Below are 45,393 nucleotides of genomic sequence, written 5' to 3'. Positions count from 1 at the left end.
TCCTCCACACCTACAACCACCACCGCTGCCACACCGCACTCAACGGCCAACCACCCATCACCCGCGTGAACAACCCTCCGGGTCAATACACCTAGAAGCTGAAGCTCATGAACGCCCCGTATCCGCCCGCGGCTGCCTCGACGAAGAATGCGACAAGTTCCTCGTAGTGACCCTCGAGCCAATCCAACTTGCCGGGTGGGTGTCCCCGTTCCTTCGCCATCCGCTCCGGAGCGTAGTGGACCGCCAACCGCTCCCACGGGGTCGCCCGCAACTGCCGTGCCACATTCACGATCTGCTCCGGAGACCACCCGAACAGGGTGCCGTCCTCCAGGATCTGGGACCCGTCCATCAGGAACTCGAGCTCCATGTCCGCCGCGTCGAGCAGGAACTGGAGGTCGGCCCACGCCTTGTCCGGGCCACCATAGGGACGATCCGACCTCGGGAAGTCAACGCCGGCGTACAGCTCGTAGATGTAGTCACCGGCCCAACTCGGATCCCTCTCCGCCCTGTGCAGCTCCTCCGTCGTCGCACCGATGAAGCCAATGCTCACGCCCATGAACAGCAATTCCCCCGGTTCACTGCTTGATCGGCCCTTTGCTCCCACAGCGACAGCGAGTGTTCCACACGGCTCTGACACACGACTGCGCCCCGCGGCGAACGGCGATGGCGATGGCGATGAGGGCCGTCCCCCGAGGAGTTGGGTGACGCGCTGTGCGGGACAGCGCGGCATCCGGGGGGCGAAGGCCCTGGGGTTCGGAGTCCGGACTCCGGAGTCCCGTGGAATGTCCTCACTGGGCGCGTAGATGGTCGTGCAGTCTCCGCGCGACCTGGGCCATGAGTGCTTCGGCGGCCGGTTGGCTTGCCGCCGGGACCTTGGATTCGGTCAGCGCGGCGATGGCGAAGGTACCGCCGTCATCGTGCTCGACCACGCCTGCTTCGTGCCGGAGGTTCAGCAGGGTGCCGGTCTTCGATGACCACTTCGAGGCGTCCGAGCTGAAGTCGGGCGCCAGACGGTGCCGGATCACGTTGTGGCCCATGAACGAGCGCACCTGTGCGGCAACGCCGGGCGGAAGGCGTTCCGGAATCCACAGGGCTTCCAGGAGGTCGACGAAAGCTCGCGCGGAGCCCGAGTTCGCCCTGCTCACATCGAGCTGTGGGATGGGGTGACCCCGTCCCGCCGTACGTGAACCGATCGCGAGTGAGTGCACGAGGTACACGTCGCCCGGGTCGAACTGCTCGGCCGGGGTCTCGACGAGGTCACGCATGCGGTGTCGAACTGCGATGCCGCTGATTCCGGCATCGCGCAGGGTCTGGTTGACCTCGGTGGGCGGGACGAGGTCGAACAGTGCGTCCGCGGCGGCGTTGTCACTGAGCGCCGTACTGAGGTAGAGCAGGTCCTCGATCGCGATGCGCGCGGGGTGACGGAATCTGCTGAGCCCCACTGGCCCCGGGGACGCGATGCGCCCCGGCTCGACGTCGATCATCGCGGACCCGTCGAGGCGCCCGTCGTGGATGCGGTTCAGCACGGCGACGGCGAGCGGCACCTTCACCAGCGACGCGACCGGGAACTCGATATCGGGGTCGATGCCGATCTCCTCGCCGGTTGACAGGTCGCGAACCAGGAAGGAACCCGACAGGCCCGCTCCGGCGAGAACGCCGCGGAGTTCCTGTGTCACTCGCTCGGCGTTCATGCAGGCTCCTCGGCATCCACGGGCGCTCCCAAAGCGCGGGCCACCTGCTTCCCGAGGCCGACCTGTACCCGCTCCGCGTCGTCCCCGGTCACCGCTGACACGCTGTAGCCGCGAGCAACGGGGGTGCCCGCCAGCCGACGCCACCACAGCCCCAGATCGTCCGCCTGCGCCGCCGAACACAGGAGCAGGTCCTCTGCGCGCAAGGTCGCGGCCACGGCGGCGGTCAGCGAGGTGGCGACCGCGATCTGTGCCGGCACCAGCGCGACACGATGACCGGTCTGCTCCAAGCGGTCCCGGATGTGCGGAACATCGTCTTCCGGCTGGATCCAGATGCGCCGGAACGATCGTTGCGCCCTGCCGGGCCGCAGGACTTCGAGGTGGAGCGGCCCCGTGCCGCTGTCCGTCGGGGAGGCGACGCCGAGCGGTACCGTCCAGTCGGCGCCTGCCGGTGGCACCGCCAGGAGGGCGGCCCGCACTTCGCGGGACCGGAGGAGTTCCGCACGTTCCGCCGGGCCGGCGGAACGGAAGTCCAGGACGGTGTCCTCGTCGCGGGCGGCCGCGTCGAGCATCGCCAAGCGCCGGACCGAGCATGTCTCGGGCACCGCGAGGCCGAGCGGCCGAAGCTTCGCCTGCTCGGCGTGGTACTCCAACGCCTCCGCCAACTGCACGAGCCGCTTCGCAGACGGCAGCATGTCCCGTCCGAACGCGGTGAGCGCCGCCCGCCGCGCCGAGCGGTCGAACAGCCGCTCCCCGAAGTGCTCCTCAAGCGCGGCAACCCGTCGACTCGCCACGGACTGCGGCACTCGGACAGCCTCGGCGCCGAGCGTGAAGCTGCCCCGCTCGCCCACTTGCACGAACACTCGACACGCCGCCACCAGGTCCACGACCAGCACCGTATGCCAAAACAGCATGTGAAGCCACGTTTGCGTCTTTGACCGCATGAACCGCTGCCGGAAAGCTGTCGGACATGATCTCTTCCAAGTGCAGGGCGGCCATACCCGCAGCCACTCTCGTGCTCGCGTCGGGGCTGCTGAGCGGATGCGCCGGGAGCGGCGACACCGGTCCGACCCGGACGGCATCGTCGACCGCCTCGACACCGACCGACTCGGCCACGGCGCGGGACCGTGCCACCAAGGCCCTCGCTCAGATCGAGCGCCGATTCCACTCCCGACTCGGCATGTACATGCTTGACACCGGAACGGGCCGCACGGTGACGTACCGAGCGGGCGAGCGGTTCGCGCACGCCTCGACGTTCAAGGCCCTCGCTGCCGGGATCCTGCTCCAGCGCAGCACGGACGCCGAGCTCAACCGTGTGATCAGCTACCGCGCATCGGACCTCGAAGACTATGCACCGATCACCAAGCGGCACGTGGGCAGGGGAATGACACTGCGCGATCTCATCAAGGCCGCGCTCCAGTACAGCGACAACACGGCCGCCAACCTGCTCCTGGACCGGCTCGGCGGGCCCGCCGGGCTGCAAGAGGCGCTCCGTGGCATGGGCGACAAGACGACTCAGGTCGACCGGACCGAACCGACGCTGAACGAAGCGAAGCCCGGAGACACCCGGGACACCAGCACTCCGCGCGCGCTCGGCACCGATCTGCGCCGGTTCGTCCTCGGAGACGTGCTGCCCGAAGGCCGACGGCGACTGCTCACGAGCTGGCTGCGGGGGAACACGACCGGGGCCCCGTACATCAGGGCAGGAGTCCCCTCCGGATGGAAGGTCGGCGACAAGACGGGCAACGGTGGATACGGCACGCGCAACGACATCGCGATCGTCTGGCCGACCAGCGGTTCGCCGATCGTCGTCGCCGTCCTTTCCGATCGCGGCTCCAAGGACGCGGCCTCCGACGATGCTCTGATCAAGGACGCCACGAAGACGGGCCTCGCCACCCTCCGCTGAGCGCCCGCCACGGTCGAACCCCCTGCCCTGCCTTCTCCCAGGGCGGAGAGTGCGCTGCCCGGGCTCGTACGGCGGAGGCAGACGCCTGTCGTAGACCTTCGGTTTCGGCCGGGTACCCCTGCTCCCCCGCACCCGCGGGGAGGGTTGGACGATCGGCTCCCCGAAGTCGAGGGGTGAGGCCCACCGGGTTGGGGTTGTTGGCGGTGCGTCTGAGAAGTTGAGAGCCATCGGTGCGCCGGTATGCCCGATGAGCGAAGAGAAGGGGTGACAACCGTGAGAGTGCGGGGTCAGGATCGTTGGACGCGCTCGGGGGTCAGGTTGCGTCAGATCTCGGCGGGCGCCGGGCGCTGGAACTGGCTGTTCTTGCCGGGAGGCCCGGGCCTGGGGTCCGAGTCCGTTCTCGAACTGGCCCGGACGGCCGGGGTCCCGGGCACGGTGTGGCTGGTCGACCTGCCGGGAGACGGCTCCAATCGTGCCGTGCCCTTGGTTCCCGACGCACCCTACGACCTGTGGCCGGACGTTCTTGCCGAGGCCGTGGAGGGCTTGGACGACGTGGTCATGGTCGGCCACTCCACCGGCGGCATGTTCCTCCTTTCCGTCCCCGAACTCGAGCAGCACCTTGCCGGCCTGGTTCTGGTCAGCAGTGCCCCGCATGCGGGCTGGCGGCCCACCTTCGCCCGGTGGGCCCAGGAGAACCCGCTTCCAGAAGCCGACGGAGCCTTCGAGGACTACGCCGAGCACCCGGACGACGCGACCCTGCGCGCCCTGACACTCGCTGCCGCGCCATGGAACTTCACCCCGGAGGGTCTGGCCGAGGGGCGCGTCCTGCTGGCGGGACTCCCCTACTGTCACGACGCGGTGGCCTGGGCGGACGCCCACTTCGACGATGTCTACCGGGCCCGGTGGAAGCCACAGGCACTTCCGACTCTGATCATCAGCGGTGCCCGGGACCAGGTGGTCGACCAGGGGCTGTGGCAGGAGGACGCCGCCTTCGGTCGGCCCGACGTTCTGCGTCGCACGATCGACGACGCCGGCCACTTCCCCTGGATCGAGAACCCCCGAGCGGTCCGCACGGCCTTCGCCGATCTGACTGAGGTGCTGAAGCGGGAGGCGCGATAGCGCCCGAGGTCGCCTGGCCCGGACACGGGGTGGGTGCGGCTCCGGCCGCACCCACCCCGTAATGCGTCAGATCACCCAGACACACGCCAGCCCGACGACCGGACCAGAAGGCAGTCCCAAGTTCCGCCGGACGGAGCTCAGTTCAGCGTCTTCAGCGCCGCCGCGTCGTACGGCTTCAGCTCCTCGAACCGGTCGCCCAGGACCTTCGCCGCCCACTCCGGGTCCTGGAGCAGGGCGCGGCCGACGGCGACCATGTCGAACTCGTCGCGCTCCAGGCGGTCGAGGAGGTTGTCGATGCCCTGGACCGGGGCGCCCTCGCCCATGAAGCCGCGGATGAAGTCGCCGTCGAGGCCGACCGAGCCGACGGTGATGGTGGGCCTGCCGGTGAGCTTCTTGGTCCAGCCCGCCAGGTTCAGGTCCGAGCCCTCGAACTCCGGGAGCCAGTAGCGGCGGGTGGAGGCGTGGAAGGCGTCGACACCGGCCGCGGCGAGCGGGGTCAGTATCGCGTCCAGCTCCTCCGGGGTCTCGGCGAGCCTCGCGTCGTACGCCTCCTGCTTCCACTGCGAATAGCGGAAGATCACCGGGAAGCCGGGCGAGACGGCCGCGCGGACCGCGGCCACGATCTCGGCCGCGAACGTCGTACGGGCCACGGGGTCGCCGCCGTAGGCATCGGTGCGGCGGTTCGTCCCCGCCCACAGGAACTGGTCGACGAGGTAGCCGTGGGCGCCGTGCAGTTCGACGCCGTCGAAGCCGATGCGCTCGGCGGCCGCGGCGGCCTCGGCGAAGGCGCCGATGACGTCGTCCAGGTCGCGCTGGGTCATCGCCTTGCCGGCGTTCTCGGTGCCGTCGACGCGGATGCCGGAGGGGCCGACGGCAGGAGCGTCGGCAAAGGGCGGCTCACCCTGCTTGCGCACCATGCCGATGTGCCACAGCTGCGGCACGATCGTGCCGCCCGCCGCGTGCACGGCGTCGGCGACCTTCGCCCAGCCAGCCAGCTGCTCCGCACCGTGGAACCGCGGCACCCGGTCGCTCTGCCCGGCCGAGTCGTGGCCCACGTAGGTCCCCTCGGTGACGATCAGGCCCACCCCCGCGGCGGCACGGCGCGCGTAGTACGACCGCACGTCCTCACCGGGGACGCCCCCCGGGGAGAACATGCGCGTCATCGGCGCCATAGCGATGCGGTTCGGGACGGTCAGGCCGTTCAGCGCGACGGGCCGGGAAAGGATCTCGGCCGCGCGGGACGCGGCGGACGTAGTGACGGTCACGGGGTGCTCCTCGGAGGTACCAGGCGGTATGTGCACACGCATTGAATGCGTGTGGGCGTCAACCGTCCCCGCCGGTTGCGGCATTCCGCCCGTCCGGCCGGACGCCCTGTGATCCCGGACACGCACGCAGAGCCGGGAGCGGTCGAACCCCCGCAGCTTGCGCAGGTGCTCGCGTACGCGCGCACTCGGGCGCGCGGTAGGCGTACGCGTCCTCGGCCATGCCGCGCATCCGCCCAGGCAGCCTGGCGAACAACGGCCCCCGAACAGTCCCTGGCCCAGCCCTCCGCCTATGGGCCGACCGTCGACATCAGGAGGACTGCGGTCGCTGTAGTCCTTGGAGGAGCAGCTCGACCAGTCGGCGGGGGTCGTAGCGGGGGTCGCCGTCACGTCCGATGCAGAGGTTGCCGATGCCCCGCATCAGTTCGTAGGCGTGCATACCGGGCCTGATGTCACCGGCGTCGACTGCGGCGTCGAGCAACTGCGCGCAGACGGGCACCAAGCGGTCGAGGAAGTAGGCATGCAGAGCGTCGAAGCCGCTGCTGTCCGATTGCAGCGCGTTGGCGAGTCCGTGCTTCGTGACCAGGAAGTCGACGAAGAGGTCGACCCACTGACGGAGCGCTGCGAGCGGGGAGTCGGCGCTGACCAGCAGGGTCGGACCGGCCTCCGCGCAGGCCTCGACCTGGTGGCGGTAGACAGCCACGACGAGATCCGCCCGATTCGGGAAGTGGCGGTAGATCGTCCCCATCCCGACCCCGGCTCTGGCCGCGATCTCACGGATCGGCGCATCGACACCGGAGGTGACGAACACCGAAGCGGCGGCGGCGAGCAGCGTCTGCTGGTTGCGCAGCGCGTCGGCCCGCTTGCTTCGGGCCGGCACCTCCCCGGACTGGCCTGCAGTGGGCACCACGCTCTCCTTCCGACGGCCGTTGACTAAACGGAACACTGCTCCGTATATTAAACGGAACAACGTTCCACTTTCAGCGTAGCCGAAGCCGGACGCTCCTGACCGCCTCACCCGCCGCCGGCCGAACGAGACCGGCGGCAGAGGCCACGGAAGGTGAATACGCATCATGAGTGAATCGACCTGCACAGCCGACACCGTCAGCCCGCCCACTCCCGTCCTCTCGGTCGGTCCGGTAGCGCTGTCGGCTCCCGGCCGCGCCGTCGACCTGGAGGTGCGCGTCTCCGCACCTGTCACCGGGGGCGACCTGCCGGTCATCCTCCTCTCGCACGGCCAGGGCTACTCGAACAACCTCTCCTCGCTGAACGGCTACGCGCCTCTCGCCAACTTCTGGGCGGCGCACGGCTTCGTCGTGATCCAGCCCACCCATCTGAGCTCCAGGACACTGAGCCTGGATCCCGATACCCCCGGAGCACCTCTGTACTGGCGATCACGGGCCGAGGACATGAAGCGCATCCTCGACCAACTCGACGTGATCGAGGCCGCCGTCCCGCAACTCCTCGGGCGCCTGGACCCAAGCAAGGTCGCCGTAGCCGGGCACTCGATGGGCGGGCACACCGCGAGCCTGCTGCTGGGCGCCCGGCTCACCGATCCGCACGACGGAACGGAAGTGCACCTGACCGAGCCCCGAATCAAGGCGGGTGTCCTGCTTGCCGCACCCGGCAGGGGCGGCGACGCCCTCAGCGAGTCCGCGACCGAGAATCTCCCATTCTTGCTGACCACGGACTTCTCCGAGATGACGACGCCCGCGCTCGTGGTCGCCGGCGACAAGGACGCCTCTGCCCACCTGACGGTTCGGGGCCCGGACTGGCACACCGATCCGTACTTCCTCTCCCCGGGCCCCAAGTCCCTGCTCACCCTGTTTGACGCAGAGCACGGGCTCGGCGGGATCTCCGGATATGACGTCGCCGAGACCACGGACGAGAACCCCGAACGAGTGTCTGCGGTCCAGCGGCTCACCTGGGCCTACCTCCGCACCGAGTTCCACCCCGGGGATCCCGCTTGGCAGGCGGCGCGTGAGGCGCTGGCGGCCGCCCCCGATCCGCTCGGACGAGTCGAATCCAAGCAATAGGGAATTCCCCACGATCCCGTTGAGCACGGTGCGGTCGTCCGACCACCTCCGGCCCCACAAGGACTCGGGCAGCGGCGGCCGGACGAACTCCCGCTCGTCATCGCACAGTTGATGGCGACGTATCACCCCACCGCGACCCACCACTCAAGATCGCCCGACGGCACAACCCAGTGCCGCATCAGAACGTTCGCCCTGTCATCCGCCATGGATCAACGGGTTGGTCGCCTTCGACGGTATGTGGATACTGTCGCGGTGTTCTCAGATGCCGATGTCGCCGCGCTGTACGACCTGCTGAATCCGTGGGATCCCGAGATCTGGCTCGGCGATCGCTTCTACGACGAACTGGTCATGAGCGCGGGCTCGGTCCTGGACGTCGGCTGTGGCACCGGCGCCATGCTGCACCGAGCCCGCGAACAGGGCCACTCCGGCCGTCTCGTCGGCCTCGACCCGGACCGTGCCGCGCTTGCCCGTGCCCGGCGCCGCACCGATGTCGAGTGGGTCGAGGGAACCGCGGCGGAGGCCGGGTGGGACGCCGAGTTCGCCCTTGCGACGATGGCAAGCCACGCGTTCCAATGCCTCGTCACCGACGACGACCTGCGTGCCTCGCTCGCAGCGATCCGTGCGACGCTGCACGAAGGCGGTCGCTTCGCGTTCGAGACGCGCCACCCGAAGGCGCGTGCCTGGGAGGACTGGAACCCGTCGAACGCCTGCGACATCGTCGATGCGACGGGCCGTGCCCTGCGCGTCTGGCACGAGACCGAGTCCGTCGTCGGCGACGTGGTCACCTTCACCGGAACGACGGCGGAGCCCAACGGCACGGTGCTTCGCGTCGACCGCACGAGCCTGCGCTTTCCAGACGTGGCGACGCTGGACGCGTTCCTCACCGACGCGGGCTTCGCGATCGAGGCCCAGTACGGTGACTGGCACCGCGGACCCCTCACCGCCACGAGTCGGGAGGTCGTCACGATCGCCCGCCGCCGATAGCCCCCGAGGATGATGCGCTTGCGTCCCATGCGGGTACTGGCGAGACCTCGTAGGACCTACGGGTCGAGGTCGCACCGGCGGGCCGGCGTGGTTCGCAGCCGGCGGCGTCCACGTCGCTGTAGCGGGTGCGGAGGCGACGGGCCGGATCGCGGCCCGCCGATCCGGCCGGATCCCGACACCGGGGCACTGCCGGGACTTGCCCAGACGAGTGCGGACTACCCGAACCCCACTTCGTAAGTTAGGTTAGGCATACCTAAGTAACCCTGCTTCATGCCTCCCTACCGTGCCTGGAGAACCCGGATGCGCCCTTTCAGCAACCGCGCCACCCCACCGACTGCCGCCGAGCGCGTCCGCTCGATCCTGGCCGCCGCCCATTCGATGACCGTGGTGAGCGACGGGCTGCACACCGAAGTACGCCGTCTCGACGGCGCGGGGGCGATGGGCCACTTCCACCTGCACGCGCCGTTCGAGGGCACCGGTGCCCAAACGGAGACGCGCGTGCCGGTCCGGTTGGAGCTCACCGACATCGCCCCCACACCCGTACGCGATCGGGTGCGTGCCCGCGTCATGGTGACCGGACTGCTGGCCGCCCCGTACGACACGGAGTCCGCGAAGAGCACCTGCATGGAGTTCGGCCAGGCGGTCCTCGAAGACGCCCAGGGACGCGCCTACGTCACCCTCCAGGCCCTGGAGGCAACCGAACTCGACCCGATCGCGACCAGCGAAGCGGGCATGCTGACCCACCTCGTCGACGACCACAGCGACATCGTTCCCCTGCTGCTGCGCCTCGTCCGGCCCCACCCGGACAACGGCATACTGCGCGCCCTCCCGGTGGCGATGGACCGCTACGGCGTGACCCTGCGCCTCGAATACCCCCGCACCCACCGCGATGTCCGGCTGCCGTTCAAGACACCCGTGACCGACATCGACCAGGCCGGCCCGCAGATCCACGCCCTCCTGGCCACGGCACGCCGCCTCGCCCGCACGGGTCACCTGCCGACCTGATCGCCCCCACGCTCCCCTCCTGGAAGAACCACGCGACGACCTTGCCGAAGGATCGTGGTGGGCCGCGTCGACCCACTCGACCTTGACGGGCAGGGCGTCTGCGCGCTCCGGCCCACCGAAGGCGGCGCAGCCCAGCAGGCAGCGGCCCAGCCCTCGCGGTGCGACGGTCGGGTATGTGCGAGAGCCTGGGAGGGGGGAACGTGTGCCCGGCAGTGGCGACGGGGGCGCGGGGGGAGTGTGTCCCCGGCAGTGGCGACGCACCTCCAGGTGACACCCGCACCCAGCGAGGAAGGCGGGCTGTGATGAGCGATTCGGATGCGGGTGCCGCGGGGCGGAGCCAGGGCGAGCGGGGCCCCCTCTCGGCGATCACGCTGAGCGTCAACGATCAGGTCCGGCAGCTCGAGGTGGATCCCCGGACCTCGCTGCTCGACGCGCTGCGCGAGCATCTGCGCCTGAGCGGGACCAAGAAGGGGTGCGACCACGGGCAGTGCGGCGCCTGCACGGTGCTGGTCAACGGCCGGCGCATCAACTCCTGTCTGACGCTCGCCGTGATGCATGAGGACGACGAGATCGTGACGATCGAGGGCCTGGGCGATCCGGAGGGACTGCACCCCATGCAACTCGCCTTCGTCGAGCGTGACGGCTTCCAATGTGGCTACTGCACTCCCGGCCAGATCTGTTCGGCCGTCGGCATGCTGGCCGAGGTGGAGGCGGGTTGGCCCAGCCACGCCACCGCCGACGTGGCCTCGCCGCAGGTCGCCCTGACCGATGAGGAGATCCGCGAGCGGATGAGCGGCAACATCTGTCGGTGCGCCGCCTATCCGAACATCGTCGCGGCCATCCGCGGCACCGCGGACGGAGGCCCGCGATGAGGTCCTTCACCTACGAGCGAGCGACGGACGCACCGGACGCCGTCGCCGCGGTGTCCAGAACCGGCGCGAAGTTCATCAGCGGTGGCACCAATCTGCTCGACCTGATGAAGCTCGGCATCGAGAAGCCCAGCCATCTGGTCGACATCAGTCGGCTGCCGTTGCGGGACATCGAGGAGCTGCCGGACGGCGGTCTGCGCATCGGCGCCCAGGCGGCGAACTCCGACGTGGCCGCCGACGCCCGAGTGCGCACCCGCTATCCGGTGCTGTCGCAGGCGCTGGTGTCCGGCGCCTCGGGTCAGTTGCGCAACAAGGCGTCCACCGGGGGAAATCTGCTGCAGCGCACGCGCTGCCCCTACTTCTACGACACGGCCGCGGACTGCAACAAGCGGAATCCGGGATCCGGTTGTTCGGCGATCGGCGGGTTCAACCGCATCCACGCGATCCTCGGTGCCAGCGGCTCCTGCATCGCCACCCACCCCTCGGACATGGCCGTCGCGATGACCGCGCTGGAGGCGGAGATCGAGCTGCTCGACGCGGACGCGTCGGTGCGCCGCGTCGCCCTCACGGACTTCTACCGGCTGCCGGGCGATACGCCGCACATCGAGACCGTCCTGCGCCCCGGCGAGATGATCACCGGCGTGGTCCTGCCCCCTCCCCCGCCGGGCGGGCAGATCTACCGCAAGGTGCGCGACCGGGCGTCGTACGAGTTCGCGCTGGTCGCGGTGGCGGCCGTCGTCTCGGTCGATCAGGGAACGGTCAGTGAGGCGCGGGTGGCGTTCGGCGGTGTGGCGCACAAGCCGTGGCGGTCCATCGAGGCGGAGGCAGCGCTGACCGGCCGTCCCGCCACGATGGCTACCTACCGCGCCGCCGCCGAGGCCGCGCTGCGCGACGCCGTGGGGCAGGGCGACAACGACTTCAAGATCGAGCTGGCCCGGCGCACGCTGTGCCGCACGCTGGCACAAGCGGCCCGGTCGAGCTGAGGAGGCGACATGATCGGGCAACCTCTGAGCCGCGTCGACGGCCCGTTGAAGGTCGCCGGCCGGGCCACCTATGCCTATGAGTATTGGGAGGCCGGCCAACCGCTCTACGGTTTCATCGTCGGCGCGACGATCGGCAAAGGCCGCATCACCCGGATCGACACCGAGGTCGCCGAACGCGCATGGGGCGTGCGCATGGTGATGACCCACCGCAATTCCCCGACCCAGGGCCCGCGTGATGAGTCCGTTGCGATGGAGTACTGGCGCGCCCAGCCGGTGCTGGTCGGCCCGGACGTTCATCACTACGGCGAGCCGGTGGCGCTCGTCGTCGCCGAAACCTTCGAGCAGGCCCGAGCGGCGGCCGATCTCGTCGACGTGGAATACGCCGACGGGCGGGGACGATTCGACTTCGCTGCGCACGAAGACGAGGCGTACATCCCGAAAGTGGTCAATGCCGGAATCACCACCGACACCGCGGTGGGCGATTTCGACGCCGGATTCGGTACCGCTGCCGTGCGAGTCGACCAGCAGTACACGACACCGTACGAGCTCTCGATGCCGATGGAACCGCACGCGTGTCTGGTGGAACCGCGTGGCGAGGACCTGTTCGTCCACGTCAGCTGCCAGATCGTCGACGCGGCGCGGGCCTCGATCGCCCGCACGCTTCGGACCGACCCTGCGCGGATTCACATCGTCGCCCCCTACGTCGGCGGGGGATTCGGCTCCAAGCTGGGCATCCATGCCGAGACGATCCTGGCAGCGCTCGCCGCCCGCGCGTTGCGGCAGCCGGTCAAGGTCGCGCTGACCCGGCAGCAGATCTTCCAACTCGTCGGTGTGCGCCCCACATCGAGCCAGCGGGTACGGCTGGGCGCGGGGCACGACGGACGGCTGACCGCGATCGCCCATGACGTCACCATGCACACCAACCCCGACAGGGAGTTCGCCGAGCAGACCGCCGCCACGACCCGCAGCCTCTACGCCGCGCCCCACCGGTTGACCAGCCACCGGCTCACGCCGCTCGACCTACCGCCCGGGGCGGACGTTCGCGCGCCGGGCGAGGCGCCGGGCATGCTGGCGGTCGAGTCGGCCATGGACGAACTGGCCGACGCGCTCGGGATGGACCCGGTCGAGCTGCGGCTCCGCAACGAGCCCACCGTCGATCCCGAGCGAGACGTGCCGTACAGCGGCCGGCACCTGGTCGACTGCCTGCGCGAAGGCACACGCCGGTTCGGCTGGGAGCACCGCCCCGCAACCCCGGCGAGTGTGCGCGAGGGACGGTGGTGGGTCGGCTACGGCATGGCCGCCGCCATCCGCGGGCATTTCCAGGGGCCGACAGCGGTGCGGGTGCGCTTGGAGGCGGACGGAACCGCCGTCGTCCAGACGGACATGACCGACATCGGCACGGGCACCTACACGATCCTGACCCAGGTCACGGCCGACGGACTCGGGCTGCCGCCGGATCGGGTGCGGATCGAGCTCGGGCGTTCCGGGCTTCCCTCCAGCTGGGGGTCCGGTGGCTCGTGGGGCGCCGCCAACTCGAGCACCGCGGCACATCAGGCGTGCACGGCCCTGCGCGAGAGGCTGCTGGTCGCGGCGCGCGGCGACGCGCGCTCCCCGCTGCACGGCCTGGACCCGGCGGACGCGGTGTTCCGCGGGGGCGACGTGCGCATAGGTGGCGCGTCCGAGGCGCTGAGCGAGATCGTCGCACGCAACCATCCCGACGGTGTGGAGGCCGAGGGCGAGACCCGCTTCATGGGCGACGATCCGAACTACACGTCCTACTCGATTCACACCTACGGGGCTCATTTCGCCGAAGTGGGGGTCGACGCGGACACCGCCGAGATCCGTCTGCGGAGGATGCTGGGCGTGTTCTCGGTGGGTCGTGTGCTCAACCCCAAGACGGCACGGTCGCAGCTGATCGGCGGCATGATCTGGGGAGCCGGCGCGGCCCTCGAGGAGGAGGCCGTGGTCGACCCGCGATCCGGCGCCTTCGTCAACCGGGATCTCGCGCAATACCTGGTGCCGGTCCACGCCGACATCCCCGACGTCGACATCGTCGTACTCGACGGGTACGACGACAAGGCGAACGCCCTCGGCGCGAAGGGCGTCGGTGAGCTGGGGATCTGCGGATCCGGTGCGGCGGTGGCGAACGCGGTGTTCAACGCCACCGGGATCCGTGTGCGCGACTTCCCCATCACGCTCGAAAAGGTGCTGCCCGGTCTGCCGGAGGTGGCTGCGTGAAGCGTCGGGCATGAGTCGGGTCCACTCCCCCCGAAGCCCGGATCGTCACCACACGCAGCGCACAAGGTCGGGTCCGGAGCGCGGTGCCGCGCCCACCCTGTGAGACCGTCAGGGTGGGTGCGGGCCGGTCCCGGAGAGCCATCGGCGTGGGGAAGAAGACCGTCGCGCGGGACACCGACCGCGGCCCGCAGCCGCTCCGGCCCGTCGCCGACCCCGCGCCGGCCGAGTACTGCACCTTCCTGCGGTGGCACCCCAACCCACCCCGAGCAACAGAACAGGACACCGGATGAGCGCACGTTTCGAGGAGATCGACTGGCGGCAGACGCCCATGGGCGAGATCAGCCTGCGGCGTCGCCGGGACCCCGTGTCGCAGGAGGACGTGTACGAGGTGAAGCTCGGCGACGAATACCTGATGTCGAGCCTCTTCACCGCGGGGGAGGTCGAGTTGACCCGGCTCGGCCTGGCGGAGCTGCCCGACGGCCCGCTCGATGTCGCCGTCGGTGGACTCGGCCTCGGGTACACGGCCCGGACGGCGCTGGACGATCCGCGGGTGCGCTCGCTGATCGTCGTCGACGCCCTGGCAGAGGTGATCGACTGGCACCGGCGCGGGCTCGTACCGCTGGGCGCGGGACTGTCCTCGGATCCTCGGTGCCGGCTGGTGCGCGGGGACTTCTTCGCCATGGTTGCGGGGAGCGCGGCGGCGGGCGGGCCGGTGCCTGCGGACGGTGTGGACGGTGTGGAGAGGGACGCTCCGGTGTCTGCGGGGAGCACGGTCGGCGGCACCGGTGCGGTCCCGCGCGGCCTGGACCCGGAGACTCCCGACCGCCGTTTCCACGCGATCCTGCTGGACGTCGACCATTCACCGCGCCATGTGCTCCACCCCGGCCACGCCTCGCTCTACCGCCCGGCCGGCCTGACCGCGCTGGCCGAACTGCTCCACCCCGGGGGCGTGTTCGCGCTGTGGTCGAACGACCCGCCGGACGAGGAGTTCGGCTCGGTGCTCGCGGGGGTTTTCGCGGAAACGGCTGCGCACGTGGTCGATTTCGACAATCCGCTACAGGGCGGGACCGCGGCCAACACCGTCTATGTCGCCCGCAGGCACAACGGCTGACGAGATCCGGGCCCGGATCGTCTCGGGATCGCCGACCACCTGGTGGTGGTCCCGGCGTTCGACGTGCTCACCGCCCACCGGCGATGGCTGTGATCGCGACGCCGGCGCCCGTCGGTGCAGGGCCCAGGGCGCACGGGCCGCAGGGGACGACGCGCAGGTCGGGACATCAGCCGGCCCATCGCCCCGACAGGAACGCCAGAGCGTAGACGGCCGTCAGCGGGCCGACGAGGCTCAGGTAGACCGTCGTGAACCGTGGATGTCGCATGCTCCAGGCCGCCAGGCTGATCCACAGGGGCCACCACAGGAGGGTGGCGCGCGGGATGGAGGTGTACCAGTAGGAGGTTCCCAGCGCCCAGAGGCTGAGGCCGAGGTAGAGGGCTTCGGGCCAGCGGCGTTGCCGGATCAGCAGGCCGAGCAGGAGGAGTCCGACGAGCATGGCCACGAGCTCGGCCTGGAACATGAAGGCGTACCCGGTGGTCTGGGTGTGGGCGAAGGCCGCGTGCCAGGTGTTCTGCCATGCCTCCCAGGGGGCGTGGAAGGTGCGGTACCAACCGCGTTCCTCCGCGTGCTTCCAGGCCATCCAGTCGCCGGTGTACGCGTACAGGTAGCAGGTGTAGAGGGCCACGGGGACGGCCGGCAGCGCCAGCCAGGGCAGCGAACGCCATTCGCTGCGGTTGCGGGCGGCAAGCACGAAGTGCAGGGCGATGGCCGCGGCGAGGAACAGGCCGCTGACGCGGACCGTGATGGCCAAGGCGGTCAGGGCGGCTGCGAGCGGCCAGTTGCGGCGCCGGGCCGCAAGCCAGGCGGGCAGCGCGAGAGCGAGGAAGAGGGCTTCGGTGTAGCCGGCCGCCAGGAAGATCGCGCAAGGGGAGAGCAGGAAGAAGAGGACGGTGCGGCGGCCCGCGTGGGCGTCGGGCAGGTGCCGCCGGGTGATCCGGGCCAGTGCCAGGACGGCGATGGCCCCTGAGACGAAGGAGATCAGCAGGCCGGCCGTGACCCAGTGCGGGACGACGACGTGGACGGCGCGGAGCAGGAGCGGGAATCCGGGGAAGAACGCCTCCCTGTTGTCCCAGCCGGCCTGCCAGGGACCGGCCTGCCCGGGGAAATAGCCGTCCCGCGCTATGTGCACGTAGTGGCCCCAGTCCCACTGTTCAAAGGGTGCCAGGACGGAGGCGGCGGTGCGGGTGTTCCGATCGGCGGGGAAGAGCCACCTGGTGCAGTAGGCGGTGACCCAGACAGCTGTTCGGCTGAGCAGATAGAGCCACAGCACCTCACGGTCGGCAGGGCCGAGGCGAAAGGCACGAAGCCCGAGAAGCGCGGTCCGCGCTCGCGGTGGGTCGGCGGGCGAACGCGGCGGACGGACAACTCCCCCTGTCCGGGGCGGCGGTGAGGGGCGCGCCGGCGCGGCGGAGGATTGTGCGGGCCGGGCCGAGCACTCGCTCTGCCGAGGCGATAGTGGCGATAGAGGCGATATGGCGGGCATACGGGGCTCTCCTGGGCGTGCGGAATCACCCGGCGGCGGCCGCCGGGACACGAGCTGGCTGCTGTCAGGACGGTGGTGCGGTGCTTCGCGGCGGTGTGGCGGGTTGCGTGGCCGTGGCCGACGCACCGCCGGCGGTGCCCTGGGTCGAGTGCAGGGTGGTGGGCGTCGATGACGCTCCCGCGGTGCTCGTACCGGGGAACGAATGGCCGGTCGAGCGTGAACTGCCGGTCGACGAGGGTGAGGGCGAGGGCTTCGAGGGAGAAGGCGTGTTCGCGGGGACGGCCGGCCGCGGGCTGTCGGGCAGGAGCGTGGCCGCGGCCGCCGCGCCACCGGAGAGCACCAGGCAGGCGCCGGCCGCGAGCGCGGCCATCCGATACCGGCGCACCCGCTCACCGCGCTCGGTGATGTCCGAGACCGGTACGGAACGTGTGCGGGACTGCCCGGTGGCGGCCGCCTCCTGAAACAGGGACCTCAGCGGGTCATGGGACTCAGGCACCGGGGGCCTCCTCAATGCGCGGATCCTGCAGGCGGTGGGAGAGCGCGGCCCGACCTCGGACCAGATGTGTCTTGACGCTGCTGGCGGACAGACCGGTCTCCCCGGCGATCTGCTCGACGGTGAGATCGCAGACGTAGTGCAGCGTCAGCGTGCGGCGCTGCCTGGCCGGCAGCTCACGCAGCGCCTCCACCAGCGCCACCTGTTCCGGCCCCGGTCCCTCGACGTGCGGCGGAGCACCACTGCGCTGCCAGGCATCAGCCGTACGCCGCCGGAAACGCCAGCGGCTCACGGCCAGACGCCAGGCGACCGTGCGGACCCACGCTTCGGGCTGACCGTCACGGTCCAGCTGCCCCCGCCGGCTCCAGCCCTTCACGAACGCCTCCTGCACGACGTCCTGCGCCTCGTGCAGGTCTCCGAGCATCACGTACAACTGCCCCGTGAGCCGTGCCACCGCCTGGGCGTAGAACTCTTCGAACTCCTCGACGGTCAACAGCCACTCCCTGTCGGCGTCGGGTGAATCGTGACCCACTTTGGGCGGTTGGAAATTGACCCAGTTGTGTCGGTCAGTCGGTGTCGTTGTCGGTGGGGACGCGTCCGAGTTCGCGTCCGCGCATGCGGTAGGAGTCGCCTTTGAGGGAGTGGACCTCTGCGTGGTGCACGAGGCGGTCGATCATGGCGGCGGCCACGGTCTCGTCGCCGAAGACTTCTCCCCAGCGCCCGAAGGGTTTGTTGCTGGTGACGATCACGGATGCGCGTTCGTAGCGGTTCGAGATCAGTTGGAAGAACAGGTTGGCGGCCTCCGATTCGAAGGGGATGTAGCCGACCTCGTCCACGATGATCAGCGGGTAGCGGCCGAGGCGGGTGAGCTCGGTGGCGAGGTTTCCGGCCTGGTGGGCGGCGGCGAGCCGGTCGACCCACTCGGCGGCGGTGGCGAAGGCGACGCGGTGTCCGGCTTGGCAGGCCCTGACCCCCAGGCCGATGGCCAGGTGTGTTTTGCCCGTGCCGGGCGGGCCGAGGAAGACGACGTTCTCTTTGCCGGCGATGAAGTCCAAGGTGCCCAGGTGGGACAGATGCTGGCGCGTCAGGCCGCGCAGATGGGTGACGTCGAGTTCCTCGAGCGTCTTGATCGCGGGAAAGCGGGCGGCGCGTACTCGAGCTTCACCGCCGTGGGATTCGCGAGCGGAGACCTCCCGCTGGAGGCAGGCGACGAGGTATTCGGCGTGGGTCCAGGACTCCTTGCGGGCCCGTTCGGCGAGCCGGTCGGCGGCGTCCAGCAGGGCCGGGGCCTTCAGGGCCCGGGCCAGGAAGGCCAACTCAGAGGTGGTTTGCTGGCTGGTGCGGCGGCCTGCCGGGGCGGTGGTCTTGTCGACGGGCTCGGCGAGGGTGACGTCGCCGTCGGCGGCGGCGGTGCGGGTGGGCATTTAGATGGCCTCCTTGTCGGCGCCGCCGTCGATGACGGTGAACAGGCGGTCATAGGTGCCCAGCTCGCGTTGTTCGACCTCGACCATCGGGCCGCCGCCGCAGCCGACGGCCTGGATCTGACCCGTCGGTCGGCGGCGGGCCTGGTGGCGCATCATCGCTCCTGCCTCGGCGTGTTCGGGATCGGTGATGGTCTGGTGGCGAGCCCAGCAGCGGACGTGCTGAGCGACGATCTCGCCGCCGGTGGACAGGACGATGACCTGGTCGTTGTCGGTCAGCACGGTGACGTGGTGGCCGATGGCGGCGGGGTCGACGGAGTAGTCGCAGGTGTCGACGCGGACGTAGTGGTCCCGGCCCAGCCGGGTGGAAAACCGCCACCAGGTCGGCGGGTCGACCGCCGGGAGAGTGAGCATGCCGGCCTGGTCGGCTTCCCACCGGTCGGCCGGACGGGCGCCCAGGGTGCGGTGAACGCGGCGGTTGGCGACCTTCAGCCAGGCCCCGAGCTGGGTGTTGAAATCGTCCGGACCGCTGAAGTGCCGACCCGGCAGGAACGACGTCTCCAGATAGCCGTTTGCCCGCTCCACCAGCCCTTTCGCCTCCGGATCCCGGGGCCGGCACAAGTAGATCTTGGTGGCGAGCAGGCCCGCGAACGCGGCGAACTCGCTGGTGGGACGGCCGCGGCCGACGCCGGCCTCGTTGTCCCAGACCAGCGTCTTGGGGACGGCACCCCACTGCGACAGGAGCCGCCAGTGCCCGTCGATCAGGTCACCGGTCCTCCTCGAGGGCAGCATCCGCGCGGCGATCATCCGCGAATAGCCCGAGACCATCACCAACACCGGCGGCCGTCCGGTCTGTCCATAGCCCAGCGGGATCTGAGCGTCGGGGAACCACAGGTCGCACTGGGCCAGCTCGCCGGGCCGGTAGTTCGTGCGGGAGACCGGATCGACCGGCAGATAGGCGGGGCGAAGCTCACGGATCCGGTCCTTCAGGACCGTCATCCCGCGTTCCCAGCCGATCCGCTCAGCGATCACTGTCGCGGGCATCGTTGGCGTCTCCCGCAGCAGTTCACGGATCTGCACCTCCACCGCGTCCACCGCCGAGCCCTTCGCCGGCCGCTCGTACTTCGGCGGCCGGCCGCTGGCCAGGGCCCGCTTCACGGTGTTCTTCGAGATACCCAGATGCCGTGCGATCGCACGGATCGGCATCTGCTCCGCCCGGTGCAGGCGACGGATCTCTGCCCAGTCTTCCACGAGGATCACCCTTCCCTCCTGACCTTGATCAGCAAGGTCAGAATGAGATGAAAATCCACAAGTGGGTCAGTATTGACACGCCGTCAAAGGGTCAGAGTTCGACCGTCGCCGAGACTCCCGGATCTCTCGTTTCACCTGACATACGCCCGGCACGTCGAATCCGGTCGACACCAAAGGCGAGAAACCAGCGTGATGGTCCTCACGGAACCAAGGGCGGTCGACACGCGTCACGGCCGTCGCTCACGCCTCAGCCTGCCTCGGCCCGTCTCGGCCCGAGACTTGATGCCGGCATCGTCGAGCAGGACACCGTCGTGCGGGCGGACGGGAGAGGACAGCCGATGCAGTCCCGATTCCCGAAGCAGTGAGGGGGAGGAGTGAGTCGCGGGTGTTCGTCGTCAGCGAAGACGGTCGTAGGTCATGGCCGTTTCCATCAGGGTGCGGTCACGACGACAACACCGGATGGACATCCGGTCCCACCCCCGCATGCCGATGAGCGCCCCATGCTGGAGGCAGGGCTCGACCTTCACCGCGCGACTCTCGCCCTCAGAGGACTCGACGAGGCGACGACCGTATGGCGATCGGAAGTCGCTCGAGGCCGTGAGCTCATCGCGGCCGCGTCACTGGACGACACCGGTCAGCTGTCTGACCAGGAAGCCGGCCATGTGGGCGCTCATGGGGTGTCCCTGCGCTGGGTCATGGTGCACATGATCGAGGAATACGCACGTCACAATGGCCATGCCGATCTGATCCGAGAGCGCATCGACGGAGTCACCGGGACGTGAGAGGTGGCTGCGCGGTGGGCGCGACCGCACGAGCGGCCGCCGCGCCGGCTCCGGCGGCCCTTCGGGTGCGCCGGGGCCCTCCGTTCGCCGGTGCGCCCTCACCTCAAGTACTGCACCCCGACAGCGCGTTGGGCCGTGACGGGCGTCACATCCCAGTTGGGATCGTTTCGAAGCAGACTGGCCGCATGTGGACGCAGACAGCCGTGGCGGCCGGAGTGCTCGCCCTGTTGACCGTGGTACCAGGGCCGGACATGGCCGTGGTCACCAAGCGCGCGATCGCCTCCGGCAGGGCGGAGGCCCTGCGCACCGCTGCCGGGATCACGACCGGGCTCCTGGTGTGGGGCGTGTTCACCGTCGTCGGGCTCGCCGCGATCCTCGCGGCGTCGGCGGAGGCGTACTTCACCGTCAAGATCCTGGGCGCCACATACCTGGTCTTCCTCGGGCTGCAGTCCCTCTGGCAGAGCCGCCGCGCCGCCCCGCGGACGACCGAGTCGACGGCCACCGGCTCGGGGCGCGCGTACCTGACGGGCCTGACCACCAACGTCCTCAATCCAAAGATCGCGGTCTTTTACACCGGTCTGCTGCCGACCCTGGCCCCGCACGGACTGCCCACGCCGGTCGGCATGGGCCTGTTGGTCCTGCTGCACGCGGCGCTGACTCTGACCTGGCTCGGGGCTTACGCCTACCTCGTCTCCAGGGCGCGCTCGGTCTTCGAACGGCCGCGTGTCCGGCGCCTGCTGGACCGCGTGACGGGTGTGGTCCTCATCGGCTTCGGGGTGCGGGTCGCCGCGGACGCCGGCTGACAGGCAACTCGCGGGAGGAAGGGGAGGGAGATGGGCACGGTGCTCGGCACGATCGAGCGGATCTGGCGGTACCCCATCAAGTCCACCGGCGGTGAGCCGTTGGCCGAGGCCGCCGTGGACGACCGGGGACTCGTCGGCGACCGGCTCTACGCGGTGCGGGACGCGGAGGGCAAGTTCGGCTCGGGCAAGAACACGCGCCGGTTCCGGCGCATGCCGGGGCTGTTGCAGCTGCAGTCCCGATACCCCGGGGGAGCAACCACGGAGGTGCCCGAACTGCTGGACCCGGACGGCGAGCCGGTACCGGACCCGACGTCCTATGTGCGGCGCTACCTGGACCGGAGCGACGTCGAAGTGGCCCGCGAGGGCGGGATCTCGCACTTCGACCAGCTGCCCCTCAGCGTCCTGACCACGGCCACCCTCGACTGGGTCCGCGCGGCCGTTCCCGGCGTGCCCGTCGACGAGCGCCGGTTTCGGCCGAACCTGCTGGTGCGGACGCCGCCGGGCACGCCTCCCTTCGTGGAGGACGAGTGGTTCGGCAGCACCGCGCGAATCGGCGACGCCCTGTGCATTCGGTTCGAGCGCTCCAGCGAGCGATGCGTGATGACCAACGAGGCCCAGCAGGACCTGCCGCACTCCCCCTTGATCCTGCGAGCCATCGCGCAGGCACACGACATGCGACTGGACGCCCTGGCCACGGTCGCGCAACCGGGACGGGTTCGCCTCGGGGACACCGTCGAACCGACCTGAAACACCCTCCGAAACCACACTTCGGCGCGCAGCCGGGCCACGGCGGCGCCCAGGTGGCGGGTGTTTCGCAGGGCGGTGGCGTTGGCGGCGGGGCCGGGACTGCGGACCAGACTGCCGAACACTCGCGGCGAGGGTGCGGTGCGGGCCCGTGAAGTATTGAACCGATCCATCCAATACGTGTTAGCCTCGGCACCATGGCCCGACCCCGGAAGTTCGACGAGGAGCGGGCGGTCGACGCCGCGATGGTGGCGTTCTGGGCCGCCGGCTATGAGGCGACGTCCACCCAGGATCTGTGCAACGCCACGGGCCTGGGTCGGAGCAGTATCTACAACACGTTCAAGAGCAAGCACGACCTCTTCGAGCGGGCCCTGACGCGCTATATGCACGCCAAGAACGACGAGCTGTTCACGCTCATGGAGAGTGAGCTGCCGGCCCGGCAGAAGCTCCGGGCGCTTCTGCAGCGGGTGATCGCCGAGGAGTTCGCACCCGGTGCCGACGGCCGGGGCTGCATGGTCGTGAACACCTGCGTCGAGGTGTCGGCCCATGACACTTCGGTCGCGGCGTCGCTGGAGCGCGACTACAACCTGCGGATGGAGGCGATCCGCGCCGTCATCGAGTCCGGGCGCCGCGACGGCGACATCGCCGCCGACAAGGACGCCCGCGCCCTCGCCCATCTCCTCATCGCGACAATCGGGGGCCTACGCGTTTCCGCGCGGTCCGGCGTCGACCGCGCCACCCTGGAAGATGTCGCGGATGCCGCACTGACCGCCTTCTGAACCACACCGACTGAGCCCACGCGCCTTCACCCCGCCGCACACCCTGCCCTGGATCTCTCATGCCCCGGTTTTGAACCAATCAATCCAAAACCAGCCCGATCCCAACCCTTCCGCCCCTTCTCCGGCCCCTTCCGCCCCTTTCCCTGCCCCTGCGCCTGCCCCTCGCCAGAACTCAGATCCTCCCCTCACCCAACGGAGCGTTCTCCCGTGCCACTCGTCATCCCTCTTCTCGGCCTGGGCATATTCGCCCAAGGGACCTCGGAGTTCATGCTGTCCGGGCTCATCCCGGGCATCGCCCGCGATCTCGGTGTCTCCATCCCCGACGCCGGCCTGCTGATCTCCGCGTTCGCCATCGGCATGGTCATCGGCGCGCCGGTGCTGGCCGTCGCCACGCTGCGGGTCCCTCGCCGTACCGCGCTGGTCGCCTTCCAGCTCGTCTTCGTCGCCGCACATGTGGTCGGCGCCCTTGCACCGGCGTACGGGATGCTGTTCGCGACCCGCGTCGTGAGCGCGCTCGCCTACGCGGGGTTCTGGGCGGTTGCCGCGGCGACGGCAGTAAGCCTGGTGCCGCCGGACGCCAAAGCGAAAGCACTGTCGGTGGTCACCATGGGGCTCACCGTCGCCACCATCGTGGGCGTGCCCGCCGGAACGGTGCTGAGCCAGTACGTGGGCTGGCGCGCGGCCTTCTGGGGCGTGGCCGCGCTCACCGTACTCAGCGCTCTCTCCCTGCTCGCCGCGCTGCCGGCGGGCCGAGCCGACGGAGACGAAGTGCCTTCCCTGCGAAGGGAACTGAGCGGCCTGGCCCGGCCGGCCCTCTGGGTGTCCTACCTGGTGACCGCACTCACCTTCGGGGCGGCGGTCGTCACCTTCAGCTATCTCTCACCGCTGCTGACCGAGGTCAGCGGGCTGCCGGCCCGATGGGTGCCAGTGGTTCTCGCGCTCTACGGCGTCGGCGGACTGCTCGGGGTGACGCTCGGCGGACGCGTCGCCGACGCGGCGCCCCTGCGCACCCTGGCCATCGGCACCGGTTCCCTCACCGTCGCCTCCGCCGTGTTCGCACTGACGGCGGGGAGCCCCGGCGTCGCCGTCGCGCTGGTCCTCGTCCTCGGGCTCACCGGATACGTCGTCAACCCGGTGGTGCAGTCAAGGGTGTTCCGGCTCGCACCCGACGCGCCGACGCTGACGGGTGCCGTGAACACCTCGGCCTTCAACGTCGGCATCACCCTCACCCCGATGCTGGGTGGCCTCACGATCGACGCGGGCCTCGGCTTCACCTCGGTGGCCTGGGTCGGTGCCGGTGCCGGAGTGCTCGCGCTCGCGGCGACCGGATGGGCGGCAGCACTACAGCGGCGGACGGCCCGCCGCGGCGGACCCGCCGCCGACCGGCCCGCTCCCGGCACCGCGAAGGTGCTCGTCGCCGACGGACGGCGCTGAGCCCCGGAAGTGCGCAGCCGGCGGCCCCCGGAGACCGTCGGCACAGCCGGCCGGCCCCACGCTCGCGCCGGCGGCGGCAGCTCTGTCAGCTGCAGATCCGTCTGCCCGCATGAGACCGGCTCTCAGCCCTGTGTCCTAGTTCCGCTGACGGATGTGGTGTGGCGCCTCAAGCCATAGCCTCGCTCCATGACGTCAGTTGATTCTCGTTCCAGCGGACCCCGCAGCCCGGAGCAGCGCAAGCGCGAGGCGCTGGAACGGCTCACGCGGGACAACGATGTATGGGTCGCTACGGCCGACGCCACCGGCGAACCCTGTCTCGTTCCGCTTGCCTTCTGGTGGGACGGCGAGGCTGTGTGGCTGTCCACCCGCGTCACCAACCCGACTGGGCGCAACCTGTCCCCCACGGGCCAGGCGCGCCTCTGCTTCGGCCATACCCGGGACGTGGTGCTGGTCCACGGCACCGCGCGCATGCTGACCCGCGAGGAGCTTCCAACCGAGGTGGGCGATGCCTTCGCGGCCAAGGACGGCTGGGATCCTCGGCAGGATCACCCCTCTTACGTCTTCTTCCAGGTCATCCCAGAGGTTCTGCAGGCGTGGGGAACGGTTCCCGAGATGAACGGACGGACCCTTATGCGTGAGGGGAAGTGGCTGCTGTGAAGCCCGTCTCGAACTGCGGGGAGTCACCGCGCTGCCCGCACCCCCTGGAGCACCGAATTCACCTACGTGGGCGGAGAGTTGCCACCTCGCAACCGACTCGACTCTAGGGGGCTGAGCAGGCGACAACGGGGCTGAGCGGGCGACAACGAGAACGCCGGGCCCCGGCTGTCAGGGGAACCGGCGAACCGTCACGCATCATCACGTCAGAGCTCGACGCCCGGACCGTCCAGATCGGGCAGGTCCTTGGTGGAGATCGGGGGCTTCACCTCGACGTTGTCGCCGATCTCGATCGTCATCCTGTCCTGCCCCATGTGCAACGGGCCGCTGTAACCCGCCTTCCGAGTCCGGTCCGTGATGATTCCGTCGCCCTCCTTCCCCTGCAGACCCTTCTTGGATATGTGCGAGAAGACGGCTACCCGGGGGCGCGTTCGGGAGAAGACCCGGGCAGCCTGCTCAGGTGTTGTCAGTTTCTCCTCGACAGCCTTCAACTTCCCCGATTTGGTGAGCTCATCGTCGAATGCGACCACGTTGTGAATGAGGGCATCGACTTTTTGTCCGTACGCTACGACGTTCTCACTGTACGTGGTGTCGCCCGACAGGAGCACGGATTTCCCTGAGTAATCCAACCGGTACCCGTAAGCAGGGTTTCCGTCCTTGTGCTCCACGGCGAAAGCGGTCACCTTGACGCCGTCATGGTCGTAGGCGACGCCCGGTCCGATCTCCCGGACGCGAATGTCGAGGTATTCCTTCTTGAAGACGTCGTTCGAGCGGTGATCCACGTCGTGCTCGTACATCGCCCGCATGCCTTTGATCATCCCGGCCGTTCCGGGAGGACCCCAGACCTCGAGGGTGTCGGTCCGGCCGAGCAGGAACCACGGGTTGAGCCAGAGCGCTGGAAGGTCTTCGTAATGGTCGTTGTGCAGGTGAGTCAGGAAGATCTTGGTGACCTGCTTGGGGTTGACCCGGGACTCGTACATGTTCTGCGTGGCTCCTCGGCCCACATCGAACAGGAATCTCTGGCCGCCCGCCTCGATGAGCGTGGACATTCCCTGGCGTGCGGTCGACATCTCCGGGCCCCCAGTGCCGAGGAGATGGACCTTCACCTTGAACGGCGTATCACTTCGGGAATCCGCCGCACCAGCATTCGTTTCCTTCTCGCGCGCGCAGCCCAGGAGGCCGAAGGAGAGTGCCATTGCCGCGGTTCCGCCCAACAAAGGCCGTCGGGAGATCAGATGACTATGAGGTGTGGGGGCGTCGCCCTTTGACGGTTCCGCATCCGCCGAGCTACGAAAAACGCGCATAATGGTTCCTTCCGCTGTGCAGAGCAGTCGCGCCAGCGGGATAAGTAGAGCAACGCGAAGATCAGACGCACATGGACAGGCCCTACGAGAGGAAGGGCCTCGCCGGGGCGTTTTCTAGGATGATCGTCCAGTTACTTGGTGGTTCTCTCCTGGAGTACCGGTTTCGCCGGCAAGGCAGGGGGCGGCCTCTTCGCAGATGTCCTCGGCCCGTCGGCTCGACTGGGCCGATTCCTAGAACGGATGAACGTATGGGCGGTCCTTCACCCGGTCGTAGATCCTGCGCAGCCACGGCTGCCGGACCGCCGGGATCCGTGCCAGCGTATGGAGGAACACCCCCCAGTCAGGCCGAAACGGCCCTCGTGGACACATCGGCAATGGGTCGTCACGGTGAACACCGTCGGGCAGCCCGCCCGTCACGGGGAGCAGCAGCCGTTCGCCGGGGAAAGCCAATTGCGTCCACACGTCGGCGGGCAGAGGGACGGTCCGCGCACGCCCTGAGGCTCGCCACGGGACCCCCGTCTGCGGATGCTGCGGCACGAGGAAGATGTCGGGAGCGGGCTCCCGGCAAGGCAGGCCCGGCCCCGTCAGCGCCACGGTCTTAGCCGGCTCCCCGGAGGGGAGCAGCACATCGAGCGTGCGGCCGAAGGTGTCCGCGATGAGGCCGTCGGGAAGGGCCACGGGCGCGCCCTCCGAGGCCGCCAACAGATGTGCCAGCCCGGCGCCCACGGCCGCCGCCCACTGCGGGCTCCATGCCCCGGACGGATCGACCGGCGGTGCGCCCTGCCGCCCCTGCGCATCCCAGCAGTCCGCCCAATCGGCGGGCTTGTCGGTGGAGAGGCCGCGTACGGCGTCCCGGGCGAACCACACCGCCTGCCAGAGCGAGCAGTCGTCGACGCGGGTCGCCACCGGCTGACCGCACTGCTCGCAGGCGAGGTTCGGGCCGCTGCTCCCGTCCAGCCCACAGCAGTAGCCGTCGCACCGCTCGGGGATCAGCGCGGTCCCGCGCGTGTCACCCGGCGCGACGACAATCGCTCCCGGGGTGCCGAAGGAGAGGGCAGACGCCGGCGCGAACCCGCCGCCGGCTGCCGCCTCGTCCCGTCCGACCGCGCTCCACCGCCATGGCAGCCCGGACGGCTCCGGGTCCACGGCATACGTCCCCGGTTCCATAAGAACCGGGAGCAGTGTTCCGTTGCCCCACTGCTGGTGAGCATGAGCGGGAAGGGCGACCCGCAACAGCGCGACACTGAGCGCCGCCTCGCATCCCGCACACACGAACGTCGTCACGTGCCCTCCCCCGTCGCTGACGTACGGATCATCCCAGCTGCGCGATCGACGGCCTACGGCTTTACCCGTCGCCATGATGAGCGACCGGCCGGCCCCGAGGTACACCGGTACGCAAGGCCCGGCTTCAGCGTCGAGGCCAACGGAGCTGTTGCTCGCGGTCAACGCGATGGCGTTCGTTCGAGGAAGACGGCGGCTCTCGCGAGGCGTCAGAAACTGAAGGCGTCCGCCAGGTCGGTGGCATCACATGTCAGGTCAAGGATTTCCGGAACACCATCCAAGTCCGTCCACCAGACGGTCGGTGTGTCGGGCGCCAGGGCATTGAGCAGGCCAAGAATCACCCGCCCGGGGACAAGCAGCGGGTCCTGGTCGGGGAAGACCAGTACCGGGCCCTGCGGATGGAAGGTGAGCCGGCAGCGACCGCCACCGGTGTGGATGTCGAGGTCGGTAGCGTCCATGGGCGGGAAAGGCCCGGCTGCTTCTGAGCCCGGCCACAACGCGATGGCTGTCCGTGTGAGCTGATCTGCCGAGAACGACCAGGAGCCACCGTCCTCCTGATCCGGACTGACGTAGTAGTTGCCCCCCACTGGCACCTCTCACATCTCACATCTCACATCATCGGTCTGACTGGCCCTTGTGACGATACGGGTCTCGCCCGGAGTCTTCGACGACGTTCTTGCTACTTGTCGAGACCGCGCGGCGAGCGGGAAGCGACGAGCAGAGAGCGGAGAGCAGAGAGCGACAACTGGACCGCTGAGCAACGTCTTTGGCGTCGATGACTGCGCCGACCCGTAACCGGTAGGCGCATGGCAGGGGGGCGAAGCTCGGGCCAGGCAGGGGCAAAGGGCAGAGGGCCGCAACCCGCCGGGGTGCTCCCGATCGATGCGCGAAACCGATCACCCCATCTTGATCGTCTCGTCTCTCAGGGGTGACCACGGGAGGTGACCACGGGAGGGAACCATGGATCTGTTGGCGTTCTTCGGTATGCCGCTGATCAGCGTTTTCTTGATGGCGATCGGATCCGTGCCCTACGCGCTGTGGGTGACCCGGCGGGGGCCGTCCCCACACGCCCGGTGGGGGGTTATCGGTGCCTATGTGGCGGTGGTGGGATACCTCGGCGCCGTCTTGTACGGGCTCGCCTTCACGAGCCCGATCGAGGTGTGCGGCAAGAGGACTCTCGACGACGACTTCCCTTTGGAGCATGTGACCGTTGGTTGGTTCCCGCCGGACGTCGCCTGCTACTGGTCCGACTCCGGAACGTACGGGCCCTCGCATCCCACTGCACTGGGCACGTGGACGATGTGGGCAGGAATCGCCGTCTTGGTTGTTGCTGTCACCAGGATGCTGGTCGGCAGGAAGTCCCGGTCCTCCCGTTGGGCACGTGCCGGGATGATGTGGTCACCGATCGTGGCCGGGGTGTGCTGGGCGGTCCGAATTCACCCCGTGATGGCGCTCTCCCGCACCGATCTGGAGAACAAGTGCTTCGACTGGCAGGTGAGCCACCTCCTTTCGGCGCCTGGTGGAGAGATTCTGGGCGCCGACCGAAGCGTGTTCCCACTGTCCGTCATCTGCAGGTACACGGAAGGAAAGGTCGGCCTCATCGAGACTGAGTCGCTTCTCGTGTACCTGTGCGTCATCGTGTTCGCTGCGTGTGCCGGGACGATCCTTTACCAGGTAGGGCTCAAGAGGTCCTGATACGTGGCCGCCCGGCGTCGTCCCTCGGGCGTGAAACGCCACCTTCCGCGCCCAGCTCCGCGGCGTCCGGGGCAGGGGCCGGCCACACGTTGCCCTCGATGTGTAGCGGGCGTGCTTGATGTGGACGTCCGACCCTGGCTCGGGCGGAAAGGGGGGCGCATGCGGTGGGGCGGGAGCGGTGGTCATGGGAGTTCCGGATCGGCGGTCGCCGTGGGCGAGAGGCGCAGGGCCTTCTCCACGGCCATCTCGCCGGCCCGAATGAAATCCGACTCGGAGGAGTCCACTTCGTGCCAGCGTGCATCGGTGACCGTGCACCGGACGAAGGGGCGAACACCCGGCGGGAGCGCGTCGAGAGCAGTGCGGACACCCTGTTCGAGGGCCTCGACGAACTCCTGCGGCAGCCATTCCCGTGGGATGCCCCGGTCGCGCCTCGGATCCCGGTTCTGGTGACGGTCACGCTCGGGCCAGCGGAAGACGACCGGCCCTCCGGTCTCCTCCCCCAACGGCTCGAAGTCCATGGTGATGATCGCGAGGCTGCCGCTGCACGTGGTCTGGCAGACGATTTTGACGAATACCGCCCGCACGGGTTCGGGCGGGAAACGGCGGACCTGACGGCCAAGCGCGGTGGTCATGAGCCCTCGGGATGGTGGTTCGGGGAGCTGCACCACTCCCACCGAGGGGGCAGTGCACGGAAGCTCGAGCATGACCCGGCCTCATCCGATGTGCCACCCAATTGACCGGGCATTGACGCCGCCTCAGCGAAAGCGTCGAGCGCGGCCCAAGAGCCGCCCCGAGCCGCGGAACCACGGCGGGCGCGCCTGAAGCGAGTGGGGACGATCAGGCCAGCTTTCGCACCCAGAAAGCTGCCGCTCGGGCATATGCACCTCGCATTCCGCACCCCAAACGTGAATTCTCGCCACACAGGCAACAGGCGTAGACGCTTTTCGGACGGATGCCGGCCCTTTCCGGCGCTTTCTGGAAGCCGGCCGAGCGATGCCACCCCCGTTGATCAAGGCGCCTTTTGCCGGGTGGCCCACTCGCGTTTCATTGGGCTTTTTACGGGCGGGGTAGCTGCTGACCGGTCGACGACGGGAGCCGTCGGCCGGTCACGGATGGCCCCGCCGGAAAGAGAGCCCTCGGAGCAGCAGGAGATCGAGGACGCCCGAGACCGACGACACCGTAGTCCGAACAACGCCGTAGTCCGAACGACACCGTAGTCCGAACGACGCTGGAGACCGGACCGTTGCTTGTGAGCCCTGACGCGGTGGCCGCCCGCCGCGACGAAGACGCCCTCTGGAGCACCACCGACGCCGTGCTGCGCAAGGTCGGGGCCGCTGCGCCGGGACCGCCTCGCCATCCCGCCCGCAAGGCGGCGGCGCACGGAGTGCGGACGGGGCAGGCAGACGGTGCCGTGCCGGCCGCCGGCCCGGAGCCCGGCGCCGGCGGCGGCGGCGGCGGCGGCGGCGGCGGCGGGACCGTCGTACCACCCCCTCGGCGCGCCGCCGGCCGCTGGCCCGTCGACCTCGCCGACCCGGCACCGCATCTGGAGCAGGCTGTCGGTCGGGCCCTCGCCTCGCTCCCGCCCGGACGCGGCCCGCAGGCGGGCGCAACTGGCACAGCGGACACCGCCAACATGGCCAACATGACGAACCCGGCGGACACGGCGAGCCGAAGCTCGATGGTGCGGGGCTGGGATGCCGAGCAGGCCGCAGTCCTGACCGAGTCGGCGGACCGGATGCACCGCATATGGCCGCCGATGTTGGCCGAACTGCGGGAAGGGGTGCGGCAGATCGCCCTGCTGCACGGCCCGTCCATCGACGGCTTCACCGACTTCACCACGCACGGCGCGGTGTTCGTCAACGCCTCCCGGCTCACCACGGGCCGCAACGGGCTGCCCGGCTGGGTCCGGCTGGCCGACGCCCTCGTGCACGAGGGCACGCACACCCGCTGCAACGCCGCCGCACTCGGCACCCCCTTCCTCGTGCCCGGCCCCGGCCCCGCGCCGACCATGCTGACCCCACTGCGTCCTGACCCCCGGCCGCTGACCGGCCTCTTCCAGCAGACGGTCGTCCTGGCGCGTCAGGTGGTCCTCTACCGCCTGCTGCACGAGGAGACACCGGCAGCGGACCTGCCGCAGCGGGCCATGACCGCCCGCCGGGTGCAGCTGCTGGGCCGGGCCCGGCAGGGCGCCGCGACGCTGAGCCGGTACAGCGCTTCCCTCACCCCGGCCGGTGAGGCGGTACGCGCCGAGGTGGACGAGCTGCTGGCGCGGGAGAGCCCGCCGACGGGGGCGCACACCGGCCCGCCCTGGGGCCGCGGGTGACGGTCTCCGTATCGGCGGCCCGCTGGGCGCCCGAGGTCTTCGGACCCCGGCCGCACTCCCCCGCCGCGCCACCGGCCCGAGTCGCCGCCCGGTCCACGGTCGCCGCCGCCGGTGGTACCCCGTCCCATTCGGCAGCGCGGCGGGCGCCGACCCGAACAACGTACTGCTGTGCACCCGGGGCGAGTTGATGGAGCATGCGGCCGGCGGCGCTCTCGCCGAGCCGGCGGCGGCGCTCAGTCCACCGGCGCAGCGATCAGTCCACCGGTGCGGCGATCAGTCCACCGGTGCGGCGCACGAGTCTCCTCGGCGGCCCAGGAGGCGAGGGTTCGCAGGCCGTCGGGTGACTTCCAGCGGTCCGGCAGCAGGGTGGCGGGTCGGCCCGCACGCCGGACAGCGGGGGATGACTAGGCGGTTTGCGCGCGGGGGCTTGCGCCCGCGGTGATGAGGAGAGCGACAGTCTCGGGATGGGGGCCGTCGTTCGCCCAGTCCAGGGGGAGCGGCCGGTGCCGTGATCTTCACGACGGTTCGGATCGGCGCCGTGCGCCAACAGTTCACGCACCGTCTCGGTGTGCCCCCAGCATGCGGCCGCGCAGAGGGGCGTGCCTTCCGCGCCGAGTCCGCTGCTCTCAGTGTCCGGGGAGGCCCCGGACACCAGGAGCAGGCGGGCGATCTCTGCTTCTCCGTTCACGGACGCCTCATACAGCGGGGTGGTGCCCTCGCTGTCCGCTCGCTCCGGGTCGGCCCCAGCTCGCAGAAGAGCCTTCACACGGGTGGTGTCGCCCAGGAGGACTGCCACGTCGAGGCGCCGGGAGAGCTTCTTTCGCTTCCGCTCGTTCATGGGTGCCGAGGTTGACGGCCGGGCGTGCGGCGGGGCCATGCATATTCGCTCCTCGATGGCGGCGACCAGCATGACGACAACCGCCGCCACATCCTTCTCGAGTCCGCCCGGTGATCCACGCGGAACGGCCTGAGGGGACAGCCCTACGAGGTGCCCGCCAGGTCCCTCCGCCGCTGGAGAATGGCCCTGAGGGCGTACACATCGCTGTAGTTGGACGGGCCGGTACGGGTGTCGTTGTAGCGGGCGTTGGCGGAGAAGTAGCTCATGTTCACCGCCAGCGGGTCCTGGACGAGTTCGACGCGGTACGTCGTGCCCTTCCGCAGTCGCGCCTTGGCGTAGGTCGAGCCGCGTACCGTGTTCCCACTCCCGGTGTTGGGCATGGCGATGACGTGCGAGGTGACCAGGTTCCCGGTCGTGTCGTCGTAGACGCGGAGCATCTTCATGCCGCTCGCGACGCCGGTGTTGACGGGGCCGTCGACTGCTGCGTCCGCCTGGAAGAGGTAGTCACCGTCGGCCGAGGGCGTGAGGCGAGCGGTGATTCCGTCTCCGGCTGCGGTGCCCCAGTCCGCGTAGTACACACCGTGTTTGCCTGTCGCCCGGTGGCCGCCGGTAACGTCGAAGTGCTCGGCGGTGATCTTGGTGACGCGGTCGTCGTGCGGGCCCCGATAGCACCGCGGCTTCGCGTGCTGGGATGTGTTGCCGCTGGAGGTGTACCGCAGCCGGACGCTGTAGCAGTGCGAGACGTCCTTCAGGTCCGTGGACGAGCGGTCCGTCCAGGTCCGGCGGCCGGCGGTGACGGGTTGGTTCTCGGCGAGCACATGGCCGTCGCGTAGGACGTCCATGGTGACCTCGGCAGGGTTCTCGTCGCCGATGTCGACGGACAGCCGCAGCCGGCCGGCCTTGGGCTCGACGCTGCGCACGGTCGGGGTGGACGGCCCGTACAACGCTTCCTTTGACCCGGTGTCCACGGGCCTCGGAGCGGGAGCGCCGGAGCCGGCGTGCGGCGGCCCGAGTACGACGTCGAGCTTCGTGGTGTCACTGTTGGCCAGCATCTGTTCGGTGAGCGCCGCGCCGACGGGCAGCCGCTTGCCGTTGAGCTTCAGTGACATGACCTGATAGGCGCCGTGTCGGGCCGGCCTACCCGCGCGTTCGCCCTGCTGTGCGCCCTCGTCCTTGGGGAGCTTCAGCGCGATGTCCAGCTTGTGCCCGCGGTAGTTCAGGTTCTGAAGCGTGGCGTGGTCGCTGCCGTGGAAGTACGTGTCGCGCAGCTGCGCCGGCAGGAACGGCTTGACGTGCAGCCCGTCCGGCCGTGCGTCGATACCGAAGATGCTCTGTTGCACCATCGACAGCATTCCCGAGATGCTCCACAGTTGCCGGTCCGAGTTGATCTCGGTCTTGGTACCGCCGTCCAGGACGTTGATGTTCTCCTTGTTGGTGCCGAACAGCGCCGCGCCCCGAACCAGTGACCGCGCCTGCAGATCGGCCACGGCGGCGTTCCCGGTCTTGGCCGCCGCCCGCATCATGTACGCGGTCGCAAAGGGCCAGATGCCGTTGTTGTGGTACGACGGCACGCCCTGCTGCTGGGGCCACAACACGGACGGGCCGTAGGGAGTCTGGGGGTAGTGGGCGACGGCCTGCCGCGCCTGCTGCGGCGTGGCGACCCCAGTGAGGACGGCCAACGACGTCCCCAGCGCGTCGTAGCGGTCCGCCGGCGCGGTGTCGAGCTCCGTGGTGAGCATCTGGGAGAACTGCCCCCGCTTCGGCAGCCAGAACTTCGTGCGGATCGCCGCGGCGAGGCGGTCGGCCCAACCGCGGTACTTCGCGGCGGACGCCGCGTCACCGGCACCGCCTGCGAGGCGCGCGGCCGCGTCGATCGCCGCCCAGTGGACAACGTTCGTGGACAGCGAACGTGAGGTGGCGATGGTCGCCACGTCGTCCTTCGTCCAGTCCGGATAGCTCTGCTCGCGCCAGTCCAGGAAGGAGTGCTCGCCCTTGTAGAGACCATCGGCCCGGTCGTAGACGACCCTCCGGTCGTGCTCGATGGTGTTGCGGACCGCATCGAACGCCGTGGCTGCGAACTTCTCCCGCTTACCGTCCGGCAGCCAGTCGAGGATCTCGCTCGCGCCCAGTGCCCACACCACACGGTCGGTGGAACTGGGGTAGCTGCCGCCGGTGCCGGTGTCCTGGATGATCTGGGTGCCACCGGTGCCGTCGCGGCGGTCGCTGAGCTTGAAGGCGAGGGTGTTGCGCATCCGTTCGGGGTCCGCGGCCGTCAACCCCAGGTCGGCGGAGTAGGAGACGTCGCGGGTCCACACATAGGTCCAGGACTTGCCGGTGGTGTAGCAGCCACCCGGGCAGCGGATCGGCTTGCCGTCGTTGTACGAACCGTCACTGACCTCGTCGGCCCGATTCTGCTTCGCCTCGGTGTGGGCCATGGCGTACAGCCCGTCCAGCAGTACCGAGCCCGAACGAAGCGTGGGCCGGTCCGCGCTCTCGCTGAAGGTCCGCTCGCCGGACACGGAACTGTGCAGCGCGTAGGTCCGCAGGCAGGTGTCGCTGACGTGGGTGACCGTGAGCGTGGCGGATCCCGTCGCATCCGCGAAGCGGCCGGCCGGTCCGGGCAATCCGCAGTGCGCGGGACCGTAGTCGGTGGGTCCGGCTGCGCCCGCCGAGGGGACGGACGCGCCCGACAGCGTCGCCATCACTACGGCCAGCACTCCGCCGCTGACGAGCCGTCCGGCTCTCGTGTGCCGTCGTCCACAGTTCACGCGTTCACCTTTTGAAGATTAAGAGGGTTCGGCAGGTCCATTGCCTAAAAGAGTTGCGGTGAAGTTAGGGCGGCGTCGGGAGTACGTCAAGGGTTCGCGCGAGATCCGATACGCGGCGCGCGCTCCCAGCGCCAGAGGGTGTACGCAGAGTCCCGTCGTCCGCCCGTTCCGGCAGGGCGTATGCGGCGATCGGGGTGCGGTCGGCGTGGGGGGACTGCTGCCGGCATGCTGCGCATCGGAGGGTTCAGCGCGGGGCGCGGGGTCTGGCCCTCTTTCCCCCGCTTGCCGGTGCGCTGCGCGGTGGTTGGGATCCGCGGCGCTGTTCGCCACCACGGGGGCGACCTACGTGGCCGACGCCTTCGTCCGAGGATCCGGCACGGATCTGGACGAGGGGTGCCCCGTCTGCGGCGACGTGGCGTGATCGCGCCTTCGCGCTTCGAGCGCGGACAGGCCGAAGGCCAACCCGCCCACAATGAACCAGGGGTTCCACAGCACCAGCGTCCAGAACCGCTGCCCCGCGCTCACGGCGGCATCCAGGTGCGTCGCGTTGGTCAGCAGGAGGAACTCCACCGCAAGGCCCCTGGCCAGCAGGACGAAGCCGACGCTGTAGCCCAGATAGCGCTGGATGCGCCTTGCCGCCCTGTACCGCAGTGACCGAGTGAGGAGCCAGCCGAGCAACGCGCCGGCAAGGCAGAGAGTTCCCATACCCCACAGTCCGGCCGGCACAAACCAGAGGGGTCGCTCGGTGGCGAGCTTCGCCCCGGCGGATACGTTCAGCCCCAGGCTGCCGCCGCAGGCCCAGTAGAAGTGCGATCCGGCGAAGACGGACGCCCACAGGCAGGCCGCGTACCCCCAATGCCAGGACGACCTCATCCTCAGCCACATACGCCACCACCCCCTCATCAACGGCGTCGGCTCATTCTGCCTGTCAGCGGCGGCGCCGGGGCGCGAATGCCGAGACGAGCCTCGCCGAAATCCGCTCGGCAGAAGCAGCGGCACAAGGCACAGTGACCCCATGAACGGACGAGGGCTGGATCGCGATGGAACGATCGCACGCGAGGGCGCACTGGACCGAGTGCCGGCAGCGTTCGTCCCCGTCGTCGACGCCGCCCGCGCCCATATCGCCGAGACCTTCGACGGAACACGCCTGCACAGCGCCTACCTCTACGGCAGTATCCCCCGCGGCACCGCCACTCCAGGAGTCTCCGACCTCGACCTCCAGCTCGCCCTCCATGACGAGCCCACCGAAGCCGACCGCGCCGACGCCAGAGCGATCGAAGCCACACTCGACCGCGCATACCCTCAGATCGATGGCGTCGGAATCCTGCTGACCAGTAGACGCGTTCTGCTCAGCGACATCGAGCGTCACGATGCCGGGTTCTTCCTCGCCTGCCTCTGCACCCCGCTGCTCGGCAACGACCTCGCAGAACAGCTGCCCCGCTACCGCCCCACAGCGCTCCTCGCGCGCGAGACAAACGGCGACCTCGCCCTCGTGCTCCCCCGCTGGCGCGCCAAAGCCGCCGAGGCCGCCACGGACGCCGATCGCCGAACCCTCAGCCGCGGCGTCGGCCGTCGCATCGTCCGCACAGGATTCACGCTGATCATGCCCCGATGGGGCGGCTGGACCAGCGACCTCGACCGGTCCGCCGAACTCTTCGGCCGCTACTACCCGGAGCGCGCCGAGCAGATGCACATCGCCGCGTCCGTCGGCCGCGCGCCCTCATCCGGTCCGGCAGTGCTGGGGATGCTCATCGACGACCTGGGCCCCTGGCTCGCAGCCCAGTACGCAGCCGTGCACGGCGAGAAGCTCCCGCGCCCCTGACGGACCCCCTGCGCCATGACCCGCGGAGCGGATTCGGCCGTCACCGGGCTCAGCCACTGCACGGCTGTCGGCTCCAGGGAGACGGTATCCATCATTCCACGCTGTTCGATGACGGGTTCCGGCACCTGTGACCCGTTGGGTGGCTCTCCCCACCCAGCACGCCGATCGTGAAACCGCCCCTCGGCACCGGAGGTTCCGGCCGTCGGCAAGGGCGCACAGGCAAGGAGAATTCCGATGGCTGCCAAGAGCACGATCCTCGTCACCGGGGCGACCGGCAACGTGGGCCGGCAGGTGGTGTCCCAACTCCTGGCCGGGCACGCGGGCGAGGTGCGGGCTCTCACCCGCAACCCCGCTGCGGCCGGGCTTCCCGACGGGGTCGACGTACGGCAGGGCGACCTGGCCGACCCCGCCGCGCTGGAGGCGGCGTTGGGCGGAGCCGACTCCGTGTTCCTGATGTGGCCCTTCCACGATGCCGACCCGGCGGCCACGGTCGTGGATGCCATCGATCGGCACGCCGGCCGAGTGGTGTTCCTGTCGTCCGGCGCCGTCCAGGACGGTCTGGCTCCCGAGCAGCAGCCGCACCCGGTGGGCCGGTCGCACGCACGCGTCGAGCGGCTCATCGCTCGGTCCGGGCTTCGGTGGACCTTCGTCCGCCCGAGCACCTTCGCGGCCAACACCTTGTGGTTTGCCGACCAGATCCGCGCCGGAAACGTCGTGCAGGGTGCCTACGGAGCGGTGCGCATGGCCCTCCTCCACGAGGCGGACATCGCCGCCGTGGCCGTGCGGGCTCTCACAGAAGACGGCCACGACGAGGCTGCCTACGGGCTGACCGGCCCCGAAGTCCTCACCCAGGCCCAGCAAGTAAGGATCATCGGCGAGGTGCTGGGCCGCCCGATTCGGTGGCAGGAACTGTCCCGCGAAGAGGCACGTCAGCGGCTCTTGGCCGACGACAACTTCCCCGACTTCTTCGTGGAACCCCTCCTCGACGGATACGCCGACATGCTCTCCGCCCCTCCCACGCGCCTCACGTCCACAGTCGAGGCGGTCACCGCTGCACCGGCATGCACCTACCGTGACTGGGTGGCCGATCACGCCGCCGACTTCCGCTGACCGGTGGTGCGTCAGTAGGGAGGCCGGAAGTACAGAGCCCTCACCGGGCGGGCGCAAACAATTCCGGGGCGAGGACAGGCGGCGTCGGACCGGTCGTTCGGTGCGCTCAGTTCGAGCTGGTGGCGCAGCCGGTGCAGCGCCTTCAGGACGGCGGTGCGGTTTCCGGCCTTTTTCATCCATGCCGGCAGACAGTCGAGCATGCTCATGGTCGGGAAGCCGACTCGTTCGCGAAGGCCGGCGGCTATGTATGCCTCCAGCACATCGATGTGACGGCCGTTGTAGGCCCACAGCAGCTTCCGGCTGCAGGGCGTCTGCAGCCACAGAGGCAGGTTGAAGAACGGGTCGTTGGGGCCACCGAGCGTTGCCGCGACCAGCGCGTTGTTGCGACGCGCGGCGGTCCAGTCCGCCGTCTTGCCGCAGAGTCGGCACGACAGCCGGCGCGGCCGGAAGTGCATATCCGTTATATATTGGGGATCCGGCAGACCGGGCCGCTGTACGACGACGGCGCGCCCGCCGCATCCTGGACACACGACGTGGATGAGGTCCGAGTAGTAGGCCAGTCGGTAGCGTGGGTCGAGATACCGTCCGTCATCTGCTCCTGCATCGGTCACACCCCCATCCTCCCCCACGTTGCCTTGTGTGCCTCCCGGTCGGCCGAACCCCGGACCGAAGGTCTTCCCCTTGGACGATTTTCCGGTGTCGGTGAGGCGGCTCGGCACTGGAGCGCCGGGCAAAAAGGCTGCCCCACGGCACTCCGGACGGTTCGACGAAGGAAATGAGGAAGACTGACCCCTCTCGGCAGGGGATAATTCGCGGACAGGTCGCGATGTGATGCGATGCGAACCGCCGTCCGGCGCCTTTGCGCATCATCGCGGCAACCAGCATCTGCTGCTTTTTTCAGCCACGAGCCCGGAGCCCGAATGAACCCGCCCCTCCCCCGCCCGGACAAGCCCGATTACACGAACGTGTTCGTGGAACCGGTATACACCGGGAGCGAACCATACGTAGGCGCTGAATACGACGACGAAGAGCCCGGGGTCGTCCCCATCAGTCGTCGAAGCTCGGCTGACGCAGCCGCCGCGCACCTTCGTTGACGTGGAGCTGTTGCCTGCGGACAACAGCTCCCCCAGCACATCGCCCCACGAAGCCTGGTAAGGCATACGACTTCTGCCCCCGCGGCTCCGTCGCCCGTCGCCCCACTGCCTTCGGTCTTCTGCTCTCAGCTACCAGCTACCAGCTACCAGCTACCAGCTACCAGCTACCAGCTACCAGCCTCAGGAGACCGGGGTCGGAGCCCCTCTTCCTCCGCCTCGCGAAGACTCCAGCGCAAAACCATCCGGCGTATGACAGGGACGGGTAGTGCCGGATGCCCGGCCGCGTCCCGTGCGGTGTCGGTGTCCCGCAGCAACCGAACCAGAACCCGCGCCGGCAGATGTGGGTGCCTGGCGGCGGCGCGGCGTACCCGCTCCTCGGCGTCGTCGAGGAGACGTACCGCCGAGGCCGCCGTCAGACGCGGATCGGTCGCGGCCCGGCGTCGCACTTCCTCCTCGGGGTCCCGGCTGAATCGCTCCACCAGTTCCACCGTCGAATCCGGGTCGTCCAGGGCCAGTTGACGCATCCTCGGGTTGGGGTCCTCGGCGTACCGCAGCAGGCCGCGGCGGGGGAAGCGGGGATGGCCGTGTGGACGATCGGGGCAGGAAAAGCTGCCGGTCCACCACTGCCACACCTCCAGGAGCATGTCCGCAGGCGCGTCGTCGCAGGACTCGGCGAGGAAGAGCCGCACGACACGGTCTTCGTCCCGGGCAAGGAGTGCGACGACCTCCGGCGGCAGGTGCCTGGCGCGGGCGACGCTTCTGCGCACGAGGGGATGGGACGAAGCGGCCAGGCGACGCATGGCGTCGGGGTCGTCGTGCAGCGCCAGGACCCAGTCGAGGGGGTGACAGCAGGTGCGCGGATCGAAGTCGATGAGGATGCCTGCCCGCTGTTCCTCGGTGAGGTCGGGGCGCTGGGAGACCTCGAAACGGACGCTTTCGTCGGGGTCCCGGCCGAGGAGGGTGACCAGGTCCGGGACGAGGCCCGGATTGCGGGCCAGGGAGCGGCGCTGGGCCGGATCGGCGTGGCGGGCCAGGTGTTCGGCGAGGTCGCGCTCAAGACGACAGGTCTCCGTCGCCCGCACGCTGAAGTTCTGGGAGTCGAAGACGGACCGGGGCAGTGGGTGATCTTGATAGTGCCGGAGCAGTGCTGCGGCGCGGACCGCGCTGTCGGGGTCGCCGAGGAGCCCCGTCCGGGCCTGGTCCTCCAGATGCGGCCAGGCTCCCGGGCAGGCGGCGGCCCGTACTGTCGCCTCGGGGTCGGCTGCCAGAGCTGTCGACAAGGGGGTGGGCAGGCCGTGGAGGCGTGTCGTCTCCTCGCGGACCTGGGCGGATGGGTCGGCGGCGAGCTGCTCGTACGCGGCATCGGTGAGAGTGGCCCGCCGCTCCGCAGCCAGCATGGTGAGTATCCATCGGCGCCCGGCGTTGTGCTCGCCAAGGATCAGGCGCGCCCACTGGTCGTCCGTGAGGTTCGACTGTGCCTCGGCCAGCAACTGCCGTACCTCCCACTCCGGGTGGGCCATCGCTGCCTCCACGACCGATGTCGGCAGCTGCCTCCACAGCAGGGAATGCGACAGGCCCAGCAGGCCGATCTGTACGTCCTCGGGCGTGGCCGGATTGAGCGCCAGCCCGTGCGCCCACCCCTCGCGCAACCTCTTCGCAGGACCCGGCCCCCGAAACAGCGCTTCCCAGGCGGCTGACCGCTCCTGCGGGGTTTCCTCGGCGGCCTTCTGCGCAGCTGCCTCCTGTCGCTGCGCGATCCGGTCCACTGCGATGAGCCAGACCTCGTACTCCTCGGTGGTTGCCCCCAGCAGACTGTTTCCGTCTACCGAAAGCGTGACGAACTCCGGCCGGCCCGGCCGTTCACCCAGTACTCCGGCGAGGTCCCACTCGTCGTTGAGCCGGACTCGCGTCCAGCGTCCGGGCCCGCAGCCAGGCCTGCTGCCGGCGATGTCGATGTCGATGTCGATGTCGATGAGAAACTCGCCGTCGTCGTTGATGACCCCGCCTTCGACCGCGAGTCGATGCCATTGCGCGTTCACCTCGTCGACCAGGTCGGGCCGGTCCGATCGCACAGCGACCGTCGGCTGAGCCTCGAACGAGATGATCGGGCGCCACGCGGCCCAGGGCTGCGACACGCCCTCGGTCCGCCCGTCCCCCACGTTCTCCAGCCCGGCCCGCCGCAACAGATCCACGAACGTCTCTCTCCCACCCGTCATGGGAGCCCATCTTGCCCGAGTGGGTTCACTGCCTCGTCCACCTGTTCAGCCTCTGCGGTGCTTCAACGGTGCCGTCGCGGGCCCGGTTGGCGCCCTTCGCCCCGCCGAAGTAGCAGGCGCCGAGACGCCCGTGACTCCACCCGTGACTCCGCCCGTGAGAAGATCACCGCGCCGTATGGGCGGTGTTTCGGTCGTGAGAGGTAGCGATGTACGCGATATCCCTGGGCGCCGACGGCGCCGAGCTGCGCCCCCTCGAACCATGGCAGGCCGACGAGTTCCCGGCCCACGTCGACCGCGGACGAGAATTCATCGGGCAGCACAACGGCCTACCCGACGTCGTCACGGACCTGGCGTCGAGCCGAGCGTTCCTCCAGGCATACGCGGAGAAGGCGGCAGCCGACACCGGTCGGCTCTACGGCATCTGGACGGACGGCCACAGGGACGCCAATCTGGTCGGCGCGGTCCTCTTCCGGCGGATGGATGTGGAGCAGGGAACCGCCGAGGCGGGCTGCTGGCTGGAGCCGTCGGCGGTGGGCAAGGGACTCGTGACCCGGGCCGCACGCGTGATCATCGACTGGGCCGTCCAGGAACGGGGCATCCACCGCGTGGAATGGTGGGTCTCGGCAGCCAATGAGGCCAGCATCGCCGTGGCCCGGCGGCTCGGGATGAGGAAGGACGGCGTGTTGCGGGAGAGCCACCTGTACCGCGAGAAGCGCCACGACGAGGAGATCTGGTCCGTGCTTGCACCGGAGTGGCGGGCGGGCAGGCAGAGATCGTAAGTCCGTGTCCTACGAACTCGCTCATGATCAACTGGTCGTCGGCGGCGGCGAGGTGGCGGCGGCGAGGTGGCGGCGGTGCGAGCGAAGCACACCGCCGCCAGTCGCTGGTCGCAGCCGGCGCCGCCGACCTCTGGGGGAACCCTCGGATCAGGTCATCGGGGCAGCCGGGCCATCGCCTCGATGACCGCAACCGGCAGGTATGCGGGCCACGATGGGCGTCCCACCTGATAGGCGACGTACCCCTGGGCGGCCCCCACGCGGGTTTCCTCCGCGGTCTCCGCCTGGTAGACCACCCGGCAGGAACCCGCGGCCTTCTTCGCCCGCTTCCACAGGATGGGCGCGGGTTTGCGTTCCGCTTCGGTCCGCGGGGTGAAGATCCGGTCCCCGAAGTCCGCCCAGGCGAAGGGTCGGGAGTCCTGCCAGTCCTTGCCGATGACCTTCTTCAGCTCCGCCGCCCGCTCGGCGTCCGTGGAGCCCCAGGAGGACGGAACGTTGGTGATCAGACCGACGGGGATGTGACGTGCCCGCAGCTCGCGCAGGTAGGCGGCCGCCTTCGGCGAGTACCGCACGCTGTTGTCGTCGGCGGTGTGCACCAGCGTCTCACCGAGGTCGAAATAGACAACGACGCAGCCCGCACCCCGCTCGGCCGGCCCGGCCGTGTGCGCTAAGCGCTCGGCGGCGCTCGCGGTCGGGACGGTCATCGCCGTCACGCAACTGAGGGCGAGCAGACTGCGGCAGGCGAATCTGCGGACGGATGTCCTCTTCATGGGCGTGCCCTTTCGTGGGGGGAGGTCCGATCGTAACCATGCCCACGACATGCGCACGTCACCTTCAATTTTCCGTCCAGTCATCCAACCGTCCGGCCATCCGGCCATCCGGGGAGCCGGCCACGACCCGCGTCAGACGGATCAGGCTCCCCGGCCCGGGGTCCGGCCCCTTCCCCCTCGTCCCCTTCCCCCTCGCCCCTCACCCCTCACGGCCGGTGCGAACGCCGCCGCCGGCACACGAGCACGCGCACCTGGTACTCAACAGCGCCACCACCACGCATAGTTGAAAGTGACACCACGCCCTTTATGGGCGCTCGGTCGGCTTACGCTACGGGGGTGTCGCACCATGAACTCGAAAGCCTGGCCCGTATCCGGATGACGATCACCGGAGAAACCCATGGCCAGGCCCTCGCCGCCCTTGAGGGCCGCTCCGCCGACAGTGGTCTCGGCGCCCCCTGCGACCACGCCACCGACGTATCGCGGCCCGCCTCTCTGTACCTCGTCACGCCTCCGGAACCCGACGCGGAGTGACCCACCCGGCGGACACGTCCGAGATCGCTGTTCGGAGCGCCCGGGATCCCGTCCTGCGATGAACGGCTACTCCGACTCCGCCTTGAGGTACTCCTCGTATTCGGCGGCGGTGAGCAGGCCCTCGAGTTCCTTCGGGTCGGACATCGTGATCACCGTGAGCCAGCCGTCCTGGTACGGGTCGGTGTTGACCAACTCCGGTTCGCCGTCCAGTGCCTCATTGCGCTTGCTGATCCTGCCGCTGACCGGCATGTAGACCTCGGTCACGGCTTTGACCGACTCGATACTCCCGAACGGTTCGCCGGCCTGAAGGTTGTCGTCGATAGTGGGCAGTTCCACGAAGACGACGTCGCCGAGCTGGCGCTGCGCGAAGTCCGTAATGCCGATGGTCGCCTGGTTCCCCTCGGCCCTGACCCACTCGTGATCCTTGGTGTACTTGAGGTCTTGCACCACGTTCGCCATGTCGCCTCCTCGATGCCTCAGCTGTCCGGGACCAACCATCGCGCGGTGAGCCTGCTTGAGAGGCGAGTTCGGCTGCAACGCACCGAATCGGACCGGACTCTTCCACCGGACAGGTGAGTCCCACGGCCCCCGGTCGGTGCGTGTCCGCTCGTCTGACACAGCAACAGCAACAGCAGGAAAGCGCAGGCAGAGGGGGAAGCGGGGAGATGCCCGCCGAGAGGACGAGGCCCGGCGACCGACCTGATCCCCGCGCAAGGCCCTTAGGCAATGTTTCTTGGATCTCCTGACGTGAGTGGGGTGTTGGGGTGAGGCTTGCCGTATGGGCCGTGGGGATCTGACGAACGCGGAGTGGGATCGACTGGAGTCGTTCCTGCCTCCTGGTGGTGCTCGCGGGGGCCGGTGGAGTGATCACCGCCGGGTCATCAACGGGGTGCTCTACCGGGTCCGGACCGGTGTGCAGTGGCGGGATCTGCCGGAACGGTTCGGGCCGTGGGAGACCGTCTACAAACGCCATCGCCGCTGGTCCGCTGATGGAACATGGACGATGCTGCTGTCTCAGATCCAGGCCGCCGAGGACGCTGCGGGCCGGATCGACTGGGACGTGTCGGTGGACTCCACTGTCGTGCGGGCCCACCAGCACGCCGCCGGCGCGAGGAAGGCGTCGACGGCCACCGATCCTCAAAAGGGGCACGTTCGGGGGACGAACCCGGTCGATCCGGTGTTGCGGAAACTGGTGGTCCGGCTGGAGGAGGTGGTCAGGTCGGCGAGTGCCTGGGACGGTCCCGCGGCGGATTCACCACCAAGATCCACCTCGCCGCCGACGGACGATGCCGACCTCTCGCCCTCCTCCTGACACCGGGACACTACGGTGACGGGCCACAGTTCGAGCGTGTCCTGGAGCAGGTCGCCGTACCTCGTATCGGGGTCGGAAGGCCCCGCACCCGGCCCGACCATGTCCTGGCCGACAAGGCTTACACATCCCGGAGGAACCGCCGCTACCTGCGACGACGCGGAATCCGCCACACCATCCCCGAACGCCTCGACCAGCAAAGACACCGCAAGAACCGCGGTTCACGCGGCGGCCGGCCCACCGGCTTCGACAGCGAGCGATACAAGAAACGCAACACCGTCGAACGATCCATCAACCGCCTCAAGGGCTTCCGCGCCGTCGCCACCCGCTACGAGAAACGCGCCTACATCTACCTCGGCACCGTCACCCTCGCGGCCCTCATCATCTGGCTCCGCACATGATCCGAGAAACAGCGCCTAGGTCACTGGCGGTGTACGCGACCCGTGTACGCGACCCGTGTACGCGACCCGTGTACGCGACCCTACGTGCTACAGCTCGGCGCTGCCGACGG

44 protein-coding genes and 1 pseudogene (1 of these 45 cut by a window edge) are annotated in these 45,393 nt (G+C 69.4%); 24 read left to right on the top strand and 21 right to left on the bottom strand.

Annotation, left to right across the window (positions count from 1 at the left end):
- Positions 1-91: 91 nt before the first annotated feature.
- From ACGFML_RS29485 to ACGFML_RS29475, 3 genes are all read right to left on the bottom strand, one after another.
- Positions 92-556, bottom strand: a complete 465-nt coding sequence (locus ACGFML_RS29485; RefSeq protein ID WP_393548642.1) for a DUF1877 family protein — start codon at positions 554-556, stop codon at positions 92-94.
- 232 nt (positions 557-788) lie between these two features.
- On the bottom strand, positions 789-1,691 hold the full coding sequence (locus ACGFML_RS29480; RefSeq protein ID WP_393548641.1) for a serine hydrolase: 903 nt from the start codon (positions 1,689-1,691) through the stop codon (positions 789-791).
- A complete protein-coding gene (locus ACGFML_RS29475) occupies positions 1,688-2,602 on the bottom strand; it encodes a LysR family transcriptional regulator (protein WP_393548640.1) in 915 nt (304 codons plus the stop codon). The genes ACGFML_RS29480 and ACGFML_RS29475 overlap by 4 nt, the downstream gene beginning before the upstream one ends.
- 56 nt (positions 2,603-2,658) lie before the next feature.
- On the opposite strand from ACGFML_RS29475, the gene bla reads away from it, so the two are divergent.
- Positions 2,659-3,594, top strand: a complete 936-nt coding sequence (gene bla, locus ACGFML_RS29470; RefSeq protein WP_393548639.1) for a class A beta-lactamase — start codon at positions 2,659-2,661, stop codon at positions 3,592-3,594.
- A 318-nt stretch (positions 3,595-3,912) separates the two neighbouring features.
- Positions 3,913-4,713 carry an alpha/beta fold hydrolase gene (locus ACGFML_RS29465; RefSeq protein WP_393548638.1) on the top strand — a complete coding sequence of 267 codons (801 nt, stop codon included), beginning with the start codon at positions 3,913-3,915 and terminating at the stop codon, positions 4,711-4,713.
- A 137-nt stretch (positions 4,714-4,850) separates the two neighbouring features.
- Here ACGFML_RS29465 and ACGFML_RS29460 read toward each other — a convergent pair whose 3' ends face one another.
- Positions 4,851-5,978, bottom strand: coding sequence for an NADH:flavin oxidoreductase (locus ACGFML_RS29460; RefSeq protein ID WP_393548637.1), 1,128 nt, complete (start codon positions 5,976-5,978; stop codon positions 4,851-4,853).
- 307 nt (positions 5,979-6,285) lie between these two features.
- On the bottom strand, positions 6,286-6,882 hold the full coding sequence (locus ACGFML_RS29455) for a TetR/AcrR family transcriptional regulator (RefSeq protein ID WP_393548636.1): 597 nt from the start codon (positions 6,880-6,882) through the stop codon (positions 6,286-6,288).
- Positions 6,883-7,048: 166 nt separating this feature from the next.
- Here ACGFML_RS29455 and ACGFML_RS29450 point away from each other — a divergent pair, with 166 nt between their 5' ends.
- The 8 genes from ACGFML_RS29450 (at position 7,049) to ACGFML_RS29415 (ending at position 15,201) form a co-directional block, all read left to right on the top strand.
- Positions 7,049-8,011: an alpha/beta hydrolase family protein gene (locus ACGFML_RS29450; RefSeq protein WP_393548635.1), complete on the top strand. Its 963-nt coding sequence runs from the start codon at positions 7,049-7,051 to the stop codon at positions 8,009-8,011.
- A 252-nt stretch (positions 8,012-8,263) separates the two neighbouring features.
- The gene (locus ACGFML_RS29445; protein ID WP_393548656.1) at positions 8,264-8,995 is read left to right on the top strand and encodes a class I SAM-dependent methyltransferase; all 732 of its coding nucleotides are present in this window, start codon (positions 8,264-8,266) and stop codon (positions 8,993-8,995) included.
- A gap of 300 nt (positions 8,996-9,295) precedes the next feature.
- On the top strand, positions 9,296-10,000 hold the full coding sequence (locus tag ACGFML_RS29440; protein ID WP_393548634.1) for a DUF2470 domain-containing protein: 705 nt from the start codon (positions 9,296-9,298) through the stop codon (positions 9,998-10,000).
- Positions 10,001-10,302: 302 nt separating this feature from the next.
- Positions 10,303-10,872 (top strand): 2Fe-2S iron-sulfur cluster-binding protein, encoded by a 570-nt coding sequence (locus ACGFML_RS29435; RefSeq protein WP_393548633.1) that lies wholly within the window; start codon positions 10,303-10,305, stop codon positions 10,870-10,872.
- A complete protein-coding gene (locus ACGFML_RS29430) occupies positions 10,869-11,852 on the top strand; it encodes an FAD binding domain-containing protein (protein WP_393548632.1) in 984 nt (327 codons plus the stop codon). Before ACGFML_RS29435 ends, ACGFML_RS29430 begins: the two co-directional genes overlap by 4 nt.
- A 9-nt stretch (positions 11,853-11,861) precedes the next feature.
- A complete protein-coding gene (locus tag ACGFML_RS29425; RefSeq protein ID WP_393548631.1) occupies positions 11,862-14,090 on the top strand; it encodes a molybdopterin cofactor-binding domain-containing protein in 2,229 nt (742 codons plus the stop codon).
- A 146-nt stretch (positions 14,091-14,236) separates the two neighbouring features.
- Positions 14,237-14,380: a hypothetical protein gene (locus ACGFML_RS29420; RefSeq protein ID WP_393548630.1), complete on the top strand. Its 144-nt coding sequence runs from the start codon at positions 14,237-14,239 to the stop codon at positions 14,378-14,380.
- Positions 14,377-15,201 (top strand): spermidine synthase, encoded by an 825-nt coding sequence (locus ACGFML_RS29415; protein ID WP_393548629.1) that lies wholly within the window; start codon positions 14,377-14,379, stop codon positions 15,199-15,201. The genes ACGFML_RS29420 and ACGFML_RS29415 overlap by 4 nt, the downstream gene beginning before the upstream one ends.
- A gap of 166 nt (positions 15,202-15,367) precedes the next feature.
- On the opposite strand, the gene ACGFML_RS29410 is transcribed toward ACGFML_RS29415, so the two are convergent.
- Complete coding sequence (locus ACGFML_RS29410; protein WP_393548628.1) at positions 15,368-16,684, bottom strand: mannosyltransferase family protein; 1,317 nt, start codon at positions 16,682-16,684, stop codon at positions 15,368-15,370.
- Positions 16,685-16,797: 113 nt separating this feature from the next.
- On the opposite strand from ACGFML_RS29410, the gene ACGFML_RS29405 reads away from it, so the two are divergent.
- Positions 16,798-17,145: a hypothetical protein gene (locus ACGFML_RS29405; protein ID WP_393548627.1), complete on the top strand. Its 348-nt coding sequence runs from the start codon at positions 16,798-16,800 to the stop codon at positions 17,143-17,145.
- Between the two features lie 27 nt (positions 17,146-17,172).
- On the opposite strand, the gene ACGFML_RS29400 is transcribed toward ACGFML_RS29405, so the two are convergent.
- The 3 genes from ACGFML_RS29400 to istA form a co-directional block, all read right to left on the bottom strand.
- On the bottom strand, positions 17,173-17,670 hold the full coding sequence (locus ACGFML_RS29400) for a SigE family RNA polymerase sigma factor (protein WP_393548626.1): 498 nt from the start codon (positions 17,668-17,670) through the stop codon (positions 17,173-17,175).
- A 73-nt stretch (positions 17,671-17,743) separates the two neighbouring features.
- Complete coding sequence (istB, locus tag ACGFML_RS29395; protein WP_393548625.1) at positions 17,744-18,601, bottom strand: IS21-like element helper ATPase IstB; 858 nt, start codon at positions 18,599-18,601, stop codon at positions 17,744-17,746.
- The gene (gene istA, locus ACGFML_RS29390) at positions 18,602-19,858 is read right to left on the bottom strand and encodes an IS21 family transposase (RefSeq protein WP_393548624.1); all 1,257 of its coding nucleotides are present in this window, start codon (positions 19,856-19,858) and stop codon (positions 18,602-18,604) included.
- A gap of 491 nt (positions 19,859-20,349) precedes the next feature.
- On the opposite strand from istA, the gene ACGFML_RS29385 reads away from it, so the two are divergent.
- The 6 genes from ACGFML_RS29385 to ACGFML_RS29360 all read left to right on the top strand — a co-directional run bounded on the left by ACGFML_RS29385 (position 20,350) and on the right by ACGFML_RS29360 (position 25,048).
- Positions 20,350-20,631, top strand: coding sequence for a DUF664 domain-containing protein (locus ACGFML_RS29385; protein WP_393548623.1), 282 nt, complete (start codon positions 20,350-20,352; stop codon positions 20,629-20,631).
- A 185-nt stretch (positions 20,632-20,816) separates the two neighbouring features.
- Entirely contained in the window at positions 20,817-21,434 is a 618-nt protein-coding gene (locus ACGFML_RS29380; protein ID WP_393548622.1) for a LysE family translocator, read from the top strand.
- 30 nt (positions 21,435-21,464) lie between these two features.
- Positions 21,465-22,181, top strand: coding sequence for an MOSC domain-containing protein (locus ACGFML_RS29375; RefSeq protein WP_393548621.1), 717 nt, complete (start codon positions 21,465-21,467; stop codon positions 22,179-22,181).
- Positions 22,182-22,375: 194 nt separating this feature from the next.
- On the top strand, positions 22,376-22,957 hold the full coding sequence (locus tag ACGFML_RS29370) for a TetR/AcrR family transcriptional regulator (RefSeq protein WP_393548620.1): 582 nt from the start codon (positions 22,376-22,378) through the stop codon (positions 22,955-22,957).
- A gap of 207 nt (positions 22,958-23,164) precedes the next feature.
- Positions 23,165-24,391 (top strand): Cmx/CmrA family chloramphenicol efflux MFS transporter, encoded by a 1,227-nt coding sequence (locus ACGFML_RS29365; RefSeq protein ID WP_393548619.1) that lies wholly within the window; start codon positions 23,165-23,167, stop codon positions 24,389-24,391.
- 186 nt (positions 24,392-24,577) lie between these two features.
- Entirely contained in the window at positions 24,578-25,048 is a 471-nt protein-coding gene (locus ACGFML_RS29360; protein WP_393548618.1) for a pyridoxamine 5'-phosphate oxidase family protein, read from the top strand.
- A gap of 203 nt (positions 25,049-25,251) precedes the next feature.
- On the opposite strand, the gene ACGFML_RS29355 is transcribed toward ACGFML_RS29360, so the two are convergent.
- The 3 genes from ACGFML_RS29355 to ACGFML_RS29345 all read right to left on the bottom strand — a co-directional run bounded on the left by ACGFML_RS29355 (position 25,252) and on the right by ACGFML_RS29345 (position 28,088).
- Positions 25,252-26,241, bottom strand: coding sequence for an MBL fold metallo-hydrolase (locus ACGFML_RS29355; protein WP_393548617.1), 990 nt, complete (start codon positions 26,239-26,241; stop codon positions 25,252-25,254).
- 339 nt (positions 26,242-26,580) lie between these two features.
- Positions 26,581-27,633 (bottom strand): hypothetical protein, encoded by a 1,053-nt coding sequence (locus tag ACGFML_RS29350; protein ID WP_393548616.1) that lies wholly within the window; start codon positions 27,631-27,633, stop codon positions 26,581-26,583.
- A 206-nt stretch (positions 27,634-27,839) separates the two neighbouring features.
- Positions 27,840-28,088: a hypothetical protein gene (locus ACGFML_RS29345; RefSeq protein WP_393548615.1), complete on the bottom strand. Its 249-nt coding sequence runs from the start codon at positions 28,086-28,088 to the stop codon at positions 27,840-27,842.
- 502 nt (positions 28,089-28,590) lie between these two features.
- Between ACGFML_RS29345 and ACGFML_RS29340 the strand changes: the two genes are divergently transcribed.
- Complete coding sequence (locus tag ACGFML_RS29340; protein ID WP_393548614.1) at positions 28,591-29,325, top strand: hypothetical protein; 735 nt, start codon at positions 28,591-28,593, stop codon at positions 29,323-29,325.
- A 182-nt stretch (positions 29,326-29,507) separates the two neighbouring features.
- On the opposite strand, the gene ACGFML_RS29335 is transcribed toward ACGFML_RS29340, so the two are convergent.
- Positions 29,508-29,957: a hypothetical protein gene (locus ACGFML_RS29335; protein WP_393548613.1), complete on the bottom strand. Its 450-nt coding sequence runs from the start codon at positions 29,955-29,957 to the stop codon at positions 29,508-29,510.
- 617 nt (positions 29,958-30,574) lie between these two features.
- On the opposite strand from ACGFML_RS29335, the gene ACGFML_RS29330 reads away from it, so the two are divergent.
- The gene (locus ACGFML_RS29330) at positions 30,575-31,648 is read left to right on the top strand and encodes an aKG-HExxH-type peptide beta-hydroxylase (RefSeq protein ID WP_393548612.1); all 1,074 of its coding nucleotides are present in this window, start codon (positions 30,575-30,577) and stop codon (positions 31,646-31,648) included.
- Positions 31,649-32,052: 404 nt separating this feature from the next.
- On the opposite strand, the pseudogene ACGFML_RS29325 reads toward ACGFML_RS29330, so the two are convergent.
- The 3 genes and pseudogenes from ACGFML_RS29325 to ACGFML_RS29315 all read right to left on the bottom strand — a co-directional run bounded on the left by ACGFML_RS29325 (position 32,053) and on the right by ACGFML_RS29315 (position 36,127).
- Positions 32,053-32,486 (bottom strand): annotated as a pseudogene (locus ACGFML_RS29325) (ankyrin repeat domain-containing protein).
- A 143-nt stretch (positions 32,487-32,629) separates the two neighbouring features.
- A complete protein-coding gene (locus tag ACGFML_RS29320; protein WP_393548611.1) occupies positions 32,630-35,254 on the bottom strand; it encodes a hypothetical protein in 2,625 nt (874 codons plus the stop codon).
- Positions 35,255-35,596: 342 nt separating this feature from the next.
- Positions 35,597-36,127 carry a DUF3995 domain-containing protein gene (locus ACGFML_RS29315; RefSeq protein WP_393548610.1) on the bottom strand — a complete coding sequence of 177 codons (531 nt, stop codon included), beginning with the start codon at positions 36,125-36,127 and terminating at the stop codon, positions 35,597-35,599.
- Positions 36,128-36,269: 142 nt separating this feature from the next.
- On the opposite strand from ACGFML_RS29315, the gene ACGFML_RS29310 reads away from it, so the two are divergent.
- Together ACGFML_RS29310 and ACGFML_RS29305 are read left to right on the top strand one after the other, a co-directional pair.
- A complete protein-coding gene (locus ACGFML_RS29310) occupies positions 36,270-37,076 on the top strand; it encodes a nucleotidyltransferase (RefSeq protein WP_393548609.1) in 807 nt (268 codons plus the stop codon).
- Between the two features lie 234 nt (positions 37,077-37,310).
- A complete protein-coding gene (locus ACGFML_RS29305) occupies positions 37,311-38,186 on the top strand; it encodes an NAD(P)H-binding protein (protein ID WP_393548608.1) in 876 nt (291 codons plus the stop codon).
- 11 nt (positions 38,187-38,197) lie between these two features.
- Here the strand turns inward: ACGFML_RS29305 and ACGFML_RS29300 are convergent, their stop codons facing one another.
- Together ACGFML_RS29300 and ACGFML_RS29295 are read right to left on the bottom strand one after the other, a co-directional pair.
- Positions 38,198-38,797, bottom strand: coding sequence for a hypothetical protein (locus tag ACGFML_RS29300; protein ID WP_393548607.1), 600 nt, complete (start codon positions 38,795-38,797; stop codon positions 38,198-38,200).
- 647 nt (positions 38,798-39,444) lie between these two features.
- The gene (locus tag ACGFML_RS29295) at positions 39,445-41,496 is read right to left on the bottom strand and encodes a PE-PGRS family protein (RefSeq protein ID WP_393548606.1); all 2,052 of its coding nucleotides are present in this window, start codon (positions 41,494-41,496) and stop codon (positions 39,445-39,447) included.
- Between the two features lie 206 nt (positions 41,497-41,702).
- Between ACGFML_RS29295 and ACGFML_RS29290 the strand changes: the two genes are divergently transcribed.
- On the top strand, positions 41,703-42,275 hold the full coding sequence (locus tag ACGFML_RS29290) for a GNAT family N-acetyltransferase (RefSeq protein WP_393548605.1): 573 nt from the start codon (positions 41,703-41,705) through the stop codon (positions 42,273-42,275).
- Positions 42,276-42,427: 152 nt separating this feature from the next.
- Here ACGFML_RS29290 and ACGFML_RS29285 read toward each other — a convergent pair whose 3' ends face one another.
- Positions 42,428-43,042, bottom strand: a complete 615-nt coding sequence (locus ACGFML_RS29285) for a hypothetical protein (RefSeq protein ID WP_393548604.1) — start codon at positions 43,040-43,042, stop codon at positions 42,428-42,430.
- Between the two features lie 336 nt (positions 43,043-43,378).
- On the opposite strand from ACGFML_RS29285, the gene ACGFML_RS29280 reads away from it, so the two are divergent.
- The gene (locus tag ACGFML_RS29280) at positions 43,379-43,573 is read left to right on the top strand and encodes a hypothetical protein (RefSeq protein ID WP_393548603.1); all 195 of its coding nucleotides are present in this window, start codon (positions 43,379-43,381) and stop codon (positions 43,571-43,573) included.
- A gap of 66 nt (positions 43,574-43,639) precedes the next feature.
- Here the strand turns inward: ACGFML_RS29280 and gcvH are convergent, their stop codons facing one another.
- Complete coding sequence (gene gcvH / locus ACGFML_RS29275) at positions 43,640-44,032, bottom strand: glycine cleavage system protein GcvH (protein ID WP_393548602.1); 393 nt, start codon at positions 44,030-44,032, stop codon at positions 43,640-43,642.
- A 319-nt stretch (positions 44,033-44,351) separates the two neighbouring features.
- Between gcvH and ACGFML_RS29270 the strand changes: the two genes are divergently transcribed.
- Positions 44,352-45,283 (top strand): IS5 family transposase gene (locus ACGFML_RS29270; protein WP_393548601.1). Its coding sequence is split into 2 segments (ribosomal slippage): positions 44,352-44,708 and positions 44,711-45,283, totalling 930 coding nucleotides; the frame shifts between segments, so codons are not numbered across the junction.
- A gap of 87 nt (positions 45,284-45,370) precedes the next feature.
- Here ACGFML_RS29270 and ACGFML_RS29265 read toward each other — a convergent pair.
- A protein-coding gene (locus ACGFML_RS29265; RefSeq protein WP_393548600.1) for a class I SAM-dependent methyltransferase crosses the window boundary here: on the bottom strand, positions 45,371-45,393 show its end. 856 nt of this gene lie beyond the right edge of the window; the window shows 23 of its 879 coding nt (coding positions 857-879); its start codon lies off the right edge, out of view; its stop codon occupies positions 45,371-45,373.

The sequence above is a fragment of the Streptomyces sp. NPDC048650 genome (assembly GCF_043199095.1).
Classification (GTDB): Bacteria; Actinomycetota; Actinomycetes; order Streptomycetales; family Streptomycetaceae; genus Streptomyces.
This window is presented reverse-complemented; position numbering and strand designations above follow the sequence as displayed.

Bases quoted from the DNA above. Each gene is read 5' to 3' on its own strand.
- ACGFML_RS29485 (WP_393548642.1), bottom strand. From the start codon at position 556: ATGGGCGTGAGCATTGGCTTCATCGGTGCGACGACGGAGGAGCTGCAC.
- ACGFML_RS29480 (WP_393548641.1), bottom strand. From the start codon at position 1,691: ATGAACGCCGAGCGAGTGACACAGGAACTCCGCGGCGTTCTCGCCGGA.
- ACGFML_RS29475 (WP_393548640.1), bottom strand. From the start codon at position 2,602: ATGCTGTTTTGGCATACGGTGCTGGTCGTGGACCTGGTGGCGGCGTGT.
- bla (WP_393548639.1), top strand. From the start codon at position 2,659: ATGATCTCTTCCAAGTGCAGGGCGGCCATACCCGCAGCCACTCTCGTG.
- ACGFML_RS29450 (WP_393548635.1), top strand. From the start codon at position 7,049: ATGAGTGAATCGACCTGCACAGCCGACACCGTCAGCCCGCCCACTCCC.
- ACGFML_RS29440 (WP_393548634.1), top strand. From the start codon at position 9,296: ATGCGCCCTTTCAGCAACCGCGCCACCCCACCGACTGCCGCCGAGCGC.
- ACGFML_RS29435 (WP_393548633.1), top strand. From the start codon at position 10,303: ATGAGCGATTCGGATGCGGGTGCCGCGGGGCGGAGCCAGGGCGAGCGG.
- ACGFML_RS29430 (WP_393548632.1), top strand. From the start codon at position 10,869: ATGAGGTCCTTCACCTACGAGCGAGCGACGGACGCACCGGACGCCGTC.
- ACGFML_RS29425 (WP_393548631.1), top strand. From the start codon at position 11,862: ATGATCGGGCAACCTCTGAGCCGCGTCGACGGCCCGTTGAAGGTCGCC.
- ACGFML_RS29415 (WP_393548629.1), top strand. From the start codon at position 14,377: ATGAGCGCACGTTTCGAGGAGATCGACTGGCGGCAGACGCCCATGGGC.
- ACGFML_RS29410 (WP_393548628.1), bottom strand. From the start codon at position 16,684: ATGCCCGCCATATCGCCTCTATCGCCACTATCGCCTCGGCAGAGCGAG.
- istB (WP_393548625.1), bottom strand. From the start codon at position 18,601: ATGCCCACCCGCACCGCCGCCGCCGACGGCGACGTCACCCTCGCCGAG.
- ACGFML_RS29385 (WP_393548623.1), top strand. From the start codon at position 20,350: ATGCTGGAGGCAGGGCTCGACCTTCACCGCGCGACTCTCGCCCTCAGA.
- ACGFML_RS29380 (WP_393548622.1), top strand. From the start codon at position 20,817: ATGTGGACGCAGACAGCCGTGGCGGCCGGAGTGCTCGCCCTGTTGACC.
- ACGFML_RS29375 (WP_393548621.1), top strand. From the start codon at position 21,465: ATGGGCACGGTGCTCGGCACGATCGAGCGGATCTGGCGGTACCCCATC.
- ACGFML_RS29370 (WP_393548620.1), top strand. From the start codon at position 22,376: ATGGCCCGACCCCGGAAGTTCGACGAGGAGCGGGCGGTCGACGCCGCG.
- ACGFML_RS29360 (WP_393548618.1), top strand. From the start codon at position 24,578: ATGACGTCAGTTGATTCTCGTTCCAGCGGACCCCGCAGCCCGGAGCAG.
- ACGFML_RS29355 (WP_393548617.1), bottom strand. From the start codon at position 26,241: ATGGCACTCTCCTTCGGCCTCCTGGGCTGCGCGCGCGAGAAGGAAACG.
- ACGFML_RS29345 (WP_393548615.1), bottom strand. From the start codon at position 28,088: ATGGACGCTACCGACCTCGACATCCACACCGGTGGCGGTCGCTGCCGG.
- ACGFML_RS29340 (WP_393548614.1), top strand. From the start codon at position 28,591: ATGGATCTGTTGGCGTTCTTCGGTATGCCGCTGATCAGCGTTTTCTTG.
- ACGFML_RS29335 (WP_393548613.1), bottom strand. From the start codon at position 29,957: ATGACCACCGCGCTTGGCCGTCAGGTCCGCCGTTTCCCGCCCGAACCC.
- ACGFML_RS29315 (WP_393548610.1), bottom strand. From the start codon at position 36,127: ATGAGGTCGTCCTGGCATTGGGGGTACGCGGCCTGCCTGTGGGCGTCC.
- ACGFML_RS29310 (WP_393548609.1), top strand. From the start codon at position 36,270: ATGAACGGACGAGGGCTGGATCGCGATGGAACGATCGCACGCGAGGGC.
- ACGFML_RS29305 (WP_393548608.1), top strand. From the start codon at position 37,311: ATGGCTGCCAAGAGCACGATCCTCGTCACCGGGGCGACCGGCAACGTG.
- ACGFML_RS29295 (WP_393548606.1), bottom strand. From the start codon at position 41,496: ATGACGGGTGGGAGAGAGACGTTCGTGGATCTGTTGCGGCGGGCCGGG.
- ACGFML_RS29290 (WP_393548605.1), top strand. From the start codon at position 41,703: ATGTACGCGATATCCCTGGGCGCCGACGGCGCCGAGCTGCGCCCCCTC.
- ACGFML_RS29285 (WP_393548604.1), bottom strand. From the start codon at position 43,042: ATGAAGAGGACATCCGTCCGCAGATTCGCCTGCCGCAGTCTGCTCGCC.
- gcvH (WP_393548602.1), bottom strand. From the start codon at position 44,032: ATGGCGAACGTGGTGCAAGACCTCAAGTACACCAAGGATCACGAGTGG.